This is a genomic window from uncultured Clostridium sp. (assembly GCF_963527835.1).
Lineage (GTDB): Bacteria > Bacillota > Clostridia > Clostridiales > Clostridiaceae > Clostridium.
The window spans coordinates 1-45,635 of sequence record NZ_CAURTC010000032.1 but is presented as its reverse complement, the minus strand read 5'-3'; the positions used below and the strand labels follow the sequence as shown (position 1 = coordinate 45,635).

Here is a 45,635-nt window from a genome sequence, read left to right as displayed (position 1 = left end):
TGCGGCATATGATTATTTTTTATTCTTTAGAGGTACTCATCATACCTTTAAAACATGGTATTCTAAAAGTTATCCACAAATTCTTTAATAATATAAATTTTTAAAGAATAAAAAAATATTTTATTTTGTAATATAGTAAAATTAGTATTAAAATTACTTAAAGTAAGATATTTAAATAAGTATTGATATATGAAATTGTAAAGTGATATACATATACCAACAATTTACTAAGGAGGCTTTTTATGATTTATTATGACTACCACATGCATTGTAATTATTCTGAAGATTCACAAACTCCAATGGAGGATATGATAGAAAAATCTATTGAGTTAGGACTTAAAGAAATTTGTTTTACTGATCATGTTGATTATGATGTATTAGGAAATCCCAATGTTAAAGTTGATTATGATAAATACTTTGAAGATATAGATTTTTATAAAAACAAATACCAAGATAAAATTTCTATAAAAAAAGGTATTGAAATTGGACTTCAAACTCAAGTTTTAGAACGTTGTTCTAAGGAAATAAAAGAAAATGACTTTGATTTTGTTATTGGTTCTATACATACTATAGATAGAAATGAATTATTTACTGGTGATTTTCACAAAGGAAAAACTCAACATGAAGCTTATGAAGGATATTATAAAAGCTTACTAGAAATAATCAACTTATATGATGATTACTCTGTTTTAGGACATGTTGATTTAATAAAAAGATATGGAAATTATGATACAATTTTAAAAGATGAAATTTTTTCTGACTACTTAGAAGCAATCTTAAAAAAAGTTATTTATTCTGGTAAAGGAATAGAAATTAATACTTCATCATTCAGATATAATCTTCCTGATTTAACACCATCTAAGAACATTCTTAAAATGTATAAAGATTTAGGTGGTGAAATACTTACTATAGGTTCAGATTCACATATTCCTACCCAAATAGCTACTAAATTTGATTATATTCATGATGTTCTAGGTTCTATAGGATATAAATATATCTGTAAATTCAATAATATGAAACCTGAATTCATAAAAATATAACATAAAAAAGCGGCTTCACCACGCTTTTTTAGTTCATAGTGGAGAGTTGAGAGTTATTTATTGAAAACTTATTTTAAAATTCCTCTATGGGATTTCACCATGAACTCTCCACTTTAACCTCTCAATTCTCCATTAAATTTTATATACATTTTAGGCTAGTGTTGATATATGCAATAGGCAAAGTAGCATTGTAATTGGACTTTGAAAATAGTTAAGTGAGAACCTAAAAGTAAGTGCCCAAAAGTGAATGTCCAAATTTTACATTTGGAAACAGGAACTTTCACATGGTGCATTTTATATTTGGCTACACGAACTTTCACACAGTGCATTTTATATTTAGCTTTTCGAACTTACTCAGCGAAGTCGAGTTTCCTTTTAATATTTACATTTACTGCTTGTCTCAATTTTATATTGGGAGAAAGCTAAAATGGGACTATACTCATTTTTAGTATTCCTAAGTTCAATTACTCAGTCCACTTTGCTTATGCATATATCAATACGCTTCTAAAACATATCCATATTTAAATTTTTCTAAATAAAATACACTATAAAGTAAATTTTTTAACCATAGAATTAAGATTATCTGAAACCTCTGTTTCATTTTCCACAATAATAGATATTTCCTCAACTAATTGTGAAACTAATTCTATACTAGAGACAATCTCTCCACTATTAGATGCAGTATCTTGAGAAGCTTCTGCAATATTTTGTATTGCATCTCCAACTTCATGTGTAATGTATTCAATGCTATTAGTCATCTCAGATATTTTTATAGATATATCTTCAATATCATTTGCATCCTTATCGTATTGATTAGCTATTCCAACAAATTCTTTATAATCTGGAGTTACAGTATCTTTAATAAATAATAACATCTGAGTAGAATCATTAGTTAATTTATTAAATGCTTCTTGTACCTTACCTATAGTTTCAATGATTTCTTTTACAGTGTCTGATGTTTGTGCTGCAAGGTTACCTATCTCTGATGCAACTACTGCAAATCCCTTACCTTGTTCACCAGCACGTGCAGCTTCTATTGAAGCATTAAGTGATAATAAATTAACTTGTTCTGCTATATCAGAAATAGCTTTAGCCATAGCCCCTATATTTTCAACTATTTTAGCATTTTCAATACTTTGTTTTAGATTTGTTTCATGAATTTTTGATAAACTAGTTGCTTTATTATAAGAATCATTACTCATTTTTTCTATATTGTATGCTCTCACCTTTATGTCTTTTGCCATATCATGACTTCTAATTGTTTCCTGTGACAATAAACTTATTGAGGAGTTTACTTCTTCTACAGAAGCATTAACTTCTTCAGTGGTAGCACTAGAATTAAGCATAGATTCACTTATGTTTTTAACTGAATCTTTAATCACCTTGTAATTTTCTACTAGAGATTCAGTTGATTTATTTAAATTTTCTGTTATGCTATTTACTTTGTTTGCATCATCAGATATTTCTTGTATCATATTCTTATTTTCTAATAACATTTTATTTAGTGATTCACTCATTTGTCCCAATTCATCTTCAGATGTCACTTCAAGTTCATTTATAGAAAAATCTCCATTTGATAAACTAGATGATAAATTGTTAACTTTTTTTATTGTTTTAGTTAAATATCTAACCTGCCATATTATAGCTAATGTTGTTAATATCATGGCCAAAATAACTACTATTATAAGTTTAGACATTAAATCATTTATTGGTTTATCTAATTCTGAAATCGGTATTTGTATAAATAACTTCCATCCAAATGGCTCTACCGTAGTATAATAGGCTTCATACTTTGTATCATCAATAGAAAAATTACTTTTACCATTAGTATTATTTAATAAAATATTTCCGAATTCTGAAAGTGATTTATTCTCATCCTCATTAATTTTAGTTTTCATTATTTTTTTATCATCATTGTTAGTTATATATTTCCCCTGATTGTTTAATAATAAAACCTTTCCATTTTCACCAATCTTACAATTATTTATTAAATCTTGAATTGATGAAATTTCCATATCAACACTAATTACTCCAATAAAATTATTATTCGGATCATATATAGGTGTGGCACAAGTACTCATTATAGTATCCAATGTTTCATCATAGTATAAATCACTAAATACCGTTTCTTTGCTATTATTCTTAGCATTTTTATACCAAGCATAATTAAAATAATTATATTCAGCATTACTATAGTCATATGTTATTAAGGCTTGATTATTTTCCTTATAAATGTATGGTCCAACATACTCTTTATTTGCGTCATAATCATATGGTTCAAACCAAATTCCAGCACCAAGTACCAAATCACTTTTAAATATCATCTTTCCAATCATTTCTTCATATTGCGATAAATATGTAGTTTTATAAGTTGACCCAACATTTAATGCAAGTTGACTAGACATTGATGAAATTTCTTGCATCTTAAGATTTATTGCATTTACTGTAGAATTTAATTTTGCTTCCATGTTTTCTTCTACTTGGCTGTCTATAATATCCTTGCTACTTTTATAGCTTATACCCGATAGCAAAACCATTGATAAAATAGTTACAAACAGTAGAATTGTAAGCATTCTTGTACTTATTTTTTTAAATCTCATAAAAAACTCCCCCTTTTTCATTAATAAATAATTACTATATTATAATGCTATTAGTTTTAAGGTACAATCCTCCTTTCAATATTAAAGATAATAAGTATAAAAAAACTTTTTAATTAAAAATTTTCTTAAAAAGATCTAACTAACTATCTATATCTATATCTATATCTATAAAATATTTTAATAGCAAATTTTACTTTAACATAATTTAAATTTACTAATAACATAGTTTATTGCTCAATTAACATTTATAGTAATTACATATGTTTTTTAATATTTACATAGGCAAATGGAGTATTACAAAACAATATAAAATAATTTTGTAATACTCCACTATATATTAAAATTTTGAGATAAAATATGATAATTCTTTAATTGTTATATAATTATATTTAAAACATGTATTTACACATAAAATATTAAATATCCTTTATTAGTAAAAGTATCTATATTTTAGTTTCGATTGAACTTATAAAAACTTTAAGAATAATATATTAAAATTTATTAAATTTTCTATTCTATCTCTACTCACAATCTTAACCTTTAACTATATTTTAAATACCCTTAATGATTCTTTTAACTGTTCTGATAGTACTGTTAATTCTTGAGAATTAGTAGTTACAACATCAAAAGCTTGTAATTGTTCTTGTGATGATGCTGTTACTTGTTGTGATGATGCTGCCACTTGTTGTGCTACTGAAGATACTTGCTCTATTGACGCATTAACCTCTTCTTTGTTAGCATCTATTGTAATTATTTCACTATTTATTTCTTTAGTTATTTTTATCATTTCTTGAAGTACAGAGCTCATTTCATTAATAGATACTTCCATTTGATCAAATGCTACTGCTTGTTGATTATTAACTTCATAAGACACATATATTGATTCTTTAGTTTTAGTAGCTATATTTTCTACTCCACTTATTATACTTTGTATATCTTGAGTTGCTTTACCTGTTTGCTCTGAAAGACTTCTAATTTCATCTGCTACCACTGCAAATCCTTTACCTGCTTCCCCTGCTCTTGCTGCTTCAATTGATGCATTTAATGCAAGAAGATTAGTTTGTTCAGATATTCCATTTATAGATAGTACCATGTTAGATATATTTTTCATTTCATTTATAAGATTTTCTACAGTAGATTGTACATTTCTAAAACTATTTACAGATTCTTCTCCTGAATGTTTTAAAAAGTCTACTTTTTCATTACTATCATTTATTACTCTAACTATATCCTTACTATTTGATTCCATTTCTGTATTTTTACTATTTAATGCCTCTATTCTTTCGCCAAGTTCCTTAGTTTGTTGATTAGTTGATTCTATATCTTTAGCTTGAGAATAAGTTCCTTCTGATATTTCTTCCATAGAACTCTTTATTTCTAAATTTGATGCAGAAACTTCTTCTGTTACAGCACTTAATGTATTAGATGCTTCGTCCATCTTTTCTACCGCTTCTCCAACGTTACCTATTAATGCTGATAAGTTATCTAACATTTTATTGAAATATTGTGATAATTGACCTACTTCATCTTTGGAATTTCCTTCTTTAGCTCTAATACTCAAGTCACCATCAGCAACTTTATTCACAATCCCTGTTAATTCTTTGATTGGTTTAGTAAGTAACTTACTTACCATAAATATTATAGCTAATCCAATTACTATTGCTAAAAATGACATTATCATTATTTTATTATTTATTTTTGTTATTGGTGACATAAGAGAACTTGTTTCACCACCTGAAAATACTACCCAATCTAAGCCTTCTACTCTAGCGTAAGATACCATCTTCTTTACACTATTGTCCTCATACTGTACCATACCTCTATTTTTACTTAAATCTTTAGATATTTCATCTATTTCTGGTATTCCACTTTCTTGTGCAACTAATTCTTTATTATCATGGTATATTACCATACCGTTATTATCCACTACAAAATTATGTACATTTTCATCTTCATTTCTAAATCCATCTATTGTTTTACCAAAAGATTCCATTTCAATAGATATAGTAGTAATACCTAAAATTTCGCCATTCTCATCAAATAGTGGTAATGTAGCACCTGTTACTAAGTTCTCTGTTGCTTTTGATTTTACAACATCCAAAGTAGAAGGTTTTTTAGTCTCTATAGTTCTTTTAAAATACACTCTATCTGTGAATGATGTTCCAATTGCATCAGGAGAAGAACTTGCAATTACATTACCATTTATATCTATAATATGTGTTCTTTGAACTTCTGATTTTCTAGAATTATATTCTTCCATTGAATAAGTAATTTTTTGCTGTAGTTCTTTAAATTCCTCAGTTTCCTGTTGCCCTGCAGCTGACATTTTTAATAAATTATTAATTTCATAATTGTCTTGATAAATTAAAAGTCCATTTTGTTCTTTCTCTATAGTTCCCTTTATACTTATAGCTGAACCCATCGCATCAGCTATAAAAGTCTCATTTATAGTTTTTCCCATAGCATTTTTACTTAAAACACTTGAAGTTGTTGTAAGCGTTACTGTTGTAAGTAATAAAATAGCTCCTACTGCAGTTGCTATTTTACCTTGTATACTTGTTTTAAAAAAGTTAAGCCTAGACATTTTATAACACCTCATTCACAATATTTTTCTCTATATATTGTCGAAATAAAAAAACTTAACTTTACAAAAACGTTGATAATTCTTCATTTTTTTAAAGTTTTTCTAAAAATAATATGATTTTATAAAAACTTTTTAAAATATATTTTAAAAATAAGTATAAATCAATAATTGAAATTTGGTTTATTTTTAATATACAACCCTAACTTTCCATTTTTATACTTTTAAGTTGAAACCTACTTTAATATTGATTATAAATTGGCAAATACATTTTTAAATTCCACGTAAAGCAAAAAAGATGATCTCTGAAAATACAGAAATCATCTTTTTTAAATTTATTATTTAATCTTTACATACTAAAAATAGCACACTTTTTATTTTATCTAATTAAATAATTATTTACTTTGTAAATATCCATCTATAGCTTCTGCTGCTTTTTTACCAGCACCCATAGCAAGTATTACTGTTGCAGCACCAGTAACAGCATCTCCACCTGCATAGACACCTTCTTTAGTAGTTAATCCATCTTCATCTGCAACTATACATTTCCACTTATTAATATCTAATCCTTCAGTTGTTGAAGATATTAGTGGATTTGGAGATGTTCCAAGTGACATTATTACAGTATCAACATCCATAACAAATTCTGATCCTTCAACTTCAACTGGTCTTCTTCTTCCAGAAGCATCTGGCTCACCAAGTTCCATCTTAACGCATTTCATTCCTTTAACCCAGCCATTTTCATCACTTAAGATTTCTGTTGGATTTGTTAAAACATCAAATATTATTCCTTCTTCTTTAGCGTGATGTACTTCTTCTGCTCTTGCTGGAAGTTCAGATTCACTTCTTCTATAAACTATATGAGCTTCTGCACCTAATCTTAAAGCAGTTCTTGCTGCATCCATAGCAACGTTTCCGCCACCAACTATAGCTACCTTTTTACCAGCTTTAACCGGTGTATGATATCCTTCTTTAAAAGCTTTCATTAAGTTAACTCTTGTTAAAAATTCATTTGCAGAGAATACTCCATTTGCATTTTCTCCATTTATACCCATGAATTTAGGAAGTCCAGCACCTGATCCAATAAACACTGCATCAAATCCTTCTTCTTTCATTAATTCATCTATTGTTATAGTTCTTCCTATGATAACATTAGTTTCAATCTTTACTCCTAATTTCTTAATGTTTTCAATTTCAGCTTTAACAACTTTTTCTTTAGGAAGTCTAAATTCAGGTATTCCATAAACTAAAACTCCACCAGCTTCATGTAAAGCTTCAAATATAGTAACATCATATCCTCTTTTAGCTAAATCGCCTGCACAAGTAAGTCCTGCAGGACCACTTCCAATAACAGCAATCTTCTTACCATTTGATGCTTCTGTTTTTGCTAAATCTATATTATTTTTTCTTGACCAATCAGCAGTAAATTTTTCTAATTTACCTATTGCTACAGGCTCACCTTTTATTCCTAATACACATTTGCCTTCACATTGACTTTCTTGTGGACATACTCTACCACAAACAGCTGGAAGTGCACTATATTTCGCAATTTCTTTAGCTGCATTTTCAAAATCTCCATCTTTAGCTTTAGCTATAAATCCAGGAATATCAATTGATACAGGACATCCTTCAACACATTTAGGATTTTTACAGCCTAAACATCTATTAGCTTCTTTTATAGCTTCTTCTTCATTATATCCTAAGCATACTTCTTCAAAATTCTTAGCTCTTAATTCTGGAGCTTGTTCAGTAACAGGTGTTCTTTTCATTCTGTCTTGCATATTCATTATTTATCACCTTTACATCCACAACCACCATGGCTATGAGTGTCCCCTTCTTCAATCTTTAATTGTGCTCTTCCTTCTTCACTTTTGTACATAGTTTGCCTTCTCATTGATTCATCAAAATCTACTAAATGTCCATCGAATTCTGGTCCATCAACACAAGCAAACTTAACTTCATTTCCAACTGTAACTCTACAAGCACCACACATTCCTGTACCATCTACCATAATTGGGTTTAAGCTAACAGTTGTTTTGATTCCAAGTTCTTTAGTTAAAGCCGCCATAAATTTCATCATTATCATAGGTCCAATAACTACGGCATGATCATATTTATTTCCTTTTTCAACTAAATCACTTAAACAATCAGTAACTCTACCGTTAAAACCATATGAGCCGTCATCAGTTGCTATGTAAAGATTTCCTGCAACTTTCTTCATTTCTTCTTCTAAGATTAATAATTCTTTATTTCTAGAACCAACTATAACATCACATTTCATTCCATTTTCATACATCCATTTAACTTGTGGATAAACTGGTGCAGCACCAACTCCACCTGCTATGAAAATAATATTTTGTTTCTTTAGTTCTTCTAAATTTTCATGAACAAATTCACTTGGTTGACCTAATGGTCCAACAAAGTCACAAACATAGTCGCCTTCTTCAAACGCCGCTAATTGTTTAGTTCCTTGTCCAACAGTTTGGAAAACTATTGTTACAGTTCCTTTATCCTTATTATAATCTGCTATTGTTAAAGGAATTCTCTCACCTTTTTCATCATTCTTTATAATAATAAATTGACCAGGTTTTGCTGATTTTGCTACTCTTGGAGCTTCTATATCCATTAAAAAGATATTGTTTGTAAGCTCTCTTTTACTAACTATCTTATACATCATTTGTCCCCCTATGTTTTTTATCAATTTTAAATCTTTTTATCTATGTAATCAATGGTTTCAATATCTATTTATGTTACATTTTTCAATTTATAGATTTTAATTGAAAATTATTCTTAATAATAACAAAAGCTCTCTAAAGCGAGAGCTATTGTTTTTATTAAATTATTGAAAATCAACTATAAACAAATTTCTGCCACTAAGTTAAATTACCTAGTAAATTTTTTTATTAACATATGTTAATATATACAATGAGTAAAGTGGCATTGTAATTGGACTTTCAGAATATTTAATGAGTATTGTCACCTTTATTGCTTGTCCCGATTTTACATTGGGAACAAGCTGAAATGGGACTATAATCATTTTATTATTCCTAAGTTCAATTACTCAGTCCATTTTACTTATGTATATATCAATACTCTACTAAAACATAACCTAATATATAAATTTCTTACTACTTCTAATATTAGAAATTAACTTTAGTTCCGTAGAATGTACATCCAAGTAATTTTTCCATTGTCTTGTCATCTATTGCTCTAGGACTTGATCCTGTACATGCATCTAATACTGCATTATGAGCTATAAATTCAACGTTAGCCTTAAAGTCTGCTTCTTCAACGCCATATTCTTTCATTGAATGAGGAATATTTAATTTATCATTGAAATCATTGATTAATTTAATTAATGAATCAGTTAATTCTGCATCATTATTTCCTTCTAATTTTAATACTCTAGCTATATCACCATATCTGTCTTCACATTCTGTTCTATTATATTGAATTACATATGGTAAGAATATTGCATTAGCACATCCATGAGGAATATGGAATACAGCTCCTATCTTGTGAGCCATAGAGTGAACTATTCCTAGTAATGCATTTGAAAAAGCCATTCCTGCTAAACATTGTGCTTCATGCATTAAGTTTCTAGCTTCTTTATCTCCTTCAAATGATTTAACTAAATGTTCGTTTACCATTTCTATTGCTTTCATAGCTAATGGGTCTGAGAAGTTTGATCTTAAAGATGCAGTATATGCTTCTATAGCATGAGTTAATGCATCCATTCCAGTATGAGCTACTAATTTAGCTGGCATTGTTTGAGCTAATTCTGGATCAACTATAGCTATATCTGGAGTTATATTAAAGTCAGCTAAAGGATATTTTATCTTTGCTTTGTAATCTGTTATTACTGAGAATGCTGTAACTTCTGTAGCAGTACCACTTGTTGATGGGATAGCTACAAATTTAGCTTTTTGTCTAAGTTCTGGTAATCCAAATGGAACAACAGCTTGTTCAAAAGTGAAATCTGGGTATTCATAGAATATCCACATAGCTTTTGCAGCATCTATTGGTGATCCTCCACCCATAGCAACTATCCAATCAGGTTCGAAGTTTCTCATAGCCTCTGCACCCTTCATTACTGTTTCTACTGATGGGTCTGGTTCAACACCTTCAAATAATTGTACTTCCATTCCTGCTTCTTTTAAATAATCTTCAACTTTTTGAAGGAAGCCAAATCTTTTCATTGATCCACCACCAACTACTACGAATGCTTTCTTTCCTTTTAATGTTTTAAGTGTTTCTAAAGATCCTTCACCATGATATAAATCTCTTGGTAATGTAAAACGTGCCATAATCTGTTCCTCCTAAAATATATCTTTATTTTCTTAATTACTTTTATTATTTTATATATCGTTTTTTTGTTATTTTAAAGTTAAATAACTTACATAAATATATATAGCAAGAACCGTGCCATATTGTTATTACTTTATCAATCTTTTCTGTTTAAGCCATTCTTCAAACAATAAATATATTTTTAAATAAAATAATGTCCTAAAACAATACACTTTTTCAACATAAAAACGTATTATTTTAGGACACTGTTAGTTTTTATTACACCTTTATAATAAAGTAATATTTTATTTTATAAAATTTCTGTTAAAAATTAGTCTATGTTTTCCTTATAATACTAAAATAAAAAATAAACATAATTTAAATAAATGTTGATATATGCAATTAGTACAGTGGCATTGTAATTGGACTTTGAGAATTGTTAAGTGAAAATCAAAAAGTAAATAATCAAAAATGAATATTCAAAAATAAGTGTCCAAATTTTATATTTGGAAACACGAACTTTCACACAGTACATTTTACATTTTGTTTTTTGAACTTACTCAGCGAAGTCGAGTTTCCTTTTAATATTCATATTTACTGCTTGTCTTAATTTTATATTGGGAACAAGCTAAAATGGGACTATACTCATTTTAGCATTCCTAAGTTCAATTACTCCGTCCACTTTACTTATGCATATATAAACAGCCTTAACATGTTTACTCTATATTATATTTTTTTATTTTTAAGTATAATGTATTTCTACTTATCCCCAATGCTTGTGCTACTTTAGTCATATTATGATTATAAGATTTTATAGCTTCCTTAATAGTTTGCTTTTCTAATTTTTCTAAATTAAAATCTTCTTCTTTAACTTCATAAGTTTTATATTTTTCATAACAACATTCGTCCATAACTTTTCCAGACATAACATCACTTATTTCATCATCGCCATCTTCTCTTAAATCAAATGATAAAATCCCATCTAAATTAACTATATTTTCAATATAATTTTCTAACTGTCTTATGTTTCCTGGCCAATTATATGATAGTAAATTCTTATATAATTCTTTATTAATTTTAGGAATTCTTTTATTTAACTTAAAAGATTTTATTCTTAAAAAGTATTCTATAAGTTTTTCAACATCCCCTTTTCTTTCACGTAAAGGAGGTAATGTTATAGGAATAACGCATAATCTATAATAAAGATCTTCTCTAAATGTACCTTTTTCAACTTCTTTTTTTAGCTTTTTATTTGTAGCAGCAATTACTCTAACATCAACAGAAATTTCTTTGCTTCCACCAAGCCTAGTTATCCTACCTTCTTGCAATACTCTTAAAAGCCTAACTTGCATATCAAGTGGCATTTCCCCTATTTCGTCTAAAAACAAAGTTCCACCATTAGCTACTTCAAATTTTCCTGGTTTACCACCTTTTTTACCGCCAGTAAACGTACCATCTTCATATCCGAAAAGTTCACTTTCTATTATGTTCATAGGTATAGCTCCACAATTTATAGCTACAAATTTATTGGTTCTTCTTAAACTATAATTATGCATTGCTTGAGCTAATACTTCTTTTCCAGTTCCACTTTCCCCTTGAATTAAAACAGTTGAAGGACTATTAGAAATAATTTTGCTGTTAATTATTACATTAGCAATAGCAGCACTTTCTCCTATTATATCATTAAAAGTCCAAAAAGCTCCTGTTGGATTTTTTAAATCCCTTTCTTCTTTTTCATTTATCATAGTAACAACCATTCCAATTATCTTTTCCTTATGCCTAATTCCCTTAAATTCTAGTCTAGTCTTGTACTTACTTGTATGCTTAAACTTAACATCTTTAATTACATTATTTTTATTCAGATCTAATTCTTCAAGGATATTGCCCATATTGGGCAAAATATAATGTAATTTTTCATGCAATAATGATTCCTTAGGCTTATTAAACATTTCTGCACCAAAGCTATTAATATTTACTATCTTCTCATCTTTATCAACAATCATAATTCCTTTATCAAGGTTATCTATAATACTCTCCATATAATTATAAGTCTGAGTTAATATATTATTTATTTTTCTATTATCAAATTCATTTTCAATTGCCTTTACCCCAAAAACAACTAACCCTAAAGTATGAGGATGCTTCATATTGCTCCTACCACTTAAATTTAAAGTTCCTATTATTTTCCCATCAGTATCATGAATAGGTGCAGCTGAACAAGTTAAACTTTGTAATCCCTCTATATAGTGCTCATTAGCTGTTATTTGAACACAACTATCTTCTTTAATAGCAGTTCCCATAGCATTTGTGCCTATATTTTGTTCATCCATATATGCACCAACTTTAAGATTAATGCAATCTAATTTGCTAGTATTTTCTTCTGCTCCTTTTATATATAAAATACATCCATTTTTGTCTGTCAAAACAATAATAAATTCATTATCCATAACTGCTGAAAAAACCATATCAATATATAGCTTTGATATTTCTATTAATTCTTTATTGTCAGCTAGCACTTTTTCTAATTCTATTCCCGAAAGAATCTTTTTTGAATAACTTGATTTCTTTTCAACTCCATAATTCTCACTTCTCTTATGAGAATCTTCAACCACCATTCTTTTACTCTTCATTAAAAGTCTCCTGTTCATTTTAAGTTAGATTATTTATATAATATATTTTTTATTTATTTTCCATCTATGTTTAATTGTATTTACAATTAATTCTATCCTTAGAGTTTATAATACTATGAAATCATATATAAAATATTATAACTCAACTTTTTTATTTTTTTATTTAATCAACAAAGTGGCTACATCCATATTCTAATTTGTAATCTATTTATACAATAAAATAACTAAGAAACATTGAAATTCCTTAGTCATTTTTATGTTTATAATTTTTTATTTTCTTGAAGAATCTCCAAGGCATGTAACTTTTACGTCCCTTACTCCCCACTCACAGCATTCTTCGTCACTGTTAAAATATACATCAATCTTATTTCCTTTTATAGCTGACCCACTATCCGCTGCAACAGCATAACCGTATCCCTCTATATATAAAATTGTACCATAAGGAAATACGCTTGGATCAACTGAAATTGTGCTAATCCCATCTGGATTTCTTACGCATGGAATTCCGCTAGCTGTCATATCTCCTGAAGAATATGCGGTAGAAGGACATATCATTTCAATATTATAATCTGTTCCATTAGAAATATATGCTTGTGCTTCATGATTGGAAAAAGTTATTGTAAGTGCACAAATGCTCATCATCGCTATTGTAAATACAGTAACTTTCTTTTTAAGATTTTTAAGAAATATTGTCTCTTTATACTTCTTTAACATCCCATCTCTCCTTTTGTATTTTTATATTCCATTTTCCATTATATCACATTTTTATGTAACGTTCCAATGTAAACATATACATAATATAAATTTAATAAATATCTACATATAAAAAAATCACCAAGGCGACTGTGGAGCCGTTGATTTTTTTTAGCCATGCACCCTTTCCAAACGCAGTGCAGGAATAATGGTGCGGCATATGATTATTTTTTATTCTCTAGGGGTACTCATAATATCTTTAAAATACAGTATTCTAAAAGTTATCCACATATTCTTTAGTAATATAATTTCCTAAAGAATAAAAAAAGTAGATCCATCTGAATCTACCTTTTAAAATAAATTTTATTTTTACTATTATTTCTCACTATATTTAGCAAATATTTTATCTGCCATTTCTTCATTTATACTTTTTAAACCATTTAAATACATAAATGCACTTCCTTGATATTCTTGACCTTCTCCAAATAAACTTATTTCATAACAATTTCTTAAAACATTTATTATACAGTTGTCATAGTGATTTTCTTGACAGCTTTTACATCTTTTAAGTATATCAGCTATAGCAGTAATAACATAATCCTTATCATATAATTTTGTGTCTGTTATAGGAATATTTCTATATCCATCTTCAACATAAGTAACCTTATTTTTCAAACACCCTTTTATGCATTCTTTACCGTATCCTATTAAACATTTTTCTTTAGTGCATGTACTACATAGCTCTTCTGACAAACAACAAGGAGCTAATTTATTAACTAACTCATTAAAATTAACATCTTTAAATGCAACGCCCATTATATTTCCCTCCATTTTTCACACTGTATTTTTAAATTAACATTTATATTTTAGTATAATTACATTCTAGCATTAAATTTACTTTTTATTAAAAAAATAAATTTTTCTATTTTTAAATCTATAATGAAATATAAACTTTCTATAGAATACACTTTACCATAAAACTTCCTTTTATGATAAATATTATTAATTAATATTAATTATTATTTATTTTTATATTATAATATATATTTTTATTTTTATCAAATTATGTATTATATTTTTACTAATTCACAAAATTACCATCAATAAAATATCACTGCATCAATATAAATCAAAAAAAATTACACTTTATTAAAAATAAAGTGTAATTTTTTCTATATTCAATTTTCACGTTCTTCTTCTAATAATTCTAAATTTTTATATTAATCTTCACTCTTACCTACATCTGAAAGTATAACATCTTTATTATGATCTAAAGCCCAACTTATTCCCCAATCATTTTGGAATATAAGTAAGTTTCTATCTCTTAAATCCTTAACCTTCTTAGTATCTGAAGTTAAATTTAACTTATCCATATCAATATTTTTATTTTCTATCCATCTTACATATCTATAAGCTAATCTATCCATCTTAATATCTACATTATATTCATTCTTTAATCTGTATTCTAGAACTTCAAATTGAAGTACACCAACAACTCCAACTATTATTTCTTCCATACCTATATGAATTTCTTTAAATACTTGTATTGCGCCTTCTTGAGCAATTTGAGTAACACCCTTTATAAATTGCTTTCTCTTCATAGTATCAACTGGTCTTACTCTTGCAAAATGTTCTGGTGCGAATATTGGGATTCCTTCAAACTTAAATTTCTTTGATGGAGTACATAATGTATCTCCTATTGAGAATATACCTGGATCAAATACCCCGATTATATCTCCTGCATAAGCTTCTTCAACAATTTCTCTATCTTGAGCCATGAATTGTTGAGGTTGAGCAAGTTTAATCTTCTTACCACCTTGCATATGATATACATCTTCACCTTTGTTAAACTTACCTGAACAAATTCTCATAAATGCAATTCTATCTCTATGAGCTTTATTCATGTTAGCTTGAATCTTAAATACAAAAGCTGAGAATTTATCTTCAAATGGGTCAATAACTCCTTCTGATGAATTTCTTGCAAGTGGTGATGTAGTCATTTTTAAGAAATGTTCTAAGAATGGTTCTACACCAAAGTTTGTTAATGCTGAACCAAAGAATACAGGAGTTAATTCCCCACTTCTTACAGCATCTAAATCTAAATCATCTCCCGCAATATCTAGAAGTTCAATATCTTCCATTAACTTATCATGAAGTGCTTCTCCTAAAATTTCTCTAAATTTAGGATCATCTGCTGAACCTTCTATAGCTTCAACTTCATTTTGACCATGGTTTCCTCCATTAAAGGCTATGATTCTATTATTATCTCTTTCATATACACCCTTAAAGTCCTTACCAGAACCAATTGGCCAGTTCATTGGATAAGTTTTAATTCCTAATTCATTTTCGATATCTTCAAGTAAACCGAATGGATCTCTAGCTTCTCTATCCATCTTATTTACAAAAGTAAATATAGGCATTTCTCTTAAAGAAGCAACATGGAATAACTTTCTTGTTTGATCCTCAATACCTTTTGCAGCATCTACAACCATTACTGCACTATCTGCTGCCATAAGTGTTCTATATGTATCTTCTGAGAAGTCTTGGTGACCTGGAGTATCTAATATGTTAATGCAGTGACCATCGTAGTTAAATTGCATAACAGATGAAGTAACTGAGATACCTCTTTGTTTTTCAATTTCCATCCAGTCAGAAACTGCATGTTTAGATGCCTTTCTTGCTTTAACAGAACCTGCAAGTCTAATAGCTCCTCCGTATAACAAGAACTTTTCTGTTAATGTAGTTTTTCCCGCATCTGGATGGGAAATAATCGCAAAGGTTCTTCTCTTTTCAATTTCTTTTATATAATCAGCCAAATGTAAATCCTCCCTAATTTAAAATTTCATTAATTCTATTATAAACATTCTTAAAATTTATTGTTTCTAAAATATTTTATCAAAGATTTTGATATATACATAAGTAAAGTGAACTGAGTAATTGAACTTAGGAATACTAAAAATTAGTATAGTTCCATTTTAGCTTGCTCCAATATAAAATTGAGACAAGCAGTAAATGTGAATTAAAAGAGGAAACTCGACTCCTATATAGTCGCTGAGTAAGTTCGAGGAACGAAATATAAAATTTCGACTCTCACTTAACGATTCTCAAAGTCCAATTACAATGCCACTTTACCTATTGTATATATCAAAACATGTTATAAACACAATTATTTTTATTTAATTCTTTTAATAATATTATCTATATTAAAATATGTCCAAATACACTAAATACATTCAATATATTGACTAAAGTATTATATCACATCTATGCTTTTAAATACATATTCTATCTATATTAAGTATTGAATTTAATATAGATAGAATAATTTTATTATAAAATTTTATCAAATATTATTTATTCTTTAGATGCACTCATCATACCTTTAAAATACACTATTCTAGAAGTTATCCGCATATTCTTTAATAATATAAATTCCTAAAGAATAAAAAACCTTACGCGCTATTATACTTAACTATCTTTAACAGTAATTAAATATAACAGCTCATAAGGATTTTTTACACAACACCTAAAACTCATTCACAGTTTTTTGTGCTATTTATATTTTTATTTATGGAGTTGTTTCTATATTTACTTCAAAAGTATTGGATGACTTAGTTATTGAATCTATTGTCACCTTAGCTATATACTTTCCAGTTGCAGGTGCATTAAGATCTACATTAAACTTTCCTTCAGTATCTAATCCAACACTTGTTTTACTAACTACTGGATTTATTAAGTCCACATTTTTAAATAGCTCAACCTTTATATCTTTATTGCTACTGTTACCATAATCAACTTGACCTGTTATATTTACCTTTCCTGTTTTATCAGCACTTGTTGAAAGATTAAAAATTACAGGATTTTTAGGTTTTACACTACAAGCAATATCTAATTTACTTGACACTGTATAGACAGTAGCTGTATTAGTATTTGATGTTAATAAATCATCTTTGCCTGTCCACTGATAAACAAATTCACTTATTCCAGAAATTCCGCTTATCATGGAAGGTGTTATTGTCATAAGTACATTATTGCCACTAAGTACTGCATCTCCAGATTTAATAACTTTATTTCTATCTGTTCCTTCTACCCTATTATTAAATTCTGTTAAAGTTATTTTACTTTTACTACTATCTATAGAGTTTGTACCACTCAAAGCAAAATTAAATGTATAGTACTCTAAAACTTCAGAATTTGATGATTTATTGCTTACTTCAATTTTAATACCTGTATTTTTTCCATTTACAAATATATTGTAATATCCACTTTCTATCCTTTTAGTTTTTATAGTACCTAAACTCACATTATCTCCTGATACTATATTTCCAAAACTTCCATTTTCAAATTTCTTTAAGGTTATTGTTCCAATCCCATCATAAAGATTTCCATCCTTATTAATCTTTATTATTCCTTCAAAACCTTCTTTTAATGAACTTTCTGCATTTGTTAATGTATTTGTAGTACTAGTTATTTGTGATAATGTTGAAGTCGAATTTTGTTCAATCTTTATAGCACTCATAACTGCTGATACATAACTTTTCCAGCTTTCTTCTGTATAATCTGTATCTTTCTTTTTCCAAGTAGTACGATCTGCTTCCATGGCATTATCCAATGCTTTTTTTAATGCTTCTTTTGCATTTTTTAAATTTTCTTCTACTTCTGAATTAGCATCATCAGTTTTCTTTATATTTGTTTGTTTTGTAACTGCATCATTAAATGCTTTTGAAATAGTGTTAACATCACTTATACTATACTCTAAAGGTTTATAAACTGACTTAGCAACTTCTATTGTATATTTATTGGTAGATTCAATTAACTTTGAATACCCATCAATATTTAATCCAATAGAAATTAAATAACGACTATTAGGATTATCAGGACTAAATAATTCCCTAAGTTTTGTATAAGTTGAATCTGTAGCGTCACTCTTCATTGCCTCATTAATAGCATTTACTGACTCTAATACCGCTTGATCAACCTTATTAACATAGAAGCTTCCTGATGATTCACGTTGTAAAAATCCTATAGTAACTTTAATTTTATATGAACCTTTTTCTAATCCAGTAAAATTAGTTTTAAGATTTCCATCAGCATCTATTTCTACATCATTACCAATATTTGTTTTAAATAAAGCATTATCTTTAAACAATTCAACTTTCTTATCTTGACCGTTATATTCATATACCTTAGCAGTAACTGTAGCATTTCCCGAATTATCATTATTAGCTACACCATTTATATTAGTTATTATCAATTCATTTGGATTAACTTCACATACTAATTCTATCTTGCCATAATCCTTAATATTAGAAATAGCAATACGTGCAGATTTTTCATCCACTTTATAACTTCCATCTAATGATGAACCATCTGTTTTTTTCCATAAGTATCTAAATTCACTTGTATAGTTACTGGTAGCATCTGCACTAAGAATTAATTCATTATTCTCCTTAGCAAGTATAGGGTCTCCAGAATTAATTACTGAATATCCATCTATAGTATTTCCATATTTAGTAATAACTTTTCCTTCTATTATATCTGGTTTTTTCATTTCAAATCTTACTGTATAATAGCGTAATTCTTTATTTTCTGTTTTATCAATTACATTTATAGTTTCCCCTGTATACTTTCCATCAACTAGTATCTTATATTGACCCTTTGTTAAAGTTGCCTTATATGAACTTCCACCTGCCACTTCTGCATTTATATTACTTGATGAAGTACCTTTTTGGAAGCTTATAGTTCCCTTAAAATCAGACCAATTAATATCATTTTTATAAAGATTTATTGTGACTAAATAAGCACCTGTTAATGATTTTCTAGAAGACTCTAAATAATTTATAACATTTTCTATACTTGATAAAGACGTAGTATCAGAAAATTCAACTTCTATTGCCTTAGTTAAGGCTGAAATATAACTGGTCCAACTTTCTCTAGTATTTTTATCTTGTTCTTCTATTAATTTATTTCTTAAAGATCCATCAGAATATTGTGCATTAATAACTTTCGTTAGTTCTACTTTTGCTTCTTTTAATTTATTATCTGATTCTATTTGATTTTCTTTTTCTTTCTTTAATCTATATTGTTCAGTGACAGACAAATCAAAAACTCTAATAATTCCAATTGCTTCATTTTCGAGTTCTTTTTTATATACATTATCACTAGACGATCCTGATATATAATTATTAGAATTTAAATCATCATAAATTGCTTTTGCTACTGCTAATTGATAAGTTTGATTTTCATCTGAAGTCGAAGTTAATTTTAATTCCTTATATTTATTATGTTGAGATTCACTTACACCAATAGCTACCATAGAACTTGTAGTTAATTTATTTTTAATAGCTAATATCTTCTCATCTTCATTAGCTCCATTACTTACAGCATCATTAATGCCTTTAACTGCATTACCTAAGTCTTTATCAAACTTTTTAACATATACATTAAATTCCTTAGTTGCTGGAGTAGAATCACCTTTAGATAAAGTTGCAGCTAATTTAACTACTTCTGTTCCAACTCCATCTGGCCTATTTACCTTTCCTGTAGCAGCGTCTATTATATTTGAATCTGATGATTTCCAAGTAATAGTACTACCATGTAATCCTTTTGTAGGTAAACTTAAATCATTTGTTACTAAACTTATATCTTGTAATCTAAGTTCATTCATATCTTTTATAACATCACTATTAGCTATTTCATCTCTTGATAATATAATAAATTGTGGTGAATTAGAAGTTACTTTTCCAACTGTTATCTTTGCATAATATATTCCTTTTTCAACGCCTGTAAATGTAAATCCTATATAGCCACTTCCACCTATGTTAAGAGTTTGAGTCTTCTTAACTTCATTAGTCTCTTTGTCTATTAAATCAATGGTTGTCTCAGTTAATCCAGCATAATTACTTGCCTTAGCACTTACTTTAACATTACCAATATCTGATTCTTTTTCACCTACAGTTACTTGTATGTTATTAATAATTATTGAACCACTATTTGAAGATGAGTCTCCTGAATTAGAATCATCAGATGAATTTTCTTTAATCCATTTTGCATAAACTTTAATGTTTGATTTTATCTTAGTATCTTCTGTAAACTCTTTATCAAAGTCTTCATCTTTATACCAACCATCAAATTTATATCCACTCTTTGTAGGTTCTTTTGGTAAATCTATAGTTTTTCCTGATTTTATATTAGTTATAGCTGAAACACTACTTCCACCGTCAGTATTAAAAGTAACTTTATATCTAACTTTTATGGTTTCAACATCCTTAAAAATATCATCTTCAGAATCAGAATCATTTGATGAATCTTCTGAGTTAGAATATGGTGGTTTAGATCCATATGGTAATAAGTTATTTCCATTATCAAAAACCTTAATAGGTGCTGGAATCTTGTCTCCTATTGCATAACCTTGATCATTAAATTTATAGCTTTGACCATTTATAGATACGTTTCCTTTTTGCATAATTCCACTATTATCAAAGGCATAAATTTTGCCATATATTTCAACTATTCCTGTTTGCATTACACCATTAGAATCAGCATAATACCAACAGCCCCAGTCATTAATCCATCCAGTTCTCATTACTCCGCTATAATCAAAGTAATACCAGTTTCCATTTATATTTTTCCATCCAATTGAATTATGTCCATTTTCTATCCAATTCCAATTTCCAGAATAATCTCTTGTCCATGTTGCTGATGCCTTAACAGGTATAAATGTTATAATTGTAGTTGCTGTTAATACCGATGCTAGCACCTTCTTGAAAAGCACATTTTTCATTATTATCCTCCATATGTAAATTTTTTATATAAAATATTACTATCTAATATCTAAATTACTAAATAGTAATATTTTATAATATAATAATAACAAACTTTACCTGTTATTTGAAGGACATCCTAGTAAAAAACCTACACATCCACAAACAATATCTCTTAATTGAGATATTATTGAGATTTCAGCATTAGAGACTTTTATAAAGTCCCGTACTAAATATGATTATTTTCTATTCTTTAGGGGTACTCATAATATCTTTAAAATACAGTATTCTAAAAGTTATCCACATATTCTTTAGTAATATAATTTCCTAAAGAATAAAAAATTATGAGCTGCTATACTTATAATTGTTATTAACAAAATTAAGTATAACAGCCCATAAAAAACATTCAATCTATCCTGAATATTCAACAGCCATATTTCTGCCTAAAGATTTTGCCATATATAATGCTTTATCTGCTTTTTTTACACCTTCAAAAAAATCAAATTCATTTCTATTGAATTCATAAACACCAAGACTTAATGTAACACGATTATGTTTTTCATTAGTTAAGTAATAATATTTATAATTCTCTACACTTTTTCTAATTCTATCTGCAATCTTTTTAGCTTCTTCTAAATTTATATCTGGTAATAATACCAAAAATTCTTCTCCACCATATCGTCCTAAATAATCAGTATTTCTAATTTCACTTTTTATTATCGAGCTAACATCTCTTAAAACAATATCACCTATGTCATGCCCATAGTTATCATTAATTTGTTTAAAATAATCAACATCAATCATTATTATAGAAAAACTCTGTTTTGTTTCTAATGTATTATTTAATATATTTTCACCTTGAGTTAATATAACATTTCTATTAAACATTCCTGTTAATGAATCATACTTTGCAAAATATTCAACTTTATTAAATAATTTACCATTTTGAAGTGCAATTGCTATATACGAAGATAAAATTTTAAGTTCATTAGAATCATTTCTTGTGTAAGCATTTTTTCTATAACTTTGAACACTTATAACACCTATTGATTTATTCTTAATAATTATAGGAATATACAGTATTGAGTATGGAGCATTTTTGTATTTATTAATATCAAATTTTTTTACATACTTAACATATTCATCTTCAATATTGTTAATTAAAATTTCTTTTTTACTTTTAAAGCAATACACACCAAAACTATTTCTACTATCAAGAGAAATAGAACATAAATTTTTAAAGTCTCCATTTTCTATAAATAATTTATAGTCTAATGCATTTTTTTGTTCATTAAATAAAGCAATTCCAAATATATCTGTATCAATTAATTTTTTAACTTCAATATAAATAGTGTATAGTAACTTATCTATATCTAATATTGATATTATTTCTTTTCCTAATTCTGAAATCCGATCTATCTTGTTATATAATTCTCTATATACATCTGCTTTCTCTTCTAAATTTCTGTATTTAAAAATGCTAAGCCAACTACTGCCGTGTAAATCATATACTCTTTTTTCATACTTATCATAATATTTCATTGCTTCAAATGCTTCTTTATATTTTCCTAACTTTTCATATATATCACTCAGTTCTTTATAAACTTTTGATTTTAACGTAATAAAGTTTGTTTCTTCTAATAAATTAACACATTCTAAAAACTTTTCTTTTGCTAAAATATAATTTTCATTGTGTAAATTACATTGTCCCCATTTTATTAATATTTTTGCTCTTAAATAATTATCATCTTGTTTAACAATTTCCAATGATTTTTCAAATAATTTTATGGCTTTACATTCTTCATTCTTTCTATATAAAACATCTGCTATTATAGAAAGTGATTCTACCTTATACATTTTTGTTTTATTCTTATTTATCATTTTTAATGCAGATGTAGAATACTCAAATGCTCTTTCTAGGTCATTTATAAAAAGTGCACATTCTGCTAAAATGGTGCACATTAATATTTCATGTTTGAAATTAAATTCACTTTTATATACTTTAAGTTTTTTTAGTGTATTAATAGCTTCATCATAATTATAAGAATCTATATATGCATATGATATATTAAGTAATAGCACTATGGATAACTTTTTATTCCCTAATTTTCTTGCAATATCAGCTCCCCTTAATGCATTAATTATAGCTAAATCAAATTGACCTGTTTTTAAATAATCAACAAGCAGAGCATTACATGTTACACTAATACCCTCTAGTTCTTTAATTTTTTCAAAATATTCCTTTGATATTAAATGTAATTTTATTGATTTTTCAAAATTACATTCAAGTTGTTCACACCATCCTATATATATTAGACACCAATGTATTGCTAATTCATAGTTAAGCTCTTTTGAAATATCCAAAACATATTCCATAACTCTCTTCACATAATGTGGATCATGTTCAATAGTCTGAACTGCAAACTCTCTAAAATAGTCTATATAACTTTCATTCTTCATAAAAACCTTAATGTGCTCTTGTAATTCAGGAAACTTCATAAACAGTTAACCTCCATGTCAAATCATTAAGTCAATACATAAGTCAGTTAAAATTTACTGAGCCATCTTTATTAAAATTATAAGTATATCCATCTATTGTTTTAGTAGCTGTATTCATTGTTCCATCTTCATTTAAGTAATAATATTTATCATCTTTATATAACCATTCTGTTCTCATTGTACCAATATAATTTATATAATACCAATTACTTCTATAAAATAACCATTCTCCGCTTTTCATACTTCCATTAGCGTTAAAATAGTACCATTCATTTTCATTGTTAAACCATCCTACTGCCATTTGTCCATTATCTTTTAGAAAATATCTATTATTATTATATGTTATCCAACCGATAATCATTTCACCATTGCTGTTTAAAACATACCAATTACCTCTATCACAAATCCAACCTGTTTGCATAGCCCCAATTGAATCTAAGAAATACCACTTATCCTTATATTGAATCCAACCTGTTTTCATTGTTCCATCATGATCAAAATAATACCATTCATTATCCTCTAAAAGCCAGCCTGTTTGTCGTTCCCCATCAATGGATGTGTGATACCACTCATCATCAATATAAAGCCAGCCTGTCCTCATATTTCCCCTTTCATTAAAGTAAAAATAGTTATTATATTTTGTATCAAAAAACCATTTATCTTTTATAGGTTCTCCTAATGAATCATTATATCTCCATCTTCCATTTACCATTACCCATTGATTAGGTTTTACAACTGAATTTATAGAATTAGATACATCTGGAGATATAGGAATACCTACATACATATCTAAATCATATTCCTTAAATCTATTTGTTTCAGGATCAATAACTTTAATTTTAATTTCATATTTCCCAATTCCACTAAATCTTATTCTAATAAGATTGGGATAATCAAGTTCAGTCCCATTAACAATTACCTTATAGTTTTTATCCTTTGTTATAGCTTTAAGAACAACTTTAGATGTATCATCATCAATTTCAATATTATACGAATTTCTATATTTCTTAAAACCAATATTACTTGAATCAATATTTATATCATCTAGTAAATAGTTGCATTCATTTCCACCTCTATAAATATACAATGTATATTTGGCTGTTGTAGCACTATTATTATCTTTAACTTCTATTTCAATTTTATTTTTTCCAATTTCTAAAGGTACTAATTTTCTATATTTATCATCCCTTGTTATAATCTCTCCATTAATTTTAACTGTATCCTTATAATCTTCTGGTCTAGCTCTCACTACTATTTCTTCAAGTGATTTATCAACATCTAAAATATACGAATACTTTTTCCTAGAAAAATCAATATCGTATTTGTCACTTAAATATATATTATCTAAATATACTTTACTAGCTGCGTATACTTTTTTATTAGTTAAATTCAGATATTTCGACGGTTCAAACACTGAAAATATACCAATAAATAAAAACGACATAATAACATTTCTAAAAAATTTCTTCAAACTAATCTCACCATCCCTCTAAATACTTGAGTACTTTTTATTTTACCATTTTAAACATTGATAGTAAATTAACATTAGCTTAAGATAATATTAATGTTTAGAAATTATGGTGTGTTTTAGTATCATGTTGATATATTCATAAGCAAAGTGGACTGAGTAATTGAACTTAGGAATACTAAAATGAGTATAGTCCCATTTTAGCTTGCTCCCAATGTAAAATTGAGACAAGCAGTAAATGTAACAATACTCATTAAGAATTCTCAAAGTTCAATTACAATGTCACTTTGCCTATTGCATATATCAACACACATTAAAAAAACAGCTAAAAATCAAATAAACATTTAAAATCCACTCTAAATTGAGAAAAAGGAAGGTCACATCTCTCTCTATGTGACCTTCCTTTTTCTCTCTCTAATAATTAACGATATAATTGAAAATTTAATATAATTATATCATATTTTTTCCAGCATTCAATAGATTTTAGAAATATTCGTTTACAAATTACATTTTTAATAAATATTTTACATAATATTTGTAATATTATCCAAACACAAAGATGCCTTAAAGAAATTTTTATTTCTCCAAGGCATTTTTATCTTAAATAATATTAAATTTTATACTCTAATAATTAAATATTATTACAAAATGTATTTCTAATACTTAACACATTGTATTATCTTATCCAAGCACCGCTTGATCCTAATCTATATCCACCAACATTTGTATTCTTAAGCATTTTTCCTGATCCATCACAGTAGTACCATGTACCATTGTCATTCACCCAACCAGTTTGCATTGCTCCTGATAGTGGATTCAAATAATACCATTGTCCGCTTACATAAGCCCATCCACTTTGCATTTGTCCACTATATTCATTTAAATAGTACCAAGTGCCTCTATCATTTAACCAGCCTTTTTTCATAGTTCCATCAGCTTCGAAATGATACCATGCTCCAGAATTTCTATCTATGAACCATGCATTCTTAATAGGGTTTCCTAATGAGTCATTATACATTAAGTTTCCATTAACAGTTACCCATTGATTTGGTCTAGCAGTTACATTTGTATTATTATTTGAATTATTGTTATTCTTATCATCGTCTTTATCTTCATCTTTATCAGAAGATGATCCTCTGTTGATGATTAGTGTATAAATTCTTTCATTTTTATCATCATCTTTAATTCTTATTTTGATTTCATTTTTACCTTTATTTAAAGTGACTTTCTTTTCATAATCATCATCGTCATCAACTGTACTTCCATCGATTTTTACTGTATACTCATCATCTTCTGGTTCAGCAATGATTTTAACTGATGTTTTATCTTCATTAACATCTACAGTATAAGTAGTTTTACTATTTTTTAAGCTAATATCTTTTCCATTAACTTCAAGATTATCTAAGTAGATATCATCATAATCATCATCGTCGTCATCATCATCTTTATCTGTATCACGTAGAACCTTTATTGTATATGTCTTGTTATTGCTCTCATTATTCTCTTCCCAAACTTTTACTTTTATTGTAGTAGAAGATGAACTTACAGATATTTTTTCATCTGCCTTAAATTTCTTTGAACTCTTTTTTATTTCAAATTCATATCCATCCTCAACTTCTGGTTGTATATATACCTTACTACCAGATTTTATATTTACATAATATTCATCGTCACCTGGATCAAAATCAACCTTATCTTTACTCTTACATTTTTTATCATCATATAACTGTAAATCTCCACCAGATGATTTACCAACTTGTAAATCTTTTAATTTAGCTTTTCCTGCAGTTTCTGTTGTAGCTGCATTAGCTTCAGTTGTAAATAGGCTTGTATATTTTACAGGACCAACTGCAGTAAATGCTGCTACAGTAAGTAATGACGCTATTGCTCTTTTGAATATTTTGTTCATTTAACCATTCCTCCCTTATATGTTGTATATTTTACCACGACAATGATAACAAGTAAATTAATTTAAGCTTAAGATATTCTTAATTCTTTTTTCATAACTTAAACTCATTAATAAATACAATTTAAAAACAAATTTTGGGTACTTTTTTATTATCTTCCTATCCAAGCACCATCTTTTCCTAATATATACCCATTTATTGTAACATTAGATAACATCATTCCTGATGAACTAAAATAATAATACTTTCCATTGTCTACAATCCAACCATTGCTCTTCATTACACCCGTATTTCTATTGATAAAGTACCAATTTGATCCACTTTGTAACCACCCTGTATGCATTGATCCATTGCTATTTAAATAGTACCAGTCACTTCCAGAAAGCAACCACCCTATTTTCATAGAACCATCATCATCTAAATAATACCATAGCTCTCCATCTTTTAACCAACCTGTTTTCATATATCCATTTTGATCTAAGTAATACCATTTTCCTGAAGATTTATCACTATGCCATCTATTCTTAAGAACATTTCCATTTGAGTCATTATATTGCCATTTTCCACTATTATTTACCCATTGATCACATTTCTTATTAGTATCTGATGGTGTACTAGGTTTAACTGTATTAGAATCCTGATTATTATTATTTGTATTGTTGCTTGTTGATTGATTACCAGAAGTAGATGTTACCCCTCTAGTAATATTTAAAGTATAGGTTCTCTTATTATCATCGTCATCTACTATATTTATCTTAATAGTGTTTTTTCCTTTTTTAAGATCTACTTCTTTTTTATACTTATCACCATCGTCAACTGTGTCACCATCAATTTCAACTGTGTAATCATCATCTTCTGGGATAGCCTTAATTTTAATAGACTCTACTGATTCAGCCACATTTATATCATAAGAAGTCTTTTTCTCACTAAAATTTATGTCGCCATCACTTAAAGTTATATCCTTTAAATAAATATTATCAGACTTACTATCCTCATCATCAGAACTAGATCTATTTTTTACATATATCTTATAAGTTCTTGCTACATCTTCTTCAACATCATCCTCATCAAATTCTCCATCTTCATATATTCTTACATAAAGAGTAGTTGTTCCTGAACCAACTTTAATTTCTTCTCCAAGGTCATATGCCTTATCCTTATTTCCTTTAAATACATATGCCTCATAATCTCCATCGACATCCGCATCAATAGTCACAGAATTTGTACTACCTGAAATCTTAACATAATATGTCTTTGTATTAAACTTAAAATCAACTTCATCAGAATCCTTACAACTTGAAGAACTATACAGTTGTAACTCCTTTGAACTTGAACCTTTGCATACAACAAGATCATCAAATTCATCTTTACTTATACTACTTGATGCATAAGCATTTGCCACTCCTAAATTAATATATTTTGCTGGAACAATAGTTGTAAATGCACTTACTACAAGAGTAGCTGCGATTATATGTTTTAATCTTTTATTCATAATTCAATCCCCCTCAATAATCTTTTCCATAATTATCCTTTTGAACTATTATACCAAAAAAAGTGGTGACAGTCACCATTTACCTGTTAGTGACTGTCACCAGTTTCAATTAAGCTTCATCTAACACCTGTAAATCCAACGCATTACAGTCTCACCCATTCACAAAAGTAACTGTCACTATTTCAAAAAGTGCCTGTCAACAGTATGTAAGCATCATCCAATATTAAATTAATTCACCAGAAGACTCAAAGTAATACCACTTTCCATCATCCAATACTCTTTCATTCATCATTTTCCCTAACAAATTAAAATAATACCATTGTCCATTAATACTTCTCCAGCCAGTAACCATTTCTCCGTTTGACTCAAAATAATACCATTGATCTCCTTTATTTAGCCATCCTGTAACCATATTTCCATACGTATCTAAAAAATACCACTTATCATTAAATGTATCATGGTACCATTCCTCTCTAATTGGATTCCCCATATAATTATTATATTGCCATAACCCATTTACAAGTACCCATTGATTTTTCTTAGTATCATTTGAAACTTTATTATCAAATTTGCTTAATGAATTATTTTGATTTTTAACCTCATCATCTTTAGATTCTTCTAAATTCAATAATGAATCATCATTAATCTTATCTGATGAATTTTTATTATCATCTAATGATTTCTTAACTGTTAATTTATATTCTTTTTTTACATTCTTATCATCATCTGCATCAGATTTTGAATCATAAGTTTTTATATAAATTTTTGTAATTCCATCAGATAATAAAATATCTTTTCCTTTATAGTTCTTTTTTCCATCATTCTTGTATATTGCATAATCTGCTGCATCAGTAGATGTATCTATTCTAATGGAATCAATATTACTATCTACCTTAACACAATAATTTTCCTTAGATTTTTTATTAAAATTAGTCTTTTTCCATTCACTATCTAGTAAATCCACTTCATCTCCACTTTTAGCTTCAAATACACCTAATTTTTTAAGTAAATAATCATCTTTTGTAGATGCATACACCTTTTCATTATTAAAAATTTTATAATTTGCCGGTAATACCGAAGAAAATGCTCCAATAACAAGTGTTATTGCAATAATTCTTTTTATTTTTTTATTCATATTTTATCGCCCTCTCTTATAATGTATATACTTAGTTTATTTCCCATAATAATCTTATATATTAATACATTATACAATAAATAGTTATAAATTCATAATTAAAAATAGAATTATCATTTTAGAAAATTCTCATACTAATAAACTTGCTTTAATCCCTATAAATATATTGTATTATTTCACCGTTCATTCAGATTTAAAACATAAAAGTTATTGTCACCATTTATCCAAATATAAAAAAGTGACAGTCACAACATATAGTAACTGCCACAAAATGGTAAATATTATAATTGTAAACTTCCATCTGAATTAAAGTGATATTTTGTTCCATCTATATATCTTGAACTAGTAATCATTTCTCCATTTAAATTAAAGTAATACCATTTTCCATCTACTGATAACCATTCATTCTTCTTCATTTTTCCACTATCATCTAAATATAACCATTTATTTTTATGATATACCCATCCTGTTTGCATTGCTCCAGCAGAATCTGAATAATACCAACTACCTTCATTTCTAAACCAACCTGAATACATTTTACCAGTTGATTTAAAGCAATACCATTTTCCATTAATACATTCCCAATCGGTTGCTGCTACTCCACTATCTTTTAAATAGTACCATTCTTGATCATCATATATCCACTTTGATGTTTCTATATATCCAGTAATTTCATTAAAGTAATATCTCTCATCTCTATTTACAGAATACCATCCTTTAGCTACTGTTCCATCAGCTTTTAAGTAACATGAATTTGCTCCATCTTGAGCCCACTGTGATTTTCTAACTTCACCTTTTTCATCAAGACAATATATTTTATCTCCATCTTTTATCCATTGACTATAAAGCTTATAACCTTTTTTAGGTGAGAAATAGCATCTCTTTCCGTCAACAATTTGCCAGCCTGTTTCCATAGCTCCATCAACTCTATTAAAATAATAATTTTTACCGTCTATTTCATGAACACCTCTATATTTAATGCCATCTTCATCATAGTAATAAACATATCCATCATGTTTGTCCCAGCCTTCATCTTTGTTTATTTTATCAAAGAAGTCATCAGTACTATCATCTAGATCATCAAATAAATCAGTTATAGAATTTGAAATTTTATCCACAGAATCAGCTATATCATCTAAAGCGTCAGTAATAGTACCACTAATATTTCCTATTACACCTTTAATCTTATCTATTAATTCATTTACAATAGTACTATCTAAATTAGTTGCATCTACATATATAGGCGATTTTCCTGTTTGAAGTAATAATGCTTCTACGCCTCCTCCAACAACAAATCCCTTGCCAATAACTGTTTGTCCATCAGTTCCTATTGCAGCATATTTATATATCGGAATATTTTTACATGTTGTTTGTAATACTGGTACAAGTTGTGTAAGTATTACCTTAGTTGTAGCTTTAACTGCATCATCATATCCAGGATCACCGTCATGCAATCCTTTTGCTTCAATTATTTGTTTTGCCTTCTTTTCAGCAATTGGAGTTGCTATTTTAGTTGCTTCACTAGTAGTTAATGTTATATTTAAAGTTTTTACTGGTTCTGGAATTACTTTAACTGCTAAACATCCTAAATACTCTTTTTTTAGCTCCTCTTGTAATGCACCTATTATTTCTTGTTCTGTAGGCATCCCTTCTTTTGTTGTAGCTGCATAAGCAGTAACATTTCCTTTAAATACATCTTTAGGTGCTATAGCTACTACAGAAGTTGCAACAAGCACTAATGCCATTATTTTCTTAATTCTTTTTATCATCGTTCTTCCCCCTTGATAATGTTACAATTAAAAAATTTATTATAATAATTTCTAATTTATGTACTGTATATAACACTAATAATTATATACTCTATTGTATTTACTTATATTTTACATAATAATGTTAAAATATAGGAAACAACTCCACAATAGTATTAATATAAAATATTATACCACTTATACTGATGAGTTTAAATATAAAATTGACCAATGTTCATTATGAAAAAAAATTACATCCAAAGGGTAAACGTCGACTCGTCGACTTACACTGAGGTGTAATTTTTTCCAATATTAAATCTTAAATTTTTGTACCATTTCAGTAAGTTTTTGAGCTAATTCTGCTTGACCTTGTGCAGCCAATGCTATCTCATTTGTAGCTCTTGTGCTCTCATTAACACTTTCTTTAATTAAGTCCACTCTTTCATTTGAGTTTTGAGCTATTGTGTCCATGTTTTGAATTGCCTTACTCACATCTCCTATTGTAGAAGCTACATTTTGTGACATAGATGAAATTTCTTCTGACATTTTACTTACGAAATCAGAATCATTATAATATTGATGTCCTGCTTCACCATATGCATCAAATTGTTCTTGTATATCATCATGAATGAATTTAAGTATATCTGTGCCAGTATTAATACTTATTTTAAATGCTTTATTAACTTCAATAATTGTATCTTGTATCCCAGTTACTGCTAATGATGATTGTTCTGCAAGCTTTCTAACTTCTTCTGCAACAACTGCAAAACCTTTTCCAGCTTCTCCAGCTCTAGCTGCTTCTATTGCTGCATTTAATGCAAGTAAATTAGTTTGACTTGCTATATTAGATATTGTATCTGCCATATCTCTTATATTATCAACTACTTTACCATCTTCAATAGCTCTCATCATTCTCTTTTCTTTTTCACTGTATAACTTTTCAGTATTTTCAATAGCTATTTTACTATTATTTTGAACTACTAAAGCTTTTTCCTTAAATTTATTAGCATTATTACTTCCTTGTACTGCTTTAGAAGAAAGCTGAGTAATACTTAAATCTACTTCTTCTATAGCTGAAGTCACTTCTTGTGATGTTGCACTCGTTTCATGCATTCCATTTGCAATCTCATTTACAGCTTCATTTATATGCATTGCATTTGCTGATAACTCCTCAACTGTAGCTGAAAGTTCTTCACTAGCTGAACTTATATCTTGAGAATCATCCATTATATTTTTCACTAATTCTCTTATATTTTCTTGCATTTTATTTAAAGCATTAGCAGCTTTTCCAAATTCATTAGTTGTTCCAATATCAAGTGGTGTTGAAAAATCATATAGAGCTAACTTTTCTGCAAAATTTATCATTTTGTTTAATAACTTAGATATAATAAGTGATGAACTTAATGCAAGTGTAATTGCAATTAAAATTGATATTATAATTATAACATCAATAAATAATTTAGCTTTAATAAAAGTATCTTTATTATTCTCATTAGCTGTTTTAGCGATATTCTGATTTATCTCTACAAGTTCATTAAGACTTTTAGTCATTTCCTGTTGTATAGGTTGTATGTCTAAATATTTTTTTTCAGCACCTTCAAAGTTACCCTCATAAATATAACTAACCAGACTTTCTCTCTCTATCCTATATTTTTCTAAATATTGTTTAAAATTATTAAATGCTTGTCTTTCTTTATCTGAAATATTTAATTCTTCATATTCTTTTATGTATGTAGTATTTTCTTTAACTTTTTGAGTTATTTCTATTTTAGCATTTTCAAACATATTTTCATGATCTTCGTGCATTTCAAGCAATATTTTCCCATTTATTGTTTCTAAATTTGCTTTTATCGATAAGATTTTTTGCATAGCTTGTAAATTTACATTATATATTTCCTTTACATTATTATTTATGTTTATTAATGCTTCTCTTCCAACGCTACCAATTAATATTACAATCATTGCCATAAATAAAAATGATCCTATTAATTTAGTTTTTACTTTTAAATTTTTATAAAAGTCCATTTCACTCTTCCTCTCTAATTTTGTCTTTTATTAATTTCTATATTATATATAAAAATTAATTATTTAATCACTATCTATTTCGTAAAAAACTTTAAATTCTTTATATAGATATTAACACCTTAATTCAGTAACTATTTTTACACAAAAAAAAGGATGAGATAAACCCATCCTTTTTATTTAAAATAATTATCTATTTGATAATTATCTGATCCAAGCTCCGTTAGCTCCTAAAACATAACCATTAACAGTTGTGCTTGAAAGCATTTTTCCTGAACCATCTAAGTAGTACCAAGTTCCGTTATCATTTAACCAACCAGTTTGCATTGATCCTGATGCATTTAAATAATACCAAGTTCCGTTGTCATTTAACCAACCAGTCTTCATAGCTCCTGATCCTTGCATAAAGTACCAAGTACCATTAACATTTTGCCATCCAGTTTGCATTGCTCCTGATGCATTAGTATAGTACCAAGTTCCGTTATCATTGATCCAACCAGTTTTCATAGCTCCTCTACTTCCATCTGAAATTGGATTTAAGAAGTACCAAGTACCATTAACGTTTTGCCATCCAGTTAACATAGCTCCTGATGCATTAGTGTAGAACCAAGTTCCATTATCATTAATCCAACCGATAGCTTTAGTTCCGTCTTCTTTTACGAATGTCCAGCTTCCATCTTCAGCTTGTACCCATCCTTGAGAATCTTCAGTTTCACCTGAGTCTTCTTTGTTTCCAACTATTGAGTAAACTTCATCTTTTTCATTCCAAACAACCATGTTGCCTTTGTTGTAAACTGACATTTGATTCATTGATCCGTCTACTTTGTAAACTTTAGTCCATTCATCAACATTATCAAATTTATAAACAAATCCACCATCTAATAACCACATGTTACCATCAACGTCGATATCAAAAGCTGTTCCTTCTTCTTTATCTTTTACGTCTTTGATTTCAGTGTAAGTATATCCTCTTTCAGTAGAGAATTTAACAGTTTTAGCTTCAACAGTTACTTTTCCATTAGTTTCAGTTGTTTTGTAAGCTACTAATTTTCCACCAACAACGTTGAATGACATATCAGCTAATTCTGTAGTTGCATCAGCACCTTTTTCATCTGTTACAGCATAGTTAGATACTGTTTTAGCATATTTAGCTCCATCTATAGTATCAGAAGCTTGAGCTTTTGATATTTTTTGGATAACTTTGAATTCTACTTTACCATCTTCTGCAGTTACATCAACATTATTGATTTTTGCTACTGTATCAGTTCCAGCACTTATTTCTATAGTTGCTGTTCTGTAGATGTTGTTAGAGTCTTGTCCAATTACTTCTGCGTCAGTAATTTTAGCAGATACTTTTTGTCCATCTGTAATTGATTTTTCAGTATCTTCAGTATTGTTTAAAGTAACTGATTTTGTACTTGATCCAGTTGTAACTTCAACTTTAATTTTTCCTAAGTTGTAGTCAGCATCTATATAATTTCCTTTAATGTCTGTGTAAACATTGTTTCCATCATAGTTAACGCCATACCAAGCATCAGTGAATTTTGCACCTTCAAGCAAAGTGAAATCTTCAACTGATTTTAAATCACCATGTTCAGTTGTATATCTGTCATCAGCTTTATCCTTAATTTGTTTTCTTAAAGATACTGCTAAATCGTCTAAATTGTTTTCTGCTAAATCTTCATCTATAACTTTACCAGTTTCTAAATTGATGTAGTAATCTCCACCATCAACTGAAAGATATTTATCAGCATATATTCCATCAACATCTACTCCAGTGTCAATGTTATCTAATTCTGAATACTTTCCATCATTTAAGTAGTAAGCAGCATCAGTATCTCCATCTTTAACATTACCATCAACAAAGAATTTTCCATCTTTAAATGCTACTGCATTATAAATTGTACCATCTTTTGATTCTATTCTTTGGTAGTCAGCAGCGCTAACCCCTGTTGGAACTATTGAAGCTACAGCAGTTGCAGCAACTAAAAGAGCTGTTAATTTGTTCATTCTTTTTATCATATTCATTTCTCTCCTTGTTCTTTTATCCTTTGTAATACTTAAACTTTATAAAAGCTTTATCTTTTGTAAGCACGGCTTTGCTGTATAAAAAACGCTCATAAATATTACATAAGTTATTCAAGTCATTTATACATTTGTTTTTTATACCTCACTCGCCATGGATTTATTTTAACATTTTTCGACTTGCTTGGAAATAGTTTTTGTTTTATTTATTACTAGATTATATTTCCTTGAAAAGAATTTAAAACTATTGTATATTACAAAAACCATTTTTTCTTACAAAATTTTATATATATTCATTTTAATGAGACTAAAACCTTGTATTTTTTCATTTTTATTCTTCTTATTCCTATAATTACATATAGCTCTTAGTATGGTGACAGTCACCAATATAACATGGTTCCTGTCACCAGCTTGGTTATTTCAGAGTAAATTGACAGTCACTTTCTCATATTAGCGATTGTCACTAGTTTATTCATCTAATTTCATAATTTTATCAATTGTTACTATTACAATTTTTGCGCAAAAAAAATGCCATAAGCAAAGCTCATAGCATTTTTTTTGGTGACAGTGACCAACTAGTCCAAATTAATTTAATGAACCATCTTGTCCTAAGTTATACCACTTACCATCTAAGAAGATGAATCCTGTTTTCATTTTTCCTGATGAATCAAAGTAATAATCTTTACTATTTATTCTTTGCCAGCCTGTCTTCATTACACCGCTATTATTTAAATAGTAATAATTCTTTCCATCATATAGCCAGCCTTTTTTCATTGTTCCATCATCATTTAAATAGTACCAATTTAAATCATAATATTGCCAGCCTCTTCTCATAGTACCGTTGTCTAATAAGAAATACCAGTTGCCTTTATGTTGTTTCCAACCTGTTTCTAACATTCCATTAGGTCCAAACATGTACCACTCTTTATCATAATATCCCCAGCCAGAATTCTTCATTTTACCATCACCTTGAAGATAGTACCAATATCCATTATCTTTGAACCAAGCAGTTTTCATTGTACCGTCTCCATTTAGATAGTACCACTCACCACTTTCATTAAACCAGCCGTTTTTCTCCATATATCCATTGATATTTACAAAATACCATTGATTATCATATTTAACCCATCTATTTTTAGCTTGGTTACCTAGTGCATCATAGAATGTCCAATCATCACCTGATAATACCCATTCATTAACAGCTTCAATTCTATCTCTAATTACACTAACTCTATATAAAGTAGTAGTTTTCTTATCTTCTGCTACAACTTCAATGTTAATAAGATTTGCACCTATCTTTAAATCAATATAATCAGATTCTTGTGCACTTGCATATTCCTTGCCATTTACCTTTATAGTTGCTTTATCATTTTGAGCTTTAAATACAATTTTAGTTCTTCCTACAGCCCTGTCCACTTTTACAGTATAAAGATATGTTTCTGGATCAAATTTTGGTGATAAAGTTCCTTCTGTACTCTTAAGATTTGAAAGTTTCACATTATCTTTTCCATATCTTCTTGTAATAACTATATCATAAGTACTAGTATCACCTTTAGCATCAGTAACTTTTATTTCTATTTCGTTAGAGCCTTCATCCAAACTAATATAACCTGTAGTTCCTCCACTTACAACAGTTTTGCCATTAACTTTAATAGTTGATGTGGCATATTCAGCTGCTGGAGTAACAGTTACAGCAGTTACTTTATTTTCAACCGTAGCTGTGTAATCAAAGGTTTGTTTATTAAATGATGGTGAAAGCGATGCTGAATTTATTTTTAAAGATTTTAAGTAAGAACTTCTTGGTGCTTCAGTTCTAGTAACCTCTAAATTATAAACTCCAACTTCTCCATCTTTTGTAGTTACTCTAATAGTTATATCATTCTTTCCTTCTTTTAATGATATAGGTTGACTATTAGCTCCACTAGTTACAAGAACACCATTTATTCTTATAGTAGATGAATTATCTGCTGCTGTTGGTTTTAATATAACCTTATCTGTTGCTGTTGGAACAGTAGCTGTATAATCTGTAGTTTCTGGATTAAATGTAGGTGATAATGTTACACCTGTTAAAGACTTTAATTTAGCACTGCCTTTTTTAGCAATTACAAGTTTAAATGTCTTAGTACGTCCATTAACTGTTCTACTAATAAGTATTTCATTTTCTCCACCTAACAACTTAAATGTACCTGTCTTACCATCCATAGTAATTTTAACACCTGAAGTTATGGCCTTACCATTTTCATCTACAATACTAACTTTAGCTGTATCTACATCATCACCTAAGCCCGAGATATAGTAATCATCACCATCAGAATTATAGTCTAAATCAAGAGTCATTGATCCGCCACTACCAGATGCAACTATCATGATTTTGTTAAATTTAAAAGTATCAGCATTTTCTTCTTTAAATTTAAAAGTAACATTATAAGATTTAACTTCCTGAGTCCCTAAATCTTTTACTTTAATAGTAGCATTAAAATCATTATATTTAGTTACAGCTATTTTATAGCTTGTAACCCCATTAGTTGTTGAACTTGCAATTTTTACACCACTTGAACTAGAGGTGACCCCTTCTAATTTGTAATATGACGTATCACTTGATTTTATATTAATAGTTGATACTGACATATCAATTTCATCTGTATAATAAGCATTTGAAGAACTCTTATTAACATCTAAATTAGCTCCACCCGCTTCTACAACAAATCCTAAATTCAATTCCACTGCACTTGCAGATTTAATATTACCAAGTTGAATTCCTGTTATCATAACTGTCAATATTAACAATTGTGAAATAACTCTTTTAAAATTAATTTTCATCATTTATTTTATTGCTAAATGAACATTAACTTTAGCAATTTCCTCCTCCCTTTTTCTTAGTAAATTAAGCTTTTATCCTACATTAATTATCGTTTAAGCCTATATAAACTTTACATAAGCAATTATAACAATTATAGCCATTTTTTTAAACACAAAAATCCAATTATTACTTAATAATTAATTTTTTTTACAAATAATCGGTTATTTTTATCACACCAACATATATCTTTTGTGTAAATCAAATCAAATGCTAGGTTTTAAAAAAATATAAGGAGGAATGCTTTCATGGCTATAACAAAATTAGTAACAGGTTGTTCACTTGGTATTGAAGTACAAAAGGGGGTTGATAAATTAGGTGATCCAATCTATACAAAAAAGACATTTTCAAATGTTAATCCATCAATAGGTGCTGACGATTACTTTGAAGTTGCTAGTGCAATAGAAAAAGTACTTGATGCTGATTGTAGAAACTATATCATAAATGATTCATCAAAATTAATGAATGAATAAAACTCAAACTAAAAAACCTTACTTTATTGCCACGCATGAAAATATAATAAATTACAATACAATACTTTTTAAATATCTATGTAATTTATTGTAGAAAATATTAAAATTAATAATCTTTAGGAGGAATTAAAATGGAATATATTTTATCAATGACTTTTATAAATTCTACTGGTTCTAAAACAAATATAAATATAACTAATGTTAAAAATGATTTAACTGATGAGAGTGTAAAAGCTTTAATGCAGTTAATAATTGATAAAAACTTCTTTTTAACAAGCAAAGGATCTTTTGTTAGTATTGAAAATGCCCAATTAACTCAAAAGGAAGTTAAAAAGTATACAGTTAAATAAAATTTAATTAACAATATATCAAATATTATATATAAAAAAACACCTACACATTTTGCCTTACAATATAAAATTAAATAGTAACTAAAATAAGCTGTGTCATTAAAGGCACAGCTTATTTATTTTATATATTTTAGTTAAGGCTTACTTATTCCGTCAAATTTGCTAATGCACATATCAACATTACCCTAAAATATAATCATTTTATTCAATTACTGTTAATAATCGTGCTGATTGTTTAAGATTATGTTAATTATCTATAAATAATATAATTTTTCTCTAAATATTTTACTTTTATTGGTTTTTTTACAAGTCAAAACATATATATTATGTAAACAGACAATTTATTACTTATATTACAAAATTAAAACCATATTAAATGTAAGTAATAATCAATTTTGAAAGGGGATAGGGGAAAATGGACTATAAGCACATAGAAGAACTAGTTTATTTAGCGAAATTAGGTGATTATGAAGCCAAAGAAAAACTAGCAGAGGAATTCAAGCCTATGATATTAAACATTTCTAAGAAAACTTTTACAGATGGTTATGATTTTTATGATATAAAAAATGAATGTTATGCTATTCTTTTTAAATGCATTTCTTATTATACACAATCTAGACATAGATTTGTTGCATATGCCACAAATGCTATTAAAAACGAAATAAATGACTTATCAAATAAAAATAAAAAAAGAAGTAGTGCTGAAGGATCTGACGCTTTAACTCTAAGTGACAATCTAGAATATGTATTACGTTCTAATGAACCAACTCCAGATGAAATTTTATATAAAAATGATGAAATAAATAACTTAAAATTAGCTTTAAGTAAGTTAGATGATGATGAAAAAGATTTAATAGACTTTATACTAATACAAAATAATCCTTTAATAAGATATTCAGAAATAACTAAAATTCCATACACTACCTTACAGCGTAAAAAGAAAAAAACACTCAATAAACTGAGCCAATATTTAAATTAGTATAAATATTGTGTATTATGCTAACGTACACAATATATATATATGAAGGAGATTAATTATATGGATATTAATGAATTAGTTAATTTAATTGGTAATGTTGGCTTTCCTGTGGCAGTGAGCAGTTATCTATTAATAAGACTAGAAAAACAAATACATGAACTTAATCTATCTATAAATAAATTAAATACAATAGTATCAACAAAACTTGGGTTACCCCAGGGGTAAAAAAAGCATAGGATGCATCCTATGCTTTTTAGGTCCTGTAAATAATTTTGTGTTTATATAAACATTTTAATAATAGGCTGTGTTTTAGCAGAGTGTTGATATATGCATAAGTAAAGCTGGACAGGTAATTGAACTTAAGAATACTAAAATGAGTATAGTCCCATTTTAGCTTGCTCCAAATATAAAATTTAGACAAGCAGTAAATGTGACAATACTCATTAAGTGTTCTAAAAGTTCAATTACAATGCCACTTTTACCTATTGCATATATCAACACGCATTTAAAACAGAGCCTAATAATATTCTATTCTACTAATTGCCCACTAGCATCGAAGTTATAATTCACTTCATTTATTGTCTTTTGTCCTTTTTGCATTGTTCCATCAGTATTTAAATAGTATTTTGTCTTTCCTTCTTGTAACCAACCTGTTCTCATAGCTCCATCGGCATTTGAGTAGTACCAGTTATCTCCTACTTTATACCAACCAACTAACATTGTTCCATCAGTATTTAAGTAATACCAGAATCCATTTATTTTAGTCCAACCAGTTACCATTGAACCATCATAATTTAAGTAATACCATTTATTGTTATTTTGTAGCCAATTTGTTTTCATATATCCATTATCATCAAGGTAATACCACTTATTTTTACTAGTATCATTGAACCACTTGTTCTTTAAAGCTAGTCCACTTTCATCATAATATTGCCAGTTTCCATTTGACGTTTTAACCCATTTATTCTTAGCAGCACTTACATTATTATTTGATGAATTACTATTATTATTTCCACCACCTGGAGTTACAGTTCCACCTGGTGTTACTGTACCTGGATTATTATTGCTATTATTATCATTTGATGAAGACACTGTTCCTCTTGTTATGTTTAAAGTATATATTCTTTGTTCATTATCATCATTTGTCACTTTAACTTCTATTACATTTTTCTTGTTTAAAGTTAAATCAACAGTCTTTTGATTTTTAGAGCTTACTTTACTATTATTTACTTTAACAATGTAATCATCATCATCTGGTTCAGCTTCAATTTTAATTGAATCTATTGAAGATGCTACTTTTATATCATATGAAGTAACTTTTTTATTAAAATCGAATTCAACATCTCCATCATTTAAAATTAAATCATCCAAATATACAGGATCTTGCTTATTATCCTCTTTACCTGAATTGCTTGAATTTGAACTTGAAGAATCTCTTCCACCTCTATATACATTTAATGTATATATATTTTCATTATCATCTTCATCTGTAACTTCAATTTCAATAACATTTTTACCTTTTTTTAAATCTACACTTTCCTTGTATCCATTGCTATCTTTTACTTTTGTACCATCTATTCTTACTGTATAATCTTTATCTGATGGTTTGGCTTTAATTTCTATTTCATCAACTGATGAATTTACATCTACGTCATAGCTTGTCTTAGTCTTAGAAAAAGATATTTTACCATAGTCTAAAGAAATACTAGATAAATATACACTACTATTGCTTGAAGAACCTGAAGAAGTTCTTTCTACATGAATTTCATATTCATCTGAAACATCATTCTTTACATTATTTTTATCAAAACGTCCTTCTTTATAAGTTCTTACATATAAAGTAGTAGTTCCTTTTCCAAGCTCTATTTCTTCATCTGATTCAAATGCACTTGATTTCTTATTATTATCTGTGAAGATATAAGTTACATAATTAGAATCTGTATCACAACTTATATTAACGCTTTTTAACGAAGTCTTAGCATAATATTCGCTTCTACTAGTTTTAAATTCTGTACTTGTATCATACTCTTCATCTCTATACAACTTAAGTTCATTTGATGTATCAGTTTTATTTAATATCAAATTGCTTATATGGCTACTTGCAGCATATGCTTCTGTAGTAAATAAGTTCATATATTTTGTTGGTTGTATTGTTGAAAATGCACTAATTGTAAGTGCAATTGCAATAATTCTTTTTAATCTTTTATTCATAATTCTTCCTCCTATTGCATATATACTATTATTTTACCATTTTAAGCTATAAAATGCATTACATATCCCCTTAATTTTTTATTATGTTTTTCTAAATGTGTTGATATATGCATACATGAAACGAACTTAGGAATACTAAAAATGAGTATAGTCCCATTTTAGCTTGTTCCTAATGTAAAATTAAGACAAGCGGTAAATGTGACAATACTCATTAAGTATTCTCAAAGCTCAATTGCAATGTTGCTTCACATATTGCATATATAAACATATGTTAAAATATATCATTTTTATTTTATCTCTTATAGTTACCAATAGAATTCATACAAAATAAACATTTTACTAAAATATACTATCAATAAAATGCTATGTTTTTAAGATAGTGTTAATATTATCGTATAAGGGCGAACTGGCATTGGAATTTGCTTTTTAGAACTCTTAATGAAGATTTGTACAATTAATTGCTTGTCAACAATCTTTGATTGGAGCATGCATTAATTGGACTAAGCTTTATTTTTAGAGTTGTTAAAGTAAATTCCTCTGTCCATGAGATTTATACTATAATATCAACACTCACTTAAAATATAGCGATAAAAATAAAGGACTTCCAAAAGGAAGTCCTTTAATATTGAAAGCTTAAATTATTTAACCCAAGCTCCATTAGCTCCTAAAACATAACCATTAACAGTTGTGTTAGCTAACATTTTTCCTGATCCATCAGTGAAGTACCAAGTACCATTGTCATTGATCCAACCAGTTTGCATAGCACCATTTCCTGCTAAGTAGTACCAAGTACCATTGTCGTTCATCCATCCAGTCATCATAGCGCCTGAACCATTACAGAAGTACCAAGTTCCGTTATCATTAACCCATCCAGTTTGCATAACGCCAGCTGCATTACAGAAGTACCAATTAGCTCCATCTTGGAACCAACCAGTTGCTTTAGTGTTGTCAGCTTTAACGAATGTCCAAGTTCCATCAGCAGCTTGGTTCCATCCAGCTTTAACTTCTTCAGTCTTGTCTTCGTCTTCTTTTTCTTCTTTAGCTCCGATTACTGAATAAACTTCATCATCTTCATTCCAAGTAACCATGTTATCTTTGTTGTAAACTGAAAGTTGATCCATTGATCCGTCTACTTTGTAAACTTTATCCCAGTCATCTTCGTTATCCCATTTGTAAACAAATCCACCGTCTAATCTCCAAAGGTTACCATCAACATCTACATCTACAGCAGCTTTATCGTCAGCATCCTCACTAATTTTAATACCTTCACCAGTTGTTTCTGACTCACAATCAGTATAGTACCATCCTGATTTTGTTTTTAATGTTGCAGTTTGTGCATCTATTTCATCATTACTATTAATTCTATAAACAACTATTTTTCCATTTGCTATAGTCGCTTTAACATTTTTTTCTCCAGCTTTAATATTAGTTAAATACTTATCAAAAGCTTCTACATCTTTATTATCTTTGTCACCCTTATCATTACTTATTACATAAGTATTAACAGTTTTAGCATATTTAGCTCCATCTACTGTATCAGAAGCTTGTTCTTTAGATATTTTTTGAATTACGTTTAAATCTACTGAACGTCCATTAAATTCTTCTTTTCCATTGATTTCTGTTATAACAGCGGTATTTCCTTGTTTAGGTGTAGCTTCAACTGTTACTGTAGCTAATCTATAGATGAACTTAGAATCTTGTCCTAATATTGGACCTGCTACTACTGAAGCTGAAACTTTAGCATCATTTTTATTATTCTTATACTCTTTATCAGTATTTTCTATAGTTACTGATGAAGATGTAGTAGTTTTTCCGTCTATTGCTTTTGTTTCTGCAACTTTAACTTTAATAGATCCTAAATTATAATCAGCATCAATGTAGTTACCTTTTACATCAGTATAAATATTTAATTCCTTACCTTCAGTCTCAGCGTCTAATTTATTTGTATATTTGCTAGTTTTATACTTAGCTTTAAACCAGCTTTCTCCAAATTTATTTCCTTCTTCAATTAATTCTACTGCTGGTTCCTTATCATCTTCATCGTATCTGTCATCAGCTTTATCTTTTATCTTTTTCTTTAATGCTGCTGCTGCATCATCTGCATCATCTTCAGCAAGATCTTCATCACTAACTTTACCATTTGTTAAGTCAACAAAGTAATCTCCATCTTCAACATTTACATACTTTTCTCCATATATTGAAATTTCTGAATTTGAATCAACATCTTTTAATTCATCGAATTTTCCGCTTGCTAAATAGTAAGCAGCTTCATCTTTATCATTTACTTCTCCATCAAGATAAAATTGTCCATCTTTAAATGCTACTGCATGATAAACCTTTCCATCCTCTGAAGATATTCTCTTAACGTCTGCTGCATTAGCTCCAGTAGCTGGAACTAATGAAACTACTGCTGCGGCAGCTACTAATAAAGCTGTCATTTTGTTTGCTCTGTTAAACATAATTTCTTTCCCTCCTAATTTTAAAATCATTATAAATTATACCATCACAACATATTAATGTAAAGTTAGATATAAAATACCATGATATATTACCTTTTTAATTTAATTGGATTTTTATAGTTAAAAACCCACTTTTATCATTATACCAAAAACCTTGTTCCTGTCAATTCATTTTTTGGTATATAATTATCATATTAGAAAATTATCTATATATACTATCTTTTTTCTATATGTGTATTATTATCCCATTAATCTTTTCGTTATACAATACAATAGCATTTTCTAATTTAGGGCCTTTTTTGAGAAAATAAATTAAAATTTAAAAATATTTATTATTTTTCCATTTTATGGACCCAAGGGGTAATCGAGTAGGAGCTAAATAATTATTTTATTTAGCGTCCTCTCACACCACCGTA

Annotated in this window: 26 protein-coding genes; 5 read left to right on the top strand and 21 right to left on the bottom strand. The window is 28.2% G+C overall.

The annotated features are described in order from the left end of the window. Positions 1-242 precede the first annotated feature (242 nt). Positions 243-1,040: a histidinol-phosphatase HisJ family protein gene (locus tag RYM86_RS14125; protein WP_315081273.1), complete on the top strand. Its 798-nt coding sequence runs from the start codon at positions 243-245 to the stop codon at positions 1,038-1,040. Positions 1,041-1,585: 545 nt separating this feature from the next. Here RYM86_RS14125 and RYM86_RS14120 read toward each other — a convergent pair. The 19 genes from RYM86_RS14120 to RYM86_RS14030 all read right to left on the bottom strand — a co-directional run bounded on the left by RYM86_RS14120 (position 1,586) and on the right by RYM86_RS14030 (position 38,710). After that, positions 1,586-3,640: a methyl-accepting chemotaxis protein gene (locus tag RYM86_RS14120; protein WP_315081272.1), complete on the bottom strand. Its 2,055-nt coding sequence runs from the start codon at positions 3,638-3,640 to the stop codon at positions 1,586-1,588. A 544-nt stretch (positions 3,641-4,184) separates the two neighbouring features. Then, positions 4,185-6,224 (bottom strand): methyl-accepting chemotaxis protein, encoded by a 2,040-nt coding sequence (locus tag RYM86_RS14115; protein ID WP_315081271.1) that lies wholly within the window; start codon positions 6,222-6,224, stop codon positions 4,185-4,187. A gap of 392 nt (positions 6,225-6,616) precedes the next feature. Beyond that, on the bottom strand, positions 6,617-8,008 hold the full coding sequence (gene gltA, locus RYM86_RS14110) for an NADPH-dependent glutamate synthase (protein WP_315081270.1): 1,392 nt from the start codon (positions 8,006-8,008) through the stop codon (positions 6,617-6,619). Further along, complete coding sequence (locus RYM86_RS14105; RefSeq protein ID WP_315081269.1) at positions 8,008-8,895, bottom strand: sulfide/dihydroorotate dehydrogenase-like FAD/NAD-binding protein; 888 nt, start codon at positions 8,893-8,895, stop codon at positions 8,008-8,010. Before RYM86_RS14105 ends, gltA begins: the two co-directional genes overlap by 1 nt. A gap of 466 nt (positions 8,896-9,361) precedes the next feature. After that, on the bottom strand, positions 9,362-10,528 hold the full coding sequence (locus tag RYM86_RS14100; protein ID WP_315081268.1) for an iron-containing alcohol dehydrogenase: 1,167 nt from the start codon (positions 10,526-10,528) through the stop codon (positions 9,362-9,364). A 696-nt stretch (positions 10,529-11,224) separates the two neighbouring features. After that, on the bottom strand, positions 11,225-13,138 hold the full coding sequence (locus tag RYM86_RS14095; protein ID WP_315081267.1) for a sigma 54-interacting transcriptional regulator: 1,914 nt from the start codon (positions 13,136-13,138) through the stop codon (positions 11,225-11,227). Positions 13,139-13,408: 270 nt separating this feature from the next. After that, entirely contained in the window at positions 13,409-13,852 is a 444-nt protein-coding gene (locus RYM86_RS14090) for a 3D domain-containing protein (protein ID WP_315081266.1), read from the bottom strand. Positions 13,853-14,206: 354 nt separating this feature from the next. After that, entirely contained in the window at positions 14,207-14,647 is a 441-nt protein-coding gene (locus RYM86_RS14085; RefSeq protein WP_315081265.1) for a hypothetical protein, read from the bottom strand. 404 nt (positions 14,648-15,051) lie between these two features. Further along, positions 15,052-16,647: a peptide chain release factor 3 gene (locus RYM86_RS14080; protein ID WP_315081264.1), complete on the bottom strand. Its 1,596-nt coding sequence runs from the start codon at positions 16,645-16,647 to the stop codon at positions 15,052-15,054. 752 nt (positions 16,648-17,399) lie between these two features. After that, complete coding sequence (locus RYM86_RS14075; RefSeq protein ID WP_315081262.1) at positions 17,400-21,614, bottom strand: InlB B-repeat-containing protein; 4,215 nt, start codon at positions 21,612-21,614, stop codon at positions 17,400-17,402. A 391-nt stretch (positions 21,615-22,005) separates the two neighbouring features. Continuing rightward, positions 22,006-24,093 (bottom strand): GGDEF domain-containing protein, encoded by a 2,088-nt coding sequence (locus RYM86_RS14070; RefSeq protein WP_315081261.1) that lies wholly within the window; start codon positions 24,091-24,093, stop codon positions 22,006-22,008. A 43-nt stretch (positions 24,094-24,136) separates the two neighbouring features. Continuing rightward, positions 24,137-25,570, bottom strand: coding sequence for a cadherin-like beta sandwich domain-containing protein (locus tag RYM86_RS14065; RefSeq protein ID WP_399547822.1), 1,434 nt, complete (start codon positions 25,568-25,570; stop codon positions 24,137-24,139). Positions 25,571-26,237: 667 nt separating this feature from the next. Beyond that, positions 26,238-27,470 carry a cadherin-like beta sandwich domain-containing protein gene (locus RYM86_RS14060; protein ID WP_315081259.1) on the bottom strand — a complete coding sequence of 411 codons (1,233 nt, stop codon included), beginning with the start codon at positions 27,468-27,470 and terminating at the stop codon, positions 26,238-26,240. Between the two features lie 149 nt (positions 27,471-27,619). Further along, positions 27,620-28,960 (bottom strand): cadherin-like beta sandwich domain-containing protein, encoded by a 1,341-nt coding sequence (locus RYM86_RS14055; RefSeq protein WP_315081257.1) that lies wholly within the window; start codon positions 28,958-28,960, stop codon positions 27,620-27,622. A 223-nt stretch (positions 28,961-29,183) separates the two neighbouring features. Beyond that, the gene (locus RYM86_RS14050; protein ID WP_315081255.1) at positions 29,184-30,095 is read right to left on the bottom strand and encodes a cadherin-like beta sandwich domain-containing protein; all 912 of its coding nucleotides are present in this window, start codon (positions 30,093-30,095) and stop codon (positions 29,184-29,186) included. Positions 30,096-30,376: 281 nt separating this feature from the next. Next, entirely contained in the window at positions 30,377-31,864 is a 1,488-nt protein-coding gene (locus RYM86_RS14045) for an N-acetylmuramoyl-L-alanine amidase family protein (RefSeq protein ID WP_315081254.1), read from the bottom strand. A gap of 291 nt (positions 31,865-32,155) precedes the next feature. Further along, positions 32,156-33,868 (bottom strand): methyl-accepting chemotaxis protein, encoded by a 1,713-nt coding sequence (locus tag RYM86_RS14040; RefSeq protein ID WP_315081253.1) that lies wholly within the window; start codon positions 33,866-33,868, stop codon positions 32,156-32,158. Between the two features lie 201 nt (positions 33,869-34,069). Continuing rightward, positions 34,070-35,887 carry an N-acetylmuramoyl-L-alanine amidase family protein gene (locus RYM86_RS14035; RefSeq protein ID WP_315081252.1) on the bottom strand — a complete coding sequence of 606 codons (1,818 nt, stop codon included), beginning with the start codon at positions 35,885-35,887 and terminating at the stop codon, positions 34,070-34,072. Positions 35,888-36,475: 588 nt separating this feature from the next. Further along, positions 36,476-38,710 carry a cadherin-like beta sandwich domain-containing protein gene (locus RYM86_RS14030; protein ID WP_399547820.1) on the bottom strand — a complete coding sequence of 745 codons (2,235 nt, stop codon included), beginning with the start codon at positions 38,708-38,710 and terminating at the stop codon, positions 36,476-36,478. Between the two features lie 285 nt (positions 38,711-38,995). Between RYM86_RS14030 and RYM86_RS14025 the strand changes: the two genes are divergently transcribed. The 4 genes from RYM86_RS14025 to RYM86_RS14010 all read left to right on the top strand — a co-directional run bounded on the left by RYM86_RS14025 (position 38,996) and on the right by RYM86_RS14010 (position 40,774). Next, entirely contained in the window at positions 38,996-39,220 is a 225-nt protein-coding gene (locus tag RYM86_RS14025) for a DUF1659 domain-containing protein (RefSeq protein ID WP_315081249.1), read from the top strand. A 131-nt stretch (positions 39,221-39,351) separates the two neighbouring features. Beyond that, complete coding sequence (locus tag RYM86_RS14020) at positions 39,352-39,570, top strand: DUF2922 domain-containing protein (protein ID WP_315081247.1); 219 nt, start codon at positions 39,352-39,354, stop codon at positions 39,568-39,570. A gap of 415 nt (positions 39,571-39,985) precedes the next feature. Then, the gene (locus tag RYM86_RS14015) at positions 39,986-40,549 is read left to right on the top strand and encodes a sigma-70 family RNA polymerase sigma factor (protein WP_315081246.1); all 564 of its coding nucleotides are present in this window, start codon (positions 39,986-39,988) and stop codon (positions 40,547-40,549) included. Between the two features lie 60 nt (positions 40,550-40,609). Beyond that, positions 40,610-40,774 carry a YvrJ family protein gene (locus RYM86_RS14010; protein ID WP_315081245.1) on the top strand — a complete coding sequence of 55 codons (165 nt, stop codon included), beginning with the start codon at positions 40,610-40,612 and terminating at the stop codon, positions 40,772-40,774. A gap of 303 nt (positions 40,775-41,077) precedes the next feature. On the opposite strand, the gene RYM86_RS14005 is transcribed toward RYM86_RS14010, so the two are convergent. Together RYM86_RS14005 and RYM86_RS14000 are read right to left on the bottom strand one after the other, a co-directional pair. Next, on the bottom strand, positions 41,078-42,760 hold the full coding sequence (locus tag RYM86_RS14005; RefSeq protein WP_315081244.1) for a cadherin-like beta sandwich domain-containing protein: 1,683 nt from the start codon (positions 42,758-42,760) through the stop codon (positions 41,078-41,080). 638 nt (positions 42,761-43,398) lie between these two features. After that, positions 43,399-45,219 carry an N-acetylmuramoyl-L-alanine amidase family protein gene (locus RYM86_RS14000; protein WP_315081243.1) on the bottom strand — a complete coding sequence of 607 codons (1,821 nt, stop codon included), beginning with the start codon at positions 45,217-45,219 and terminating at the stop codon, positions 43,399-43,401. Positions 45,220-45,635: the final 416 nt, after the last annotated feature.

Excerpts from the sequence above, each read along its gene's own strand:
- RYM86_RS14125 (WP_315081273.1), top strand. The coding sequence starts at position 243 with ATGATTTATTATGACTACCACATGCATTGTAATTATTCTGAAGATTCA.
- RYM86_RS14120 (WP_315081272.1), bottom strand. The coding sequence starts at position 3,640 with ATGAGATTTAAAAAAATAAGTACAAGAATGCTTACAATTCTACTGTTT.
- RYM86_RS14115 (WP_315081271.1), bottom strand. The coding sequence starts at position 6,224 with ATGTCTAGGCTTAACTTTTTTAAAACAAGTATACAAGGTAAAATAGCA.
- gltA (WP_315081270.1), bottom strand. The coding sequence starts at position 8,008 with ATGAATATGCAAGACAGAATGAAAAGAACACCTGTTACTGAACAAGCT.
- RYM86_RS14105 (WP_315081269.1), bottom strand. The coding sequence starts at position 8,895 with ATGTATAAGATAGTTAGTAAAAGAGAGCTTACAAACAATATCTTTTTA.
- RYM86_RS14100 (WP_315081268.1), bottom strand. The coding sequence starts at position 10,528 with ATGGCACGTTTTACATTACCAAGAGATTTATATCATGGTGAAGGATCT.
- RYM86_RS14095 (WP_315081267.1), bottom strand. The coding sequence starts at position 13,138 with ATGAAGAGTAAAAGAATGGTGGTTGAAGATTCTCATAAGAGAAGTGAG.
- RYM86_RS14090 (WP_315081266.1), bottom strand. The coding sequence starts at position 13,852 with ATGTTAAAGAAGTATAAAGAGACAATATTTCTTAAAAATCTTAAAAAG.
- RYM86_RS14085 (WP_315081265.1), bottom strand. The coding sequence starts at position 14,647 with ATGGGCGTTGCATTTAAAGATGTTAATTTTAATGAGTTAGTTAATAAA.
- RYM86_RS14075 (WP_315081262.1), bottom strand. The coding sequence starts at position 21,614 with ATGAAAAATGTGCTTTTCAAGAAGGTGCTAGCATCGGTATTAACAGCA.
- RYM86_RS14070 (WP_315081261.1), bottom strand. The coding sequence starts at position 24,093 with ATGAAGTTTCCTGAATTACAAGAGCACATTAAGGTTTTTATGAAGAAT.
- RYM86_RS14060 (WP_315081259.1), bottom strand. The coding sequence starts at position 27,470 with ATGAACAAAATATTCAAAAGAGCAATAGCGTCATTACTTACTGTAGCA.
- RYM86_RS14055 (WP_315081257.1), bottom strand. The coding sequence starts at position 28,960 with ATGAATAAAAGATTAAAACATATAATCGCAGCTACTCTTGTAGTAAGT.
- RYM86_RS14050 (WP_315081255.1), bottom strand. The coding sequence starts at position 30,095 with ATGAATAAAAAAATAAAAAGAATTATTGCAATAACACTTGTTATTGGA.
- RYM86_RS14045 (WP_315081254.1), bottom strand. The coding sequence starts at position 31,864 with ATGATAAAAAGAATTAAGAAAATAATGGCATTAGTGCTTGTTGCAACT.
- RYM86_RS14040 (WP_315081253.1), bottom strand. The coding sequence starts at position 33,868 with ATGGACTTTTATAAAAATTTAAAAGTAAAAACTAAATTAATAGGATCA.
- RYM86_RS14035 (WP_315081252.1), bottom strand. The coding sequence starts at position 35,887 with ATGATAAAAAGAATGAACAAATTAACAGCTCTTTTAGTTGCTGCAACT.
- RYM86_RS14030 (WP_399547820.1), bottom strand. The coding sequence starts at position 38,710 with ATGAAAATTAATTTTAAAAGAGTTATTTCACAATTGTTAATATTGACA.
- RYM86_RS14025 (WP_315081249.1), top strand. The coding sequence starts at position 38,996 with ATGGCTATAACAAAATTAGTAACAGGTTGTTCACTTGGTATTGAAGTA.
- RYM86_RS14020 (WP_315081247.1), top strand. The coding sequence starts at position 39,352 with ATGGAATATATTTTATCAATGACTTTTATAAATTCTACTGGTTCTAAA.
- RYM86_RS14015 (WP_315081246.1), top strand. The coding sequence starts at position 39,986 with ATGGACTATAAGCACATAGAAGAACTAGTTTATTTAGCGAAATTAGGT.
- RYM86_RS14010 (WP_315081245.1), top strand. The coding sequence starts at position 40,610 with ATGGATATTAATGAATTAGTTAATTTAATTGGTAATGTTGGCTTTCCT.
- RYM86_RS14005 (WP_315081244.1), bottom strand. The coding sequence starts at position 42,760 with ATGAATAAAAGATTAAAAAGAATTATTGCAATTGCACTTACAATTAGT.
- RYM86_RS14000 (WP_315081243.1), bottom strand. The coding sequence starts at position 45,219 with ATGTTTAACAGAGCAAACAAAATGACAGCTTTATTAGTAGCTGCCGCA.